Here is a 57,671-nt window from a genome sequence, read left to right as displayed (position 1 = left end):
GTCACAAGGGATTGGATCTGTCCACCCGGTTCGCCTTGTCCGCGGCCCCGGTGCCTTTGCGGGAAAGCTTGGCGGTGTCGGCTTTCGAGAGCATGACCGCCACCGTGGCCCGGGATCGGGTGCTGCCGTTGTCCAAGGTGCTGCCGGACGACCGGGAGGGCGGCGGGGGACGGCTGGGATTGCTGGAAACCTCCATGCGCATCGTCAGTCTGTACTGCTGGTTGCATTTCCGGTTTCCGCGGCATTTTCCCGATCTGGAACTGGCGGAAAACCGCCGTCGGGAGATCAACCGGGAGATCGGCGTCTTGTTGAAACGGGAAAAGAAACTGGAACGTCACTGTTCCGTGTGCGGCACGGCTCTGGTTCCGCGTCATGTGCATCCGGTGTGTGACCCTTGCTGGCAGGCCCGTCAGCAGACCCCACGGGTGCAGCGGTTCGTGCCCCGGCGTCACGTGGGAGCCAGTCGGCCCAGACCCAAAGGATAAGGAACCGCCATGTGCCCCGAGGACAGACGCATGCTGTATCGTCGGCCCCATGGGGGTCGGGTGGTGGAGGTGGTGGAGGATCGTCATTTCCGCACCCTGGCTTTCGACAGCCATCTGACCCAAAGCCGCATGTCCCTGGAAGATCCCAACCTGCTGGTACTGCGTTACACCCGTCGCATGATGGCCGGATTGCTCTTTCTGGAGGTTCTGGCCGAGAATCGCCCGTTCCGGGTGTTGATGATCGGTCTGGGCGGGGGGTCGATGGTCAAATTTTTGCTGCACCATTTTCCCGGTTGTCATATGGATGTGGTGGAAAACGATCCGTTGTTGCCCCCGTTGGCCAGACAGTTCTTCCATGTGCCCACGGATCCCCGCTTGACCTTGTTTGTGGAAGATGGCGCCCTTTTCGTGGAACGGATGAGCCGCACGCGTCCCGAGCGGCGTTATGACCTGATTTTGTTGGATGCCTTCGATCAGGTGGGCATGGCCCGGGGGGTGTACGCGGATCCGGTATTCGCCCAGGCCCATGAGCGGTTGACGGCTCACGGGGTGTTGGTGATCAACCTGATCCGTTCGGATGGGGCCTTGTTTCATCAGGGCACCGAGGCGATCCGGCGACGTTTTCCCCAGGCGGCCTGGAGTCTGACCGTGCCCGGTTTCAACAATGAAATTCTGTTCGCCGGTCCCGGCGTCATCCCCTGGGAACAACGCCGGGAACTGGAATCCCGGGCGTTGGAGTTGGAAGCGCGCCTGGGGATCAACCATCCGGGCTATTTGCAAGAGATGGCGCGTATCAGCGAACCGAAGAGCTGGAAACGTTGGCTGGGGTTTGGTTCATCGAGGCGGTAGTGGAAAAAAGGAGTGGGCATGGCACGCTGGTTCTGGATGTCGTTGACCCTGGTAGTGATTCTGGTCGGGGTGCTGGTTTTCAGGGGCGGGTTGCCTGTGGGCGGCGCCGGGAGTGGTGCCGGGGAGCGTGATGGGCAGTCCATCCGCAACAACTGGCAAGACTGGCTGCTGGGCGGGGAGTGGAACCGGTTGCGGAGCGCCGTGGCCACCCTGGAGGCCGAACGGTCCCAGGTGACGAGGATGGCTGAGCGGGTCGTGGCTTTGGAAACCGGCTTGCGGGAACAACAGAGCCGTTTGACCGCGTTGCAAGCCCTGATGCCGACTCCCGGTGAGCGGTTGGAGAGCGGGAGTGTCTTGGCCCGTCAGGAGGACAAGGAGTGGCGTCTGGCCAGTCTGTTCACCCGCGCCCGGGAGTTTCGGCAGCGGGTGGCGTTTTCCAAACCCTTTGCTCAGCCTCCCCGGGTGATGATGGGTCTGGTGGGCATTGATTTCAATCAGGAGAAGATCCAGTTTCTGGTGAGCGCCGAAGAGGTGGATGCCGGTGGGTTCACCGTGTTGCTGGTCACCCGCGTCGAGGATCGACCCCGAGAGGTCCGGGTGAGCTGGCTGGCCTTCGGTCCACCCGTGAACCTCTCTGGAGCGGATGGCGGTCAGGCGGAGGAAAAGGAACGATAATCGTGATTCGCCGGATGGGTCGTGCAATATATGTAAAGCAATGGAGCTCTTATGTTGACAATCTGTGGTCGTAAGGTAAAAGTTGCCACCGGAGCCAAATCACAAACGGTCAATGTCTGTACTGAGAAGAATCAATTGGGCCAATACAGTTACACTATCCGAATGAAGCCACCCTGTGAAAATTTGGAAAGAGAGTTGACAGCAAGAGCAATAAACTTTCATTCTCTTGACGAATTTGTCCATCATGTCGCCGAGACCTATCAAGGAATAATCGAACCTGTGAAACGCTCCATGGCTGCGGATAGTCCTTCGCATAGTGTCCAGGCAACAGATTCTTTTCAGGCGTGGCGCCAACGTTGGGACGATCTGATGAGTTATACTGGATCGGATCTGCCTGAACCTCAACAACGTATCGAAAGTTTGCGACAACTTTGGAATCAACCTGTCCCGGGGGGGTGGAAGCGGGGCGTCGATCCGCAACTGCGGGACGATGATCGATATCGCCGGGGGGATCGCGGCAGACCGAATCCCGGTGAACATCAAATGGAACATGAAATCCTGATCGATCAGTTCCATAGACTGAATTTTCTGGGATATCAGGTGATTGATGGCATCAACGCCATGCCTTTAACCACGGATCCTGGCGGAGGACGACGCGGGAATGTGGAAGCCGATCTTTTTTTGCTTCTGCGCAAGGATGCGGAGTATCTATTGGCAATCTGTGAAGTCAAGTCCGAGGCGAATCATGTATGGTATGCCGTTGTAGAGAACATGCGGCAACTTAAATTGCTGCAACTCAGCGATGCGGCAAAGATTTTGTTTCATCTCCGCAATCCTGATCTTCACTTGCCGTCAGAACTGCCTGTCATGGGGTGTATCATCGCTCCTGACGATTTTTATCACCATGCCGGTCGCAAAAGAAAAGCCAAACCCTTTGCGGAACATCTGATTCGTCAGTTCCATGACTGGACGGGAGGAGTAGCCATGCGTCTTGCGACCTGGGATCCGTCCACAGGTCGGATCAAATCGGTGTAGCCATGCAAACGCAGCCAGAAGGATTAAAACCCAGCATCATTGTGTTGCCCGGAGTGTCCGAAGAGAAGATTCGCGCCTGTTACGATGCGGCACCAGGCAGCGAAATCCAAAGTGGAAAATTCGCGAATCCAGAATCTTCGGCGGCATTGGTGGCGAATGCATTCGGTTATTTTCTCCAACAGCCTGACCTTCTTCCTGTCTTGCCGGGTTGCCAGGAGTGCGGATGGCCCGTACAGACCCTGGCGCTCGAACAGATCGTGAAGTTTCCTTGGAGTGGTGGACGTCATCCCTGCCTGGATGTGTTGATCACCACCCATTCGGCATTGATCGGCGTAGAATCGAAGCGCTACGAACCTTTTCGCGCACATCCTGCCGTCCACTTCGCCGAAGCCTACTGGCGTTTGGTTTGGGGGGATCGGATGACCGGTTACGAAAACATGCGCGACTCTTTAAACAACCAGTCAATGACCTTCCAACATTTGGATGCGGCCCAACTCATCAAACATGCTTTCGCTCTTCGCACCGAGGTCCAACCTGGCAGACGCAATCATGGGAAATGTCCAGTTCTTTATTATCTGTACGCCGAACCAATGATGTGGCCAGATCAACGACCGATAGATGTCAGAATGGTGGAGGAACATCGCCAGGAAGTGGCCTTGTTCTCGCAGGCGGTACGCAATGACGAAGTGGTCTTTGTGGCATGCAGCTATCGGGAAGTGCTGGAAGGTTGGAAACAATCTCAAACAGAGCCTTTGCAACAACATGCCAAAGCTGTTGCAGATACGTTTTCCATCAAACGTCTTGAATTGTAACGATACGGTGTATCGAGGAGCGACCCCGAGAGGTCCGGGTGAGCTGGTTGGCCTTCGGCCCACCCGTGAACCTCTCTGGAGCGGATGGCGGTCAGGCGGCGGCGAAAGAGCGATAATAGTGATCCGCCGGGTTGGCCGCGATGGAGTAGAACAGAATATTGCGAATCCCGGCCACCGGGGTTTGGCCTTGTCGATACAGTCGGGTGATGTCTGAGGCCACTTCTGGCTCATGCCAGAAGGAGTAACGGCGCTCCTGGGGACGTTGGGAGGCCAGGGGGTCGCCGTGGAATCCGTTCTTGGCCAATGCCTGGAAATCGAACGCGAAGGCGTCTTGATAGACATGATGCGGCTCCAGCAGGCCCCGTTTGCGTTGCCAACTGAAGCGGATCATCTCTTCCACATAGCGGGTCATGGACTCGTCCAGCCGTCCGGCCCGTTCCAACAGGGCCAACAGACCCCGCCGGGCGATGTCGTGCAACTGATCCCCGCAGGTGAATACCGCCAGGGCACGGTTGGTGGCCAGACTGTTTTCGTGCTCCACCTCGGCATACTGTTCCAGATTGCCGGGGATCTGGATGAAGGCTTCCAGCTTCTCCTGGGACTCCCACAACTCTTTTTCGATCGACGCCTGCAATCCCTGGTAGATGGCCCGCAACTCCCGGGGATACGCCTCCAGCAGATCGTGACAGGCCAGGACGAAATCGAACATCGACAGACCCAGATGCTCCAGCAGTCCTTCCACTTCCAGGAAATAGTGATCGTTGTAAAAGACCTCCACCGATAGATCGAACAGACGGCAATACAGATAAGCCTCGTAATCCATGCTGTCGCTTTCCACGATGATTTCGCCGATTTCGGCAATCGGCACCCGCTCGCCGTCCAGTTGGTAATGACCGAAGTTGCGGGGCAGCACCCGGAAGCGGGTCTTCAAGCCGAACTGCTGCCGATGGGCTGCGGTTTCGATCTCGGTGCCGGTGAGCAACAGCAGGGTGTACATCCGAATCCGGGAGATGCCCCCTTCGATGATTTCGCGCACGGTATGCAGGTGATCGGCGCGACTGTCTCCCGGCAGATTGAGAATGATTTCGGAGTTGGTGCCTTTGTTGTACGCGCTGGTGGCCCGGGCGGTGGCGAACAGTTGTCCGGTGGAGATGTTGCGCCGTTTGATGTTGCGCAACACGTTCTCGGAGGTGCTTTGCAACGCGGCGCTGTACCAGACCGTGCCGTATTTGAGTTGCTTGACCGCGTTCAAGATGGTTTCCACCCGGTTTTTGCCCAGGGAGGTGTCGATGCGGATCGGCCAGCCGAACTCGTCTTGCACCCGACGAATCGCCGCGCAGGCTTCCACGTCCTGGGAAAACATGCCGAAATTGGAATCCGCCAGATGCAGCGTGATCTCCTTGTCGGGAATCCGTGCCGCGATGTAGCGCAATTCGGCTTCAAAGCGGGCGGTGTCGTAGTGGCGGATCTTGTTGTAATAGTCATCCCCTTCGCTGCAATAGGTGCAGGCGAAGGGACATCCCCGGGCCAGTTGCAGCAACGGACTCAAGTGTTGCGGAAAGAAGTGGTCCAGCAAGCCGTCCAGGTAGGGGGAGGGAATCTGGTTCAGATCCGTCAGCCGTTTGGGGGTGGGATGGGTGACCAGTTGGCCTTGATACAGATAATGGCATCCCGGCAACGTCTGACCGGAGGCCTTCAGCCGCTCCGGGTCGTTGTCTGCCGCCATCAACTGTCCCAGCAACGCGGCGAAGGGGACTTCTCCTTCTCCCACCACAAAAAAATCCAGCCAGGGCCGGGTCTGGAAGAATTCCCGTTGTTTGTTCGGTTCCAGAGGATAGTTGGGTCCACCCAGAATGACGACAGTTCGGGGATGGCGTTGTTTCAGACGCACCAGCAGGGCTTCGGTCAGTTTGGCGTTCCAGACATAACTGGAGATGGCGACGATGGTCGGGGCCGCCTCCAGACTGGTTTGGAAAAAAGTCTCGGCGGACTTGAAAATGTGAAACGTGTGACTCGTCTTGAACGCCCGGTGGGCATAGGCCGCCACCGTGCCCACACCCAGGGGAAAGGTGCGGAAGGTGTTGCTGTGATGGCTGAAATCTCCCATCCAGACCGGGATCAACGGGGATGTCGTATCGTTCATGACCAGGGCACCACTCCATAAAGTTCAAAGAATTCCTGCCAGAACCGGGAATCGGCCAAAGCCTGACGGTGTCTGCCCATGGCCCACTCATGCCGGGGCCAGTCGTGGGACCGTTTGGCGCATTCGGCGTGAATCATCCAGGAGACCGGATCCATGGGATAGGCCCGCAGGGTGTCTTCGGTCATGCGCAACATCCGTTCCGGCTGCCCGGTCGGTCCCAGATTGACATTGTTCAGCAGGTTGACGAACACGGTGAAAAAGACGTGAAACTGCTGGATCTCCTCCCGCGTGGCCGGTCTGGTTGGATCCAGGGCGCGAAAATCGATCACCTTGGCGAACTTGTCGTCATAGCTTTTTTTCTGATAGGCCAGATCCCGTCCCGGACTGGCCAAGGTGGCGTTGCGCTGTCCCAGGCGTCGGGTGGCGTGATCATCCTGCCGTTCGGACAGCTCCTTGTGAATCGGGGTGTTTTGCAGCGGAATCAACACCGTGCAGGCGCACCAGTCGATTTGCAACCCACGGGCGTACTCGAAGGTGTTCAGCAGTTCGCCGATGGTCTCGTCCGGGTAGCCCAGCATGAAATTGGCATGGATCCAGATGCGGGGATGTCGGGTTTTCAGCAGTTCGCACACCTGTTTGACCTTGCTCAACGAGACCGGCTTGCGCAACTGCTTGAGCCGGGCCACGCTGCCGGACTCCACCCCGAAGCCCACATGCCGGAATCCGGCGTCGTCCAGGGCCTGGGCGATGGTGGCGTCGATGGAGCTGGCCATCAAAGCGTTGATGCACGAAAAGGTCAGATCCGGCAGGCCCATGGCGGCGATGGCCTGGAGCAGGGCCAGCGCCTGATCGGGATGGGCGAGAAAGTCGTCATCCACCCATTCGATGTGCCGCACCTGCTTCTCGTGGTACAAAAAGGCGATTTCCGCCGCCACATCCTCGAAGCCTCTGGGACGCACCCCGCGACCATTGTATTCCGCCACCTGACAAAAGGTGCAACGCGCCCGACATCCCCGCACATTCAAGACATTGGCAAAGAGTTTCTCTTCTCCCGCCAGCAGCCGCACCCAGACACTCGGCGCTCCGGCCCGGGAATAGTCGGGCAGGTTCACCTTGCGATACTCTTCCCGGATGTCCAATGTGGGGGGTTGCTGAAACCGTTCCGGCAGCCGATGGGTGATCCCCTCGTGGCGAAACACCAGATTGACCCACTCGTCCGGGCCTGTGGGGGGAACCCAGGGTTGTCCGGTCTGCACCGACTCCCACAACGCCAGCAGCCGCACCAGGGTGAATTCCGCCTCCCGTTTGACCACCAGATCCACCCATCCCTCCACCAGCGACTCGGCGTCGAAGGAGGCCTGCACCCCGCCGGCCACCAGAAACACCCCTCGGGCCTTGAGCCGTTTCATGATTTCCAGGGCCGGTTGTTCGGCGGAGACGAACATCCACGAGACCCCGTACAGGGCGCAACCGGTGGGAATGGTCTCCATCAGGTGGTCATAACCGTGGGGTTGTTCCAACACCGCCTGCAAGAGGTTTTCGGTGTTCAAATCCACGATGCGCACCCGCCAGCCGCTGAGATGCTGGTGGACCGCCGCCGCCAGACAGAGCAGACCATAGGGAATGTGGGTCATGTACCGGCGCGCCTTGGCAATGGCGGGTTGGATCGTCTCCGCGTCGTGAAACGGCGGCACGATCAGACAAATTTCCCGGTTGCCCAAAGGCTTTTGCCCCAGCAGGGCGGTCAGGGGGGTGAGAAAGTCGGTCGGATCGGGAGGCATGGGGGTTACAACGCTCCGGAAAGTTGCGCCAGCAGCCGCGTGGCCGCCTGGTTGGCGTGGAGATCGTGACGGGCATCGTACTGGGGTGGCAGGGTGAGCCACTCCCGGAAATACATCATCCGGAAGAACTCCTGAATCAGCCGGAATCCTTGACCGAGTTCCTGCCGGGCCGGGCCGCTGATGGTCGGATCCTCCGAAAAATAAAGCGGATGTTTGGCGTTCAGAGTTTCCGCGGCCACGGTCAACGCGCTGAAATCGAAGCGGGTTTCGTTTCGTGCCCGCTCCAGTCCCAACTGTCTGGCCAAGGTCGCGTCGTGGGGGTAAAGATTGGCGAAGTGGAGCGCGGACCAGACGAAGGTCTTGAAACCCGTCAGCCAATTGGCAAACCGCAGGGGATGGCGATGGGTACTCAGGGCGTTTTTTTCATAGTGGATCACATGCCCGATGGCCCGACGCAACCGGTAGCCCAGTTCTCGGTCTTCGTAACGGGGATAAGGAAAACTTTCGTCGAAGGGGTATTCCAGGAGCAGGGTCCGGGGGGTGAGAATGTTGCTGGTGTAGAAATAGGCCTCGCCGCAATCCAGGCGTTCGGACTCCTGGATCCGGTAGTGGGTGAACTGGGAACCCCCGTGGCTGCACCAGTGCTCGAAGGGGGTGATTCCTTCCGGACAGGGGCCGATGTTGCCGATCACCGAGGCGCGGCTCATGTCATGGGTGAGGGCGTGGTGGTATAAAAGCCCGATGGCCCCGGCCTGAAAGATCACGTCATCCCCGGCGATCAGCACAAAATCCCCGCTGGCCTGTCGGATGCCCCGGTTGCGGGCGGCGGCGGGTCCGCGGGCGGTGGGATTGCGCAGCGTCGAGACGGAGGGGTTCGACCCGGCCAGGGCGTTCAGAAAGGCCGGGGTGTCGTCCGTGGAACCATCGTCCGCCACCAGCACCTCGAAGGGGATGGCCGGATCCACGGTGGCGAAAATCGCCTCCAGGGCGCGTTGCAGCGTGGCCCGCCGGTTTTGGGTGGTGAGGAGGATGGTGAGTTTATTCATGCGGCTGCTCTTTCAGGAGAAACACACCCGGATAATCGTGGCGGAAATGGACATAATCGTGGATGACCGGTGGCGCGTAGGGGACGAACTCCTCCCAGCCGAACTCTTCGATGTAGAAGGCGTCTGCGCCGTCGCAGATCGGACGCAGGCCGCACCCGGCGCATTGGGGACCGAACACCAGTTTGTAGACCGGATCGTTTTCAAACCGGGGAACCACCTCATGACGGTGTTCATTGAGGGTGTGGCATTTCAGATAGGGAACCCCCTCGCTGGCGGCCAGGGTGCCGTTGCGCCACTCGTAGGGGTCGAGTTGCAATCCCTTGTAGCCGACGATGTGGCGTTCGTAACCCTTGAGCAGACAATAGGGGGCGTAGCGAATGTTGACCGCGATTCCGGCCTGGTTCAACAGGTCCACGGCGGCGGTCAGATGGCGGATGGTGTGGGTCAGACGTCCCTTTTTGGCGATGGCGATGTTGGGGCGGTTGCGCAAGCCCCAGTCCATGCGCATCATGATGAAATTGACCATTCGCACCCGCCGTCCCCCCAGGGCCGCGACGGTCTCGGCCAGGGTCTGCTCGTTGAGCGACGACACCACGATGTTGATGCAATAAGAAAAGCCCCGATCGTCCAGGTTATCCATCACCCGGTGCAGCTTGTCCAGTTCCGCCCCGGTCAGCTGCTTGAAAAGAGCAGGATCCGCAGTGTGGAACGAGAAAAGAAAATCATCCAGTCCCGCATCCAGCAGGTCATCCAGCAGCACGCCACCCCGCGGGCGGGGTGCCAGCAGAAACATGCCCAAAGAGATCATCCGGCCTTTCAGCCCCAGTTCCCGATGGGCGTAGCGGGTGATTTCGACGCACTCCGGGTGGAGGGAGGGTTCCCCGCCGGTATAGTCGAAATGGGTCAGCCCCCAGGAGACGAAACTGTCCAGCACCCGGCGCAACGCCTCCCCGGAAACCCAGGGGGCGCGACGCAGATAATGAAACTGGTCGTCGGAGTTGTCGTAGAAACTGTAGAAACAGAAGGTGCAGGAGTGAGGGCAGCGTCTGCCCATATCCAGAACCCCTCTGGGACTCAATTGGCCACAGGGATGTGTCATCATTGCAGGGTTTCAACTCCGGTCAGCCGTTCCACCTCCCGCAGGAAGGTGCGGGCCAACGTGGTATAGTGAAAAGGGAGGGCAATGCGTTCCGGATTGCCCATGGGTCGTTGTTGTCGCAGGCAGGCGTTCAACTGCTCCTGGGTGCGGAAAAACAGGGCGTCCTCATCCCAGTGGGGAGGTTCCGCCAGATCCCGGGTGTCATAGATCAGCGGTACCGCGCCGCAGGCGGCGATTTCCGCCAGTCGCTGGGAGTTGAGCTCCTTGACGATGACGCACAAGGCCATGGAGGCCGAGTTGTACACTTCGGCCAGGGCCGGGCCATGGGGGAGTTCCCCTTTGTAATGGGGGGCCACCAGCGGATCCTGATCCCAGTATCGACCATAAATCTCCACTTTGGTGGTGGGGTTGGCGCACAACCAACGCACCGTGGTATCCCGCACGATGTAATTGGCCACATAGGACCAGTAGCTGTCGTTCAGGAGTATGCCATGGCGTCGTCCGGTCTCCAGCACAAAACCTTGATGAAACGGGTGGCCCTGCGCGAAGGCCTCTTGCAACGCGCCGATGAAGGCCTCAAAACCGGGCTGGTTTTGCAGGCTCGACAGGTGGGGCCGGTAGGAACTGCCCACAAACACCACTTTGGGTTCCCGACGCACCTCGGGCATGACGCGGAACAGGGTATGATCCACGCACATGAATTGGCGTTGGATGTGTTCGACGCCGCAGCCGCGCAGATAATGGTCGATTTCCGGGCTTAAGGAGAAGATCACGTCCCGGCTGCGCAACGGCAGGGGTTGACCGGAGACGATCTGGGACATGGGATCCTGGAACCAGGCGCAATTGACCACTTCCGGACTGAGCATGTAGTTGTTGAGGTGGTTCACCCAAATGGTCAAATGGGGATTGATGGTGGCGATCTTGTCGATATGATGAAAGAAATGCAACTGTTCCAGGCCGTTTTGTTCCAGATCCAGCGTCACTTCATGACCCAGCTCCTCCAGGGCCTTGGCAATGCCTTTGGAGGTGTATTGCATCACCGTCGTCAAGCGGCTGCTGCCCAGATAGATCCGCAGGGGTTGTCTGGCTGAAAACGTCACGGTGGAGCGTCGAATGGTCTGGGTCAACCGCTCTTGCACGGTGTTGCGGAGCGACAGGGCGGCTGAAAGGGTCTTGCTCAACCATGCCAGGGCGACGGGTTGTTTTTCTTCGGGCCATTCGACGGGCAGTACCAGTTTGGAGGGCCGGCGGTAGCGGGTGAAGGCGAAAAAGTCGACCGCGTCCTCCATGGGGACCGCCACCATGTTGGGGGTGGCATAGGGCACCGGGGGACCGGGATAATAACAGACTTGTTGTCCGATGATGGTGGGATGGGCCAATTTGACCGGACGATTTTGCCGGGCGGCAGCATGGGCCAGTTCGGGCAGGAAATAAAAGCTGTCGACGGCCCAGTTCTCAGGCGGGGGAGATGGCGGGGCCAATGGGGTTGGAACAGGCGTCATGGCGGGTTTTTCCGGTACTGGCGTTTGATGGCTGGGGTGATGGTTACCGGGTTATTGCAAGCAATATATAAGCCAAATGGTGATATTGGGTAGGAAGACGGCCATTCCGGATATTTCTCTTCGGGGGATGTCGCGTCGCGTGTTGCGGGGGGAAGTACCATCGCCCCCAGGGCCGGGGGAGAGTCCGGTCACTGGAGGCGGAAGTGTCGAAATCGGGGGCGGGTGGGGGTCAGAAGGTCTGAACGAGCAGCCCGTCCCGCAGTTTGGGTTCAAACCAGGTGGATTTGGGCGGCATGACTTCGCCGGCATCGGCCACGGCCATCAGTTCGTCCAACGCCGTGGGATACAGGGAAAAGGCCACCGCCATTTCGCCGGAGTCCACCCGTTGCGTCAAGGCTTCCAGACCCCGAATGCCGCCGACGAAATCGATGCGGTGATCCTGACGGGGATCGGCGATTCCTAAAATCGGATGGAGCAGACGATCTTGCAGGATGGTCACATCCAGCCGTTGCACCGGATCGTGTTCCCGGTCTGGCTCCAGGGCGATCTTGAGGCGGAACCATTGATTCTTCAGGTACATGCCGAATTCGTGACGGCTGGAGGGGCGTACCGGTTGAGCCGAAGGCAGCAAGGTCAGCCGGGGGATCGTGGCGATGCGGGCGAGCAGTTGGGTTTCGTCCAGCCCATTGAGATCCCGGACCACCCGGTTGTAGTCGAGGATGCGCACCTGGGTATCCGGAAAGGTCACCGCCAGAAAATAGCCATGCAGCGCCTCGGGATTCGGATCGCTCTTGCGGCGCGCCAGATGGACCCGGGAAGCCGCCGCCGCCCGATGATGACCATCGGCGATGTACAAGGCGGGCAACCGGTCGAAGGCGGTACGCAAGCCATCGATCACCACCGGATCATCCACGGTCCACACCGAGTGCCGCACCTGATCGTTGGCCACGAAGTCGTATACGGGCCGATGGTCGGCCATCCAGGATTCGGTGAGCCGTTTGATGGTCGGATCGTGGCGGTGGGTCAGAAAGACTGGTCCAGAGTGGGCGTCCAGGGTGTCGGAGAGACGGGTGCGATCGTTTTCCTTGTCCGGTCGGGTGAATTCGTGTTTTTTGATGCGCTCGTCCAGGTAGGCGGCCACGGAGGCGACTCCGGCCACGCCGGTCTGTTCCCGACCATTCATCACCAGACGGTAGATGTAATACCAGGGCGCCGGATCCTGCACCAGAATACCTTCGGCGCGCAACGCCTGAAAGCGTTCCCTGGCCATGGCGTAGACCCGTGGATCGTGGGTGGGAATGGCGGGATCCAGATCGATCTCCGCCTTGGAGACCCGCAGAAAGGATTCGGGTACGCCGTCGGCCATCCGTCGGGCCTCGGCGCTGTTGAGGACATCGTAGGGGGGAGCGGCCACCCGTTGTTCCAGACCACAACGGGGACGCCACGCGCAAAAAGGGTGCAACAGAGTCACGATGATTCTCCGGACAAATAAACGATCTCTTTTTGGATGGTCTCTTCCATGGTACGCAAGGCGATGATCAACTGGTGCCACAGTTCCGCGGCGTGTCGCAGTTCGCCTTTTTTTCCGGCCTGTTCCAGGGCCAGGGCCAGATCGTAAACCCGAACCCGACCAAAAGCCCCCGTGGCCCCTTTCAAGCTGTGGGCAGCCTCCCGCACTTCGTTGGCATTGCCGATGGTCAGGGCGCTTTCGATGCGGGCCATCTGGCGGGGAGCGTCGGTGAAATACAGATCCGTGATCTCCTTGAGCAACTCCATGTCCCCGTCCACGGTTTTGAGCAACCGGTCCATGTCCACGATCATCTCCACATCCTCGTCATCCTCCGTTGCGGCGGCTGAATGCGAGGTGGCGGATTGGATGTTCAACAGTCGTTCCATTTCGGCGAACAGGATCGCCGCCCGGACCGGTTTGGGATGGTATCCGTCCACTCCCACGTCGATGGCGCGTTGCTGTTCCTCCTCGGCCACCAGGGCGGTCACCGCGATGATGGGAACACGACGACCGGTGCCACGGTTTTCCCGTTGGCGAATTTCCGCGGTGGCCTGGAATCCGTCCATCACCGGCATGCGCAAATCCATGAGCACCAGATCCATGGGGGTACGGCTTATTTCTTCCAGGGCTTCGTGACCGTTCTGGGCCAGGGTAACCCGGTATCCCTGCTGGGTCAGCAGACGGGTCATGAGTTTCTGGGTGAAGGGATTGTCCTCGACCAGCAGAATGTGAGGATTGCCCTGAATGATCGCGGGTGGAATGCATGGGGTTTCGGGCAGTCCCGTCGGGGCCGTTGCGCTCGACTCGGTGGTGTCCAACTGGGACAACAGGCTGTCGGTGGCCTGACGGATGGTTTGCAGGCGCAGGCGCAGCGTGCTGTTCGAGGAGGCATCGAGAAGGCGCTCGGCATGACGCAGAATCTCTTCGATCTGGCGTCGCGCATCATCGGTCAATTCCATGGCTCCCAAAATCGTTCATCCTTGTGGTGGAATCAGAAGGTTTCAATGAATGCTTCGACATTCTGGAAGGCGGTTTCCAGCCGTTCCAGGGTGCGTTTGGCCTCGTTCCACTCCATGTGGGACGACGCCTGCTCCATGACCCGGGCCAGTTGGGCCATGGCCGATACCCCCATGTTGGAACAGGCTTCCTTGAGTTCCAATGCCGCCTCCAGTACCCGTTCTCCATCCTCTTTTTGGATCATCTCGGCGAGCTTGTCCAGGAGTTCCTTGGCCGAGGGACGGAAATGATACAAAAGTTCGCGAATCATCTCGTCATCGTTTCCGAAAAGTTGTCGCAACTGCATGATTTCCACGGGTGGAGGCGTGCCGATACTTTTCGGGATCCAATATTGCAATTTCTGCAAGAGTATTTCCGGTGAAACCGGTTTGCTCAGGTAGTCGTCCATGCCGGCGTTCAGGCACCGTTCCCGATCGCCTTTCATGGCGTGGGCGGTCATGGCGATGATGGGAATGTGCCGCGAGGCGGATTGTTCGGACTTGCGAATGGCGTGGGTGGCCTCGAAACCGTCCATGATCGGCATTTGGCAATCCATCAGGATCAGGGCGTAGGGCAGATGGGTGACCGCTTCCACCGCCTCTTGGCCATTGGAGACCGCGTGGGCGGCATAACCGAGTTTTTTCAGTTGCAGCAGGGCCACCTTCTGGTTGACCGGATTGTCTTCCACCAAAAGCAGCAGATTGCCCGATTCCAAGGCATCGTAGGCGTCGGGTTCGGGGGTACGGCTTTCGCGGGTGGCGGAAGGGGTGATGGAATCCGGTGTCGGCACCGCGGCTTCGGGATGGATCTGTTCCACCAGACAGCGGATCCACTCGGCGCGACGCACCGGCTTGACCAGCACTCCGGCAAATCCCGATTTGAGAAAACGGGCCCGTTCTTCCTTGTCGTCCCAGTCCATGAGGGCGATCAGGGACAAAGGTGTATTCCCCGCCTCCCGATGCAGCAGATCCGCCATGATCTGGCAATCCATGTCGGACAGGGAGGTGGAAATCACCACCATCTGGAAAGGGGTTTCCTGTTTTACCGCCTCGCGGAAGGCGATCAGTCCCTGTTCGCCGTTGATGGTGCCGTGATGGACCATGTCGCAGGCGTTGAAGCACTCCCCGAGGATCTCCTGATCCGTGGGGCGTTCCATCACGGTGAGGATGCGCACACCCGGCAACAGATTCATCAGTCGTGAATCGTCGGCGTCGTCGGTGATCCCCTCCCGGGCCGGCTGAAACGGAATGCGGAACCAGAAAAGCGTTCCTCCTTCCATGCGGCTCTGGGCGCCGATCTCTCCTCCCATCAATTCGGCCAGACGCTTGGAGATGGCCAGTCCCAGACCCGTGCCGCCGAATTTGCGCGCCGTGCCCCGTTCCGCCTGGGTGAAGGGTTCAAACAGGCGTCGGGCTTCCACCTCTCCGAGTTCCAGGCCGATGCCGGTATCGGAAACCGAAAAATGGACCATGATCTGATTGCGGGACTCTTCTTCCGGGTTGACCCGCAGGGTCACCTCTCCATCCTCGGTGAACTTGATGGCATTGCCCAGCAGGTTGAGCAACATCTGGCGCAACCGTCCCGGATCGCCGATCAGGGCGCGGGGGATTTTCGAGGAGACATGGGTCATCAGGGAGATGCCCTTTTCGTGGGCCTGGGGCGCCAGCAGTTCGGCAGCCCCTTCCACCACCGTGAGCAGGGAAAAATCGATCCGTTCGATGTCGATCTTGCCCGCCTCGATCTTGGAGAAATCCAGAATGTCGTTGATCAGGGCCAACAGGGAGCGGGAAGAGTCTCGAATGATTTCGGCGAACTCTTGTTGTTCCTCGTTGAGCAGGGTATCCATGAGCAGATCGTTCATCCCCACGATGGCGTTCATGGGGGTGCGGATTTCGTGGCTCATGTTGGCCAGAAAGGCGGATTTCAAACGGGAGGACTCCAGCGCGGCATCGCGACACTTCTTGATCTGATGGAGTTCCTCCAAGGAACCGGCGACATTGCGGAAAATGGCCATGGAACCGATGATTTCGGTTTCATGCATGATCGGCGTGGTGACGTAGGAGACCGGGAAGGCGGTGCCATCCTTGCGGATGAAGTGGTCTTCCTCCACCCGGTAGGAGCGTCCCAGCAGGCTTTGATGGGCGGGACAATCCCGTACCGGAAAGGGGGTGTTGTCGGGTCGTTTGTAGTGGATGATCTCGTGGAGATTGCGGTGCAGGATTTCCGACTCCTGCCATCCCAGCAACTGTTCCCCCTCCCGGTTGAGCAGCAGCACCTGTCCTTTGTTGTCGAGCACATAGGCGCCATCGCCCATGGCGTCCATCACCCGGCGCAGGAATTCGATGTTTTGTTCCAGTCGGGTTTCGGTCATGACCCGTTCGGTGATGTCCGAGGCCACGGTGATGTATTGAAAAGGGCGTCCGGCGGGGGTCAGAAAGGGAACGATGGCGCAATCCAACCAGAAATGATCCCCGTTTTTTTTGCGGTTGCGGATTTCGCCGCGCCACACCCGTCCGCTTTGAATGGTGCGCCACATCTCCTTGAAGAAAGATTTGGGATGATAGCCGGAATCGAAGATTTTGTGATTCCGGCCGATGATCTCTTCTTTAGTGTAGCGGCTCACCTGGATCAGTTTCTGGTTGGCGTGGGTGATGCTGCCTTCCGGATCGGTGATGCTCATGAGGATCTGTTCGTCGATGGCCGCCTGTTGGTACTCCAGCCGGCTCATGTCCTCCTGGAAGCGACGGGTCCGGTCGGCGAGGGCCGCATCCAGACGGGTGCGTTCGATCACGTCGCGGAAAATGCCCTGAATGGCCATCGGCTGGCCTTGTTCGTCGATGACCACATGGGCGCTCATCGACACCGGAGCCTGTTTGCCCCGACGGCACAGCAGCACCAGATCGAAGTCTTCGATCCGGTTGGTGGTTTTGAGAATCTGCAACATCTCCTGAAGATGCTCGGGATTGGCGCAGATGTCGGACATGGCCCGCCCTTGAATTTCCGCCGGGCGATGTTTCAGCAGTTTCTGGACCGAAGGGCTGACGAATTGCAGGATCCCGTTGAGATCCATGCGGTAATAGACATCCTCCATGTAGTCGCAGATGGAGTGGAATTGCTTGATTTTCTGGCGGACGGAATGACTCTGGGCACGTTCCTCGGTGACATCCCGCACCAAGATCAAATCCCCGAGCATGGTGGGGGCCAGGGGATGGGCGTGACCGATGAATTCAATCGAAAAGGTGATCTCCCCGGCACCGGTGGGGGGATCGATGACCTGTTCCCGCCAGCCCAGGCGTTGTCCGAGACCGCATTGGGGACAGCGGGTCACCGCCGGATAGGAGAATCCGGACGCAATTTTGCTCCACCACGCCTCGGGGGAACCCCAGGCCCGGGTCAGTGCGTGCAACACGGCATCGGTGGCGTGGATGGCGCCGCTCTCCCGGATGATCCCCACCCCGGTGGGGTGTCGATCCGGTTCCGGGGTGCCGTTGTTCGCATGTTTCATGATGGAAGCGCTCCCATGGGACAAAGTGCGCGTGATGACGCATCTCTGATTGGACTGCTTAGGATAGCGGTCATCGTCATTTTGGGCAACGGTCCCAAAACAGCAGCCGTGTCATCGTTTCTGGCCCAGGCTGCGCAACGAGGCCAGAAAGACCTCTTTGCTCCGTTCAGCCCGATGGCGTTCCGGAGGGGTCGAAGGACGGGAATGGCCTCCGTCCACGGAATGATTGGTTTCTGGAAGGGGGGACGGGGGTGGCATCGGGGCGGGCCGGGTTGGTGCCGTGGAGGTTTGGGAAGCCTCGGGAGCCGGAGCGGCCACCGGAGCCGGAGCGATCACCGGAGCCGGAGCGATCACTGGAGCCGGAGCGGCCACCGGAGCCGGAGCAATCACCGGAGCCGGAGCGGCGATCGGGGTCGGAGCGGCGATCGGGGTCGGAGCGGCGATCGGGGTCGGAACCACAGCGGCCACCGGAATCGGAGCGGCGATCGGAGCCACCGGAGCCGGCATGGCAACCGGTACTGGAACCGGTACGGGTGACATTGTCATTTCCGGGGAGAGCGGTGCGCGATCGGCAAGCAGTTGCGCCACCACCCGGGCGCGGCTGATGCCGGTGGTTTCGGCCACCGCATCGAGCTGGGCGAGTTCGTCGTCCGTCAACCAGATTTCGACGCGCTTCATGCCTTCCAGGCGTCGTTTCCGATAGGCCATGACGCGGGTGGATGCGGAATCGTGTATTTTCTTCTGGGGCATATCGTTCTCCGTGCAACCTGCGAACAGATCCTCTCTTGTCATCGTGACAGGATTCATGATACCAACGAACCCGTTTTCCATCCACTCTCTTCTTTGTTTTGCGTGCGGGGTTTTGACCACGTCGCTCTCTTCTCCATCAAAAGGCAAATCGATCCATGGCACAACAGGCAACAAGCCCCAATGCCGTTTGGCAGGCGGTGCAGGTCTCCCGCGCCGAACGGGAACAGATGAATGGTCATCGTGGCAACATTCTTTGGTTTACCGGGCTGTCGGGATCCGGCAAGTCCACCATGATCCATGGGGTGGAAAAACGTCTCCATGACGCCGGGCGTCGCACCTATGCCCTGGATGGGGACAATGTGCGTCACGGACTGTGCGGGGATTTGGGCTTTACCAACCAGGATCGGGTGGAAAACATCCGCCGCATCGGTGAAGTGGCCAAATTGATGCTCGACGCCGGTTTGATCGTGCTGTGTGGTTTCATCTCGCCGTTTCGCGCCGACCGGCTGCGGGTGCGGGGACTGGTGGCCCCGGAGGATTTCATGGAGATCTATTGTCACTGCTCCCTGGAAATCTGTGAACAACGGGATGTGAAAGGTCTTTATCGCAAGGCCCGGGCCGGATTGATTCCGGAGTTCACCGGCATCTCCTCTCCCTACGAACCCCCGGAATATCCCGAATTGACCCTCGATACCGGAGGCGCCTCCATCGAAGCCTGTGTGGATCAGGTGATGGAAAGACTCAACGGACGCATCGGATGATCCGGTAGAGATTGGTTTTCCACCTGTCCAAAGGGATAGGCGTAAAAAAAGGGGTATTCCCGCATCAAGGCGTGACGTTCGACCTTCAACAGGATCGGATCGTCAACGTTGACATAATAGTAATAGGGATGATCCACCCCGCCGAGGCGTTTTTTGAATCGGTACAGACTCTCCTGGCTCAACCAGGTTCCTCCCCAGTTCCACCAGCGGCATCCCGACTCCACCGCTTCCATCATGGCATGCCAGATCAGGAAGCTGAGGGGTTGGGATGCCCGGTACTCCTCCCGAATCACGGGAACCGTGTATTCCATGCTTTTGTGATGGGAAAGCAGCAACAGTCCGGCCACAGGCTCATCCCCGAGAAACGCCGTATACAAATGTTTTTCGAGGGACGGGGCAGCCGGATGGATCACATAACGAAAAAACGCCTCGGGATGGGTCGCCGCGTTCAGCCGCGCCATGTTTTGTCCGTGGGTGTTTTCCAGAAAGGTCCAGTGCTCGGGGCTTTCCGTTTTATCCAGTCGGAATCCGCCCTGTAACGCCTTGCGCACCATGTTGCGGGATTTGGAGTGAAACAACGCCATCAGGTTGTTTCCGTCCACTCCGGTTTGGGCAGGCAGGGGCGTGATCAGTCCGATGCGGGAATCCACATAATCCGGCGACAGGATGGCGCGGATCTGTTGCGGGTCCGGATCCATGGGAGAGGTGATAAGGGTGGAGGCGACGCAGCCTTTTTCCCGTACCAGTTGACGAAACGCCTCCACCAGCGCGGCTCTGACCGCGGGATCCTGATCCGGCACCACCGGACCGCCATGGGTGCCGAAAAAAGGCAGGGAGTTGGCAATCGGTCCCCACGGGCCATCCTGAATGAAACAGTGCAGCAGACCTCTGAGTCGGTGGTTGTGATCGTCGCGGGCCTCCAGCCGAATCACCTGCGCCTTGGGCATCATGTGACGCAACAGTTGCACCATTGGCGCCGAGGCGTGGATCAGGTCACCTTCTGCCGGAACGAGTCCGTATTCCGGCTCTTCGGCATCGGTCTGGGTGATCGGGGTGACAGGAATGGACATGGGCATGGTCACTTGGAGGCGGAAGATCGGGAAGCCGGGATCCAGATCCGATAGCCATCGTGCTGGATGGTTTGGAAATTCAATCCAATCATCGTGGCCGTCATCTCTTCCAGCCACGGGTGATCCTGTTTGACGGCCACCAGGCCGATGCGATAGGCACGCACCGCCTCGTGAAGCTGTCGTGATGCGTCGGGCAGTCGGGTTTTCCCCGAGACGTGATCCAGCAGGGCCCCCCGTATGGTCAGGGCGTCGGGTTCCAGTTGGGGAGCGGACTGCTCCAGGTAGCTTTTGGACAGGGCGACCAGAGGCGGATGATGACGCAGGGTGGTCACCCAGACGCCGACCTCTTCCGGGAGCAGGGCAGAGCGGCCCTTTGGCGCCAGGGAGACGATTTTTTCGGCCAGCGCGAAGAGTTGCGGTGGCGCCTTGATCGTCGGCGCGTGAATCAGGGTGCGGGGCGGGGCCAGGGGGGTGCGCCGGTTGGGAGGGGCCAGATGGATCAGGGAGACCAGCATCCCCATCAGAATCAACCCGGAGAGCAGGGAGCGCCACCGGGAGGTAAACCCGGCGAAAAAGAGCAGGGCCAGAATGGCGCTCGTCAAGGCGAACGGTTGACTCCAGAATCCCCGCCACGGGGCATAAAAGGAGAGCAGCAATACCCCCAGAGTGACTGCCAACAGTACGGGTCTGGCTGGCAAGGGCAGATCATTCCGTGTCGATGTGGCCAGGGAAAGCAGCAGGATGGCGCCCATGGCGGGCAGGGGCAGGGCAAACAGCAGCCTCCAGGTGGTCAACGGACCGGTGAGGTGTTGGGCAAGCAGGGGATAAAAAAAAGGATTGAGAAAAATCCCCATGAAAACCCAGGAGAGTCCCAGCAGGGTGCGACGGGTGCGGGGGTCCGGGGTGGTGGTCCAGGCGCCGATCAGGGTCAGCAGGTAAAACCATAGATGGGGACCGCTCCCCAGAACTCTGGCAAGGTTTTGTTCGATGCTCAAGGGGGTCCAGGTCATGGCCTCCATGGCGTGGGACATGGAGGCCAAAAGCAGGAGGCCGATTCCCAGGGGATAGACCGTGGTGATCAGACCTGTCAGGAGTCGTCCTGTGGAGAGCCGGTCGGGTCGCCACAGGGCGGCCAGTCCCACTCCTGCGGTGGCCGGGGCCAGGAACAAGGCGGAGGAGGAGCAGCCCAGGGCGGCGATTTGTCCGACGAACAGCAACAGCCAATCCCTTCGGGAGCCGGTGCGCATGTAGCGCAAGGCAAAGAGCAGTACCAGCGGGGCCAGGGTGGAAAAGAGCAGACTTTTGCCAAAATGAAGCTGGACAAACGCAAACACCCCGAAACTTGCCCGGACCTCCCCCCCCAACGCCAACAACAAAAACATCTCCACAATCAACGCCGGCAGCCAGAAGGTCGGCACCAGAAGCCTCAGCAGCGCTCCATGGGCCAGAACGGTGAAGGCGGCAAACAGCGGCGCCATGCCCAGATGGGAGACAGCAATGGGTTCCACATCCAGCAGATGGGCGACCATGGCCACCAGCAATTCGATGGAGGGCAACCGGTCCACGGGAAGCCAGGTCGGAACGTTTTCCGCCCAGATCATGCCGTTCCAGGAGAGCAGGGGGCGTTCCGGGTGTTCCAGGGTCATGACCGCCAGATTGGAATAATACTGATCGTCCGGATCGGGCCGATGGGCGGTCAGGGTGATCAGCACCGCTCCGAGGATCAATAGACCATGGATCAGCGTGTCGCCGCGGCTGGTATCATGCCGGGTTGCCGGAGTGATACCTTCCTGTTTCACCGTGTTCAGCCAGCCATGGCCGAGAAACAGCATGGCGCCGATCCAGAACAGATGAAAACGGCTGGAGGGAAAATAGACCGCCGCGCTTTCAAACAGGGCCACCAGGGCCACTGCCGTGATCAGGGGATGGGGCGTGATCGGGGATGGGACAGTTTGATCTGCGCACGAGGGGGCGGACGGGGGTGAAAGGATGGAAGATTGTTTTTGTCCCTGAATCAGTCGGAACAGCACGACCATTCCCGGCGGAATCCACCAAGCCCAGCGCAGCAGATCCCCGAAATGGCCCCCGAACCCCAATCCGATGATATGCGTGGTGATGGTCCATTGCGCCAGCCCGATCAGCAGCAAAGCCAGCAGGATTTCACTCCAGGATGAACCGGAGCTTGAGCCGATGCGGGACGGAATCAACCTCTTCAACAAGGAACGGGTCTGGAGGGGAGCTTCATGGTCGGGATGATGGGTCATGGTCGGACGGCTTGCGCTCTTTCTTTGGGCGTGCGTCCATACAGCAACAGGGTACGACCGGCGGGGGATTGAAAGATCACCTCTCCCTTGCCTTGCTGAACGATGGTGTCGAGCCACGCGTCGGTCAGAATGCGGTGACTCCAGGTGCCGGCATCGATCACCCCTTTTTGTTTCATTTCGTCGTGGTTGATTGTTTTGTCAAAACAGGAGGATGCCCACTCCGGAGTCGGAACCGGAATGGTATGGGTCTTGAAACGGCCCAACACCACGCCACACACGATGGTGGCGTTGGCGCCGATGGTGCATCCTTGACGCACCAGGGTCGGTTTGAACTCATGTTTGCGTGGAATATGGGCCCGGGGATTGATCACATTGGTAAAAACAGCGCCGGGACCACAAAAGACATCGTCTTCCAGGGTGACTTGTTCGTGGACGGTGACGTTGTTCATGATGCGACAGCGATTGCCGATGCGGACCTTTTTTTCGATCACCACATTCTGGCCGATGTTGCAGGCTTCTCCGATGACGCAGTGGCTCATCAGGTGACTGAAATGCCAGACATGACTCCCGTTGCCAATTTCTATGGGGTCGTCGACAATGGCGGTTGGATGAATAAAGTGGCCTGGAGAGTGGTGATCCATGGATGAAGCTCCTGTTTCGCTCCATCGCCATCCATGACAGGATCCGACGGACAGAAAACCCTTAGAAGATCCTTGAATGAAGAGATTTATCAAGAAAATGATACGCTTTGATTAAAATGTCAAGGGTAAAAGTAGGCAGTAAAATCAATAAGATCCTGACTTACGCCCCTGCCGGGGCGGCAATCCGGACCTGCTGCGATGGCCGGTTGTCGCAAGATTCTTAAGTCATGGCGTGTCGGGGGCATTCCGGTCGGTCGTTTGGTGGCTTCGGGCCTGCGCGTTGACTTTTCAAGCCTGATCTTTCATGATCCGTCCGACCGCCACCCACCAAGACACCTTTTCCTTCGAGACGGCCCCGCGCATGGACCCAGAGATTCAGCTTTCCATCGTCATTCCCGTCTATCACAGCGAAACCTGTCTGGAACCCTTGCTGGCACGGATTCATCAGGCGTTGGAACCGGAACGGATCGCCTTCGAGGTGATTTTGGTCAACGATGGCTCCAGGGATGGCTCCTGGCGGGTGATCGCCGCTTTGTGCGCCCGTCATGCCCATGTGATCGGGGTGAATCATCGGCGCAACTTCGGCCAGGACAACGCCATCATGACCGGGTTGCGACTGGCCCGAGGCCTGTTCGTGGCCACCATGGACGACGATCTGCAACACGATCCGGCGGATCTGCCCCGACTGCTCGCCGCCATGCGCACCAGCGACGCCGAGGTGATCTTCGGTTCTTTGGAAATCCAGACCGATCCGGGCTGGAAACGGCTGGGACGCGCCCTGCACGCCCGCACCCTGGAGTGGCTGCTGGACAAACCGAAGGATTTCCAGTTCACCTCCTATCGGTTGATGCGGGGGGAGGTGGCGCGGGATATCGGATTCTACGATGGGGCTTTTCCATTTATCGATGCCCTGCTGGTGCAGGTTTCTACCCGCTTTGACCAGATTCCGGTCCAGGTGCATGCCCGTTTCGAGGGCAGAAGCAACTATACGCTGCTCAAATCGCTGCAACTGTGGATGAAACTGCTGGTGTCGTTTTCCATCAAGCCGCTGCGGGTGGTCACCTTTCTGGGACTGTTCGCCTTCGTGACCGGGGTGGTTTCCGCCACCGGGGTGGTGTTGCAAAAGTGGCTGTCGCCGGAATCCTTCGGGCCGAATGACGCGGGTTGGGCCTCCCTGATGGTGGTCATGCTGATCATGAACGGCTTGCAGATGTGTTTCATCGGCATTCTGGGGGAGTATGTGGGGCGCTCCTATGTGCTGGCCAGTCGTCGTCCCCAGGCGGTGGTCGCCAAGGTGATCAACGGCCCGGCACCCCCGCGATGATCCCGGTGACCGCCGCGATCACATCCGCCACATCCTGGTCGCTCAACCCCGCCGACATCGGCAAACTGACGGTCTGACGGCTCACCCGCTCCGTGACCGGATAATCCTCCACCCGCCAGCCGAACAACTCTTGATAGCGGGGATGTTCCGGAATGCTCAGATAGTGGACGCTGATGCCGATGTTGTTGGCCTTCATGGCGTCCAGGAAATGGCTTCTGGGCATGCCGATGCGGGCTTCGTCCCATTGAATGGTATACAGATGGTGGGCGTGGCGGATGCCTGCGGGCGGCTCGATGGGCAATTGCAAAGGTAATGAGGCGAACGCCTGCTGATAGGTGTTCCAGATCTCCCGGCGGCGTTGCCAGGAGCGTTCGATGCGTCGCAGTTGATGGATGCCCAGGGCGGCCTGTATATCCATCATGTTGTATTTATAGCCGATCTCCACCACCTGATACTGCTTGAACCCTTCGGTGCCGAAGCGTTTCCAGGCGTCGTGGGTCATGCCGTGCAGCGCCAGGGTCTTGATGCGCGCCGCCTGTTCGGCGTTTTTGGCCAGCACCATTCCTCCTTCCCCCGTCACCAGATTCTTGGTGACGTAAAAACTGAAACAGCCGAAATCCCCGAACGTCCCAGCCTTGCGTCCATGGTATTCGGTCTCGATGGCGTGGGCGCAATCCTCGATGATCATCAGGCCGTGTTTTTTGGCCAGGGCTTCGATCCGGTCCATGTCGCAGGGATATCCCCCATAATGAACCGGCACGATGGCCTTGGTACGGGGGGTGATTTTGGCCTCGATCCGGTCCGGATCCATGTTGAAGGTCCATGGATCGATGTCCACCAGCACCGGCGTAGCGCCGACATAAAGGATGGTGTTGACCGTGGCGCAAAAGGTCATGGCCGTGGTGATCACCTCGTCACCCGGCCCCAGTCCGGCCACCAGCAGACTCAGATGCAAAGCGGCGGTGCAGGAGTTGACCGCAATGGCGTGGGGGGCGTTTTTGTAGGCCTTGAAGTCGTTTTCAAAACGGGTGGTCTTGGGACCGGTGCCCAGCCAGCCGCTGCGCAGGCTCTCCACCACCTCTTGAATGTCTTCTTCTTCCAAGATGGGTTTGCCGAAAACCAGAAATTGATCCCGAACGGGTGAATTCATGATGGCGGATTCTCCAGATGCCATTGAACGGTTTTTTCCAGACCGGTGATCAACGAGACCGCCGGTTGCCACGCCAGTTCCGCCTGCGCCTTGCCGAAGTGGATGGCATAACGCCAGTCGTGTCCCGGACGGTCGGATACGAAGGTGATCAAACGGGTATGGGATCCCTGGATGGGGCGCAACCGGTCGAGGATGGCGCACAACAGTTGCACGATCTCCAGATTGGTGGGATCCCGTCCGCCACCGAAGTTGTAACGTTCCCCGGGGCGACCCTGTTGGATCACCCGATCGATGCCGTGACAGTGATCCTCCACAAACAGCCAGTCGCGTCGGTTGCCCCCATCTCCATACAAAGGAATGGGGCGTTGCGCCAAAGCGGCGCGGATCACCGTGGGGATGAAGGCCTCCCGTTGCTGGCTGGGGCCATAATTGTTGGAACAGTGGGAGAAGGTGACCGGCAATCCGAAGGTGTGGTGATACGACCACACCAGATGATCGGCGGCGGCCTTGGAGGCGGAATAGGGGGAATTGGGGTGATAGGGGGTGGTTTCGACGAAGGGGGGATCGTTGTCGTGCAACGAGCCGAACACCTCATCCGTGGAGACCTGATGATAACGACAGTGATCCGGCTGGTATTTTTTTTCGGTCAACCAATAGCCCCGGGCCGCCTCCAGCAGAGTGAAGGTGCCGACGATGTTGGTTTGAATGAAGGGGGCCGGACCGGAGATGGAACGGTCCACATGGGTTTCGGCGGCGAAGTGGATGATGGCATCCACTCCGTGGTCGCGCAGCAGACGCTCCACCAGGGCCGCATCCCCGATATCGCCGCGCACGAAGGTGTGACGCTCCCCGTTGGGCAGATTGTTCAGCCGTTCCAGGGAACCGGAATAGGTGAGCTTGTCCAAGGTGACGATGCGCGTCCGGGGTTGGGTGGCCAGGGTGTGGCGGACAAAATGGCTGCCGATGAATCCCGCTCCACCGGTCACCAGGGCGCATTGTGGCGTGAAGGTTGCCATGAAATTTCCCCTTATCGCTGAACCGGGGTGCGCAACCGTTGCAGATAGTTCCCATAGTTGTTTTTGAGATAGGAGGCGGTCAGCCGTTCCAGATGATCGCTGTCGATGTAGCCGAGGGCGTAGGCGACCTCTTCCGGACAGGCGATCATCAACCCCTGACGCCTCTCCACCGCGGCCACATAGTTGGCCGCTTCCAGCAACGATTCATGGGTGCCGGTGTCGAACCAGGCGTTGCCCCGTCCCAGCAGGCGCAGTTTCAAGGTGCCCTGGCGCATGTAGTGCTTGTTGACGTCGGTGATTTCCAACTCGCCACGGGGGGAGGGACGCACCTCCTTGGCCACTTCCACCACATCCCCGGCATAGAAGAACAGCCCGGTCATGGCCCAGTTGGAACGGGGTTGGGCGGGTTTTTCCTCGATATGGATCACCCGTTCCTCGGCGTCGAAGCTCACCACGCCGTAGCGTTCCGGATGCTGAACATAATAGGCCAGGATCAATCCCCCGGAGGTCAGTCGGGAGGAGTCCTTGAGAATGCCCGGAATTCCTTCCCCGTAGAAAATGTTGTCCCCCAGAATCAGGGAGACCGGAGCGTGATCGATGAAGGTTTCGCCGATCAGAATGGCTTGTACCGTGCCGCCCGGCTCGGGTTGCACCGCGTAAGAAAGGTTGATCCCCCATTGGGATCCGTCCTTGAGCAGTCTTTGAAAGGCGGCTTGGTCTTCCGGCGTGGTGATGATGAGGATGTCGCGGATGCCCGCCAGCATCAGGGTGGTGAGGGGGTAGTAGATCAGGGGCTTGTTGTAGACCGGGAGCAGTTGTTTGCTCGTGCCCATGGTCAAAGGATACAAACGGGTGCCCGATCCACCGGCCAGTATGATTCCCTTCATCGGTTGTCCCTCCTCAACTAAGATGTGTGGCTGGTCACCAGGGTTTGCCATCAAAATCTTAGCGGATCGTGTCGGGCGCGTCACCTATTCAATGGCGGGAGCACGTTTTTTTCTTTTGACTGAGAGAAGGTCATGCCATTAATGTGGGATTTGAATCCTGATCCTGAATTGAGGAGTCCTGATGTCTCTTTCCATTCCGTCCCGGTCGGACCTGCCTCCGGTGCCGCCTTCTGTGTTTGTGGTGGGCTGCGATCGTTCCGGCACCACCTTGTTGACTTCCCTCATGGAATCGAGTCTGGGGCTGGCCGCGCCTCTGGAGACCCATTTCATTCCCTATTTTGCCGAATCCCTGTTTTTGTGGGGGGATTTGCGGGAGTCGTCCAACCGCAGGCGCTTGTTGACCACCATTCTGGCTTTTCTGGAACTGCTGGTGGCGCGCAACTATCCGGAAAAATCCAGCGCGGACCTGCACCCGGTCACTTTGCTGGCGGTCCGGGATCAGGCGGAGTCCCTGGTGACGGAATCGGATGGGTTTGGTGGATTGATTCGGGGCTTGTTTGTCCGTTACGCGCACTGTCATGGCCGGCGGGGGTGGGTTGACAACAGTTCTTTTTATGAATCGTTGCCCCTGGAGATCTGGCAGCGTCATCTGCCGGAGATGAAGGTGGTCCATATCGTGCGCGATGGGCGGGATGTGGCCTTGTCCTGGTTGAAATCCTGGTGGGGTCCGGCCACGCTGGGAGAGGCGGCTTGGTTGTGGCGTTGTCACGTGGAAGACAAACGGACCTGGGGGGTGGCCAATCCGGGGGCCTATCTGGAGATCCGTTACGAAACGTTGCTGAAACAACCGGAAGAGACCCTGCAAACCATTGCCGATTTTTTGGGACTGCCGAGGCCGACTGGTTCCCCCGATCTGAAGGGCAGCGCAACCGCCCGCATTCTTTCCACCGGAGGCACCCACGATCTGTTGAGCGGGCCGGTGCGGGTCGACAATCAGGAAAAATGGCGTCGCGCCATGCATGCGGACGATCAGCGTTTGTTTGAGTTCGTGGCCGGGGAGACCCTGCGCAATAGCGGTTATGCGACGGTGCATCCGTCGTTTTCCCTGGCGGAGCGTTTCACCATATGGCCCCGATGGATCGGATCGATGTGCAAACGGTTTGTCACGCCGGTCTATTATGCCAAGAAGGCCAAATGGTTGATTCCTCTTGTATTGCATCTGGCGGGTCCGTTGCGAGGCCGTGTGGTCCGGTGGGTTGGTGGCAAAAAAGAGTGACACAAGGAGCGTCTCCACCGGGTTCGATAGGTAATGAAATGACGGTCCGGATGTTTTGGTGTGTGCGTGATAAACCTTGCTGTTTCGTTGATTTGTCTGCACTATCCGCAAGATTCGTTCAGTAAATGGCCGATGTCTTTGCCGTGTGGGCATCACGCGCATTGCGTGGATTTTGAACCGGCAATCCGATCTTAAATGTTGACGACGATCCAGTTGAGAAACTTGTATCCCGATTCGAGGTATTCACCTGCAACGGTTTGAAGAGCCGTTTATGCCTTAAACGGAGGGGGGAGGAGCAGTCATGTGGAATAATTTGAGCCTTGGCAAAAAAATTTTGATAGGCATCGGGCTGGTTCTGGTGCTGTTGATGGTGGTATCCGGCTGGTCTTTGAACGGCATTTCCAACATGGTCAGCGACGGCATGGAGGTGGTGGCGGGCAACAAACTCAGAGGTGAGTTGTTGCAGCGGGAAGTGGACCATTTGAACTGGGCCAACAAGGTGAGCGCCTTCATCAACGACGACAAGGCCACCGAGATGGGGGTGCAGTTGGACCATACCCAATGCGCCTTTGGCAAGTGGTATTACGGCGATGGACGCCATCAGGCGGAGACCCTGATTCCCGAGTTGAAACCCATGCTGGTCTCTTTGGAAGAGCCACACAAGCTGTTGCACGCCTCGGCGCACAAAATCACCGAAGTGTTCCAACGGGCCGACCCCCGTCTGCCGGAATTTCTCACCCAGCGGGAGGTGGATCATCTGGTGTGGTCGGGCAAGGTGCAGGATGCGATTTTGCAGTCGCAAAAGGATTTGACCGTGCAGCTTGATCCCACCAAGTGCGGATTGGGCAAATTCATGTACGGCGATGAGGGCAAGAAAATGCGCGCCTCGGATGCCACCCTGGCCCGTATGCTTGACGAGATCGAACCCGACCATCGCAAGCTTCACCAGGAAGGCGAAGCCATCAAAAAGGCGTTGCTGGCCGGAGATGTGGCCACCGCCGCCAGATATTATCAAGAGAATGTGATTCCCGCTTTGGGCAAGGTGCGGGCGACCTTGGCCAAGATGCAGGAGCGTGCCCGGGAGAATCTCGCGGGCAAGGCCAAGGCGGAAAAAATCTTCACCGAAGAGACCCAGGTGCATCTGGCGACGGTGAAAAAACATTTTCACGACATGAACGATCTGGCCAAAGAGAAAATTCTGTCCGAAAACCAGATGATCACCAATGCCCATCAGGTGCGCAACGTGGTGTTGTCCGTTTCCGCGGCAGCCATTGTGCTGGGTTTGCTGTTGGCGGCTTTCGTGACCCGTTCCATTACCCGTCCGATTCTGGTCAGCATCGCTTTTGCCGAAAAAGTGGCGCTGGGCAACCTGGATGGAGAGTGCGAGTGTGACGTGAACCGCAAGGATGAAGCCGGTCGTCTGGCGCAGGCGCTTAACGATATGGTGCAGCGGTTGCGTCAGGTGGTCGAGGACGTGATCAACGCGGCGGAAAACGTGGCCAATGGCAGTCAGGAGTCTTCCGCCAACGCGCAGAATCTCTCCCAGGGAGCTTCGGAACAGGCGGCCTCCATCGAAGAGACCTCGTCGGCCATGGAAGAGATGGCCTCCAACATTCAGCAAAACACCGACAACGCCCAAACCACCGAAAAAATCGCCTCCCAGGCCGCCAAGGATGCCCAGGAGGGTGGCCAGTCGGTGTTGGCGGCGGTCGAGGTGATGAAAGAGATTGCCAACAAGATTTCCATCATCGAAGAGATCGCCCGTCAGACCAACCTTCTGGCCCTGAACGCCGCCATCGAGGCGGCCCGGGCTGGGGAACACGGCAAGGGATTCGCGGTGGTGGCCGCCGAGGTGCGCAAGCTGGCGGAACGCAGCCAAAGCGCCGCCGGAGAGATTGGTCATCTGTCGGCTTCAAGCGTGCAGGTGGCGGAGCGCACCGGTCAGATCATGAATAAACTGGTGCCGGATATCAAACGTACCGCCGAACTGGTGCAGGAGATTGCCGCCGCCAGCGTGGAACAGAATCAGGGGGCCAGTCAGGTCAATATGGCCATTCAGCAGCTTGATAAGGTGATTCAACGCAATGCCGGGGCCAGCGAAGAGATGGCGGCCACCGCCGACGAACTGTCCGAACAGGCTTCCCGACTGCAAGAGATCATGGGATTCTTCAAAATCGGCCGCCGTCCTGCGGTCCGTCGCAGGGAGTTGACCGTGGCGCGTGCAACCCCTGTCGTTTCTTCATCCGGTGGCGATTCCCTGCGGGCGCTGCCGGCACCAAACCGTTCCCATGATGATGAATTCGAGACTTTCTGACCCCATCCCGGCGGCACCAGGGGGTTCATCCTCCTGGTGGCGTCCAGGGGGTGCAGTTCCGCATGCATCCAGCATTCCCATGAGAACGCGGTCTGACGTCGCATGAATCTCTTCTTTTTTATTCTGGTCGCCACAGCCTTCGGGGTGACGGCGGTTCGGGAGTGGTTGTGGATCCCCACGGGATCCGGGGACTCCCCCATGCAGGCTTTGACCAATGGCATGGTGGAGGCCGCCAATGGATCGGTGACCCTCTCCATCGGCATGGTGGGGGTGATGGCGCTGTTTCTTGGTCTGATGAAGGTGGCCGAGGAGGGGGGATTGCTGGTGGTGCTGGCCCGGCTGATCCGTCCCTTGATGATTCGAATCTTCCCGGAGGTGCCGGCGGACCATCCCGCCATGGGGGCGATGATTCTCAATCTGTCGGCCAACGCCCTGGGACTGGGCAACGCCGCCACCCCCTTCGGCATCCGGGCCATGAAGGAGCTGGATCGCCTCAATCCCAATCCCGGCACCGCCACCAATGCCATGGCCTTGTTTCTGGCCATCAACACCTCCAGTGTCACCCTGGTTCCCACCAGCGTGATCGCCCTGCGGGCCTCGGTGGGTTCTGCGGACCCTGCGGCCATTCTTTCCACCACCCTGTTCGCCACCTTTTTTTCCACCTCCGTGGCCATCATGAGCGCCAAGTTTTTGCAACGTTTCTTTGCCGCCCACTCCGGCGCTGAGACTGCCGACTCCATGGTCAGTGGCGGGGCTGCCGTCATCCCGGAAGCTGATGGACCGGCTGTGGTGGGGCGGGGGTATCCCCCCTGGGTCTCCACAACGGCCCTGTTGGTGCTGATTGGCTTGATCCCGGTGACCATCTTGTATGGTCGTACCATCTCCCCGTGGGTGCTGCCCACCCTGATGCTGGGCATGTTGGGATTCGGTTTCGTGCGCGGGGTGCGGGTCTACGAGGTGTTCGTGGAAGGGGCGCGGGAGGGCTTCGAGGTGGGGGTGCGCATCATTCCCTATCTGGTGGCCATTTTGGTGGCGGTCGGCATGTTCAAATCCAGCGGCGCGTTGGGATATCTGACGGGTCTGGTGGGGCCGTGGACCGCTCAGGTCGGCCTGCCCGCCGATGCCTTGACCATGGCCTTGTTGCGGCCTTTGTCGGGTTCCGGAGCCCAGGGATTTCTGGCCACCTTGCTGCAAAATCCCGCCATCGGTCCGGATGGGTATGTGGGCATGTTGACCAGTACCTTGCAAGGCTCCTCCGAAACCACTTTTTACATTCTGGCGGTCTATTATGGCGCCATTCGTATCCGTCGGGTCCGTCATACCCTGGCTGCGGCCTTGATCGGCGATCTGGCGGGGGTGGTGGCGGCGGTGTTCATCTGTTCCTGGCTGTATGGAGGAGGCGCCCCATGACCATGACTCCAGCCGCGCTGGAAGCGGAATGGAACGGCAATCTGCAACGACGCAAACGGCGTACGATCCAGGATTTGATGGGGGTGCTGTTGCGGGATCTGGCCATCCAACCGGACGAATCCTGTTATGCCTTGCTCGACCTGAAACCCCATCAACTGCTCAAACGCCAAAGCCTGGAGCGTCATTACCGCCCCATGCTGGCCTTCGCCTGGAAACAGGCCGTACTCGCCACCCATCCCCATCATACCCAGTTGTTTTCCGCGGCCCTGGAACGCTTGACACCCGCATTGCCGGGCATGAACCGGCGTCGGTTGGAAGGATTGTTCAACGATCTGACCTTCTTCCAGCTCATCTCCGACACCTTCGCCGAGGATGGCTTCATGAGTGTCGCCTTGCATGTGGTGCAGCGGGTTCACGGGGAGATCGAGAAGCGGCCTGAAAATCTGGAATGGGCCGTGGGTTTGAACCTGTGGCTGGATGAGCGATTTGTCCACTATCGGGAATCGTTGGAACTGGCGGAGATTGCGACAGGAGTGGCGTGACTAAAGAATCGTGACAGAACAAGACAGAAGAGGATGATCGGCTTTAAAGGGCCAGGGGATCATGCCGGGGGTGAAACCCGGCTCGTTTGATCTCCTGGCCCTTTCGGGTTTTGGGTCAGATGACCCCTTTCTGCTTGAAATACTGGACATACAGCATATCGGTCCGGATGATGTGGTGGATCAGCCAGGACTTGGCCAGGGTCAACAGGTCCATGGGCGCGGCGAAGTCACCGGCCTGGAATTTTTTCACCAAGTCGCTGACTTCGTCCAACAACTTGACATGTTTTTCTTTGTGTGCCGGGGTGTCCGGATAGTGATGTTTCTCGAAGAGTTTCTCTTCCCGGGCAAAGTGGAAATGGGTGTAATCCGCCAGTTCGGTAATGATTTTGGAGACCTCTTCCCGGCCTGCGCTCTCTTTGAGGAGTTTGTGGATCTGGTTGACCATGACCACAAGCTTCTTGTGGTCGTCGTCGATCTCCGGAATGCCGGTATTGAGGTCGTCGGTCCAGGGGAAGAACTCCACGTCTTCGGTGATCTCCTTGCCGTTTTCCAGATAGAGGATATCCAGCAGGGTAAAGAGTTTTCTGACCTTGGACAGATACTCCAGCAGGCGTTGATCCGCCTTTTCGGGTCCATTTTCCGGCACTTTTTGAATCCATTGCAGGGTTTCGGCGGCCTTGGCAAAGATTTGGCCGTGGACACGATGCATCTCTTCAAAGTGAGGGGTCTTGCCGTAAGGGGTGTTGATCGTGGCCTGAATCCAGGGGTGCAGCGGGGACTCTTCGGGTTTGGGCCATTCGGCCTGGGAGAATTTGATCCGACCGGGGATGGCTTGTTCCATGCTGCTGTGCCATTTGAGAAAGTATCCCTTGGTGGCGCGCATGTCGAACAGGGGATTGCCCAGATCGGCTTCGGCCTGTGCGGCGTACAAGGCGCCGCACATGTCCTGCAACACTTCGCCCATGCGGCTGAACTGGGTGGAGGATCCCCGGGTCATGGCCACCACGGAGGAGGCTTCGTGCATTTTTTCCTGCACCACGGAGGTGGCGTCCACGGTGGCCTGGGTGGAACTGGTGATGTTGTTGGAGAGCACCTGGGCATGGCGGGTTTTTTCCGCCATGGATTCGGCGGCCACCGCCACCGCCGAGGCGGATCTGGCCACCTCTCCGGTGCCTGCGGCGGCTTCCTGGGCGGCGCGTGCCACCTCCTGGGCGGCGGTTCCCAGTTCCAGGGCATTGCGGGTGACCTCACCGGCTGCCTTGGCCACATCGTCCATGGCGTTGGAAATGGTCACCATGGCCTCGGATTGGACCTCCACCGACTCGGTGATCTCCCGGTTGGCCTCGTTGATGCGGTCGATACTGCCCGCCACGCTGGTATTGGCCTCGGTGGCTTCACGGGTATTGCCCTGGATCCGGTTGATCTTTTCCGAAATCAACCGGGTGGCCTCGGAGGTTTGTCTGGCCAACTCCTTGACTTCATTGGCCACCACCGCGAATCCCTTGCCCGCGTCCCCGGCTCCGGCGGCTTCGATGGAGGCGTTCAGGGCCAGCATGTTGGTTTGTTCGGCGATGTTGTTGATGATGTCCACCACGTCACCGATCTCCTGGGCCGAGGCCGACAGGCGATTCATCACCTCCCGCACATCCAGGGCGTTGGTGTGGGCGGTTTCCGATTCGGCGCTGGCGCTTTGGCAGCGGCGATTGATCTCTTCCAGGGCCGAGGTGATGTTGTCGATGGAGGCGGCCACATTCTTGACCGACTGATCCACCTTGAAAAGACTCTGGTTGACCGCGTCCAGATTGGTGGTGATTTCATCCGCCGCCGAGGCCATGGTGGCGATGTTGGCGCTGGCTTCTTCGGCTCCGGCGGCGATGGTGATGATGTTGTTGGAAACCTCCTCGGCGGAATGGGCGATGGCGTTGACGCTTTCGGTGGATTCGCCGATGGATTGGATGATGGTGTTGACCTCCTGGGCCAACAGGGTATTTTTCTCGGAAACCCCGGAGACGATGCGTTGCGAGCTTTGGGCGTCGTCTCCGATCTGATCGCGGATTTTGATCAGTTCGCTCACACAGGCGGTGATGCCGCCGGAGTGGAGATTGATGATTCTCATGATCCGTTCCAGCCGGTCGGCCAGACGGTTGACCGCCAGGGCGATGCCTGTGGTTTCGGTATTTCTGGCGGAGACGCGGACGCTCATGTCTCCTTCGGCCAGGCGGCGCACGGTCTCTTCCACTTTATGGATGTCGCCGCCAACTTGATGCAGGATGGTTTTGGAAATCAGGAAGGAAAGCGCCATCAGAATCAGGGCGCTCAACAGCATCTCCTCCACCAGCAGGATCAGGTCACCCATGAAGGTCTTGTTGACATCGTCGATGTAGATGCCCGTGCCAACGATCCAGCCCCAGGGTTTGAATCCCATGACGTAGGAGAGCTTGGGTACGGGATTTTGCTGATCGTTATTCCGGCTCCAATAATAATCGACAAATCCGGCACCGCTCTTCTGGACCTCTTCGACAAAAGAGAGGAAATATTTTTTGCCGTTGGCGTCCTTGACCTCCGACATGTCCTTGCCTTCGAGTTCCGTTTTGATCGGATGCATGATCATTTTCGGGATCATGTCATTGATCCAGAAATAATCCGCATTGTTCTCGCTATAGCGCATGGCCCGGATCACGGCCTTGGCCCCCTCCTGGGCCTGGATCTGGGTCAACTCTCCGCTGGTCTGTCTGGCGTGGAAGTATCCAAGCACATGGTGGGCGGACTCCACCAGATTGCGGGTTTTGAGTTGACGGTCCTCCAACATGCCCGCTTTTTTAGCGTGCAGAGTCACGACACCGGTGATGAGAATGCCCAAAATCGCCAGAATCTGGATCAAGGCAATACGTTTCTGGAGACTCAACCGGGCGATGAACGCAATCGAAAGAGATCTGGAGCGGGGTGGTGCATTCATAAGGCTTGCCTTTTTGCGATTGAAAGTGAAGCATGTCGTCAAAATCATACTCTGAATCCACACTGCACCGGAAGGGCATTTGGCGCAATTATGGAAAATTACCACCCGTCTGACCCTATGGTTTGTGAGAATGGCGCCTCAATGGCCAGTACAGCATTGAACCTGTTACGACGGGTATTTGGATATCCTTTTTTTCGTGGCGACCAGGAAGCGGTGGTGGCGCACCTGCTCGCAGGCGGGGATGCCCTGGTGCTGATGCCCACCGGTGGGGGCAAATCCTTGTGTTACCAGATTCCGGCGCTGTTGCGTCCGGGTTTGGCTGTGGTGGTCTCTCCCCTGATCGCCTTGATGCGGGATCAGGTGGCGGCTTTGCGTCAATTGGGGATCGCGGCTGCGGGTTTGCACTCCAATCTGGCGCCGGGGGAGGCCGGCGCGGTGATCCGGCAGGTGGACGAAGGGGTGTTGAATCTGCTTTACGTCTCTCCGGAACGGCTGTTGACTCCCCATACCCTGGAGTGGCTGAGTCGTAAACCGCTCGCCTTGCTGGCCATCGACGAGGCCCATTGCGTCTCCCAATGGGGACACGATTTCCGTGCCGATTATTTAGGATTGGGGATTCTCAAGGAACGGTTTCCGGGAGTTCCCCGGGTGGCGCTCACCGCCACCGCCGATCCGCCCACCCGTCTTGAAATCATCAAACGGCTGCGGCTGGACGATTCAAGAGTGTTTGTCGGCGGATTCGACCGTCCCAATATTCGTTACCGGATTACCATCAAAAATCAGCCCCACGACCAGTTGCATGAATTTTTGCGCGCCGAACACGCGGGCAACGCAGGCATCGTCTATCGTCTCACCCGCAAGAGTGTCGAAGAGACCGCCTCCTGGCTGGTGAAACGGGGAATTCGGGCCTTGCCCTATCATGCGGGGCTGGATCCGGAGATTCGACAGAAACATCAGGACCGTTTCTTGAACGAAGAAGGCATCGTGATGGTGGCCACCATCGCCTTCGGCATGGGGATCGACAAACCCGATGTGCGTTTCGTGGCCCATTTGGATTTGCCCAAAAGCGTTGAATCCTATTATCAAGAGACCGGGCGCGCCGGACGGGATGGATTGCCGGCGGATGCCTTCATGACCTATGGCATGGATGATGTGGTCTTGTTGCGGCGCTTCATCGAGAATTCGCAAGCCGAAGAGGAGTTCCGTCGGATCGAGCATCACAAACTGGAAGCCCTGCTCGGTTTGTGCGAAAGCGTGGATTGTCGCCGGGGCATTCTGCTGCGGCATCTTGGCGAAACCATGGAGGCTCCCTGCGGCAATTGCGACACCTGTCTGGAACCGATCCCCACCTGGGATGGCACCGAACAGGCCCGCATGGCCTTGTCCTGCATTTATCGGACGGGTCAGCGCTTTGGCGTGCATTATCTGGTGGATGTGCTGCGGGGACAAAAGACCGAACGGGTTTTATCGTTTCAGCATCACACGTTGCAGGTTTTCGGCATGGGGGCGGACCGGAGTGCCGCTTCGTGGCGTTCGGTGTTTCGTCAACTGGTGGCCAGGGGGTTGGTGACGGTGGATGTGACCGGATTTGGCGGACTGGGCCTGGCGGAAGCGTGTCGTCCGGTATTGCGGGGGGAGCGGAGCGTGTTGCTGCGTCTGGATCCGGATGAACCCAAGCCGGGTCGGGAACGTCGGGCGCGCCGGGAACGGGGATTCGAGACCTCCGCGGCGGATGAACCGTTGATGCGCGCCCTCAAGGCCACCCGGAGCCATCTGGCCAAAGAGCAGCAGGTGGCGCCCTTCATTATTTTCCAGGATGCCACCTTGCAGGGGATGATCGATTCCAGACCCGCAACCTTGACCGAAATGGAACGGATTCCCGGCGTGGGATCCCGCAAACTGGAACGTTATGGCGAGATTTTTCTGGGTGTGCTGCGCACCGGCCAACCCTATCCACCTTGAAGAGCATCGCGGCAGGACTTCATCTGTTGATTGAACCCGGATCGGACTACCGTGTCGTTTCAGGTTGTCCCCATTCTTGTTGGCTCTCAATCAATCCGAGGAGGTTTTTTGTCCCATGGCCAAGGTCAAGGCGCATTGCAAGCCGGTCAATCCCCATTTTCGCGAGGTGGCCGTCTCCGGAGACGGGCGCGACCTCACCCGCAATTTCGGCGGCATGATGAATACCCTGCTGCCCCAGGATGCGGTATTGCGGGACCGGGGCGGGGATTACGCCATCTATGAAGAGGTGTTGCGGGACGATCAGGTGGCTTCCACCTTCCAGCAGCGCCGCATGGCGGTCACCTCGGCGGAGTGGGGGGTGCGGGCCGGTGGGCCGGACCGGGCCAGTCGCATGGCGGCGGATTTTCTGTTGGAGGCGTTGCACCACATCGGCTGGGATGGGGTGACTGACAAGATGCTGCATGGTGTCTTTTATGGTTACGCGGTGGCGGAGTGTCTGTGGGGACGGGATGGCTCCCTTGTTACCCTGGAGGCGATCAAGGTACGCAAACAGCGTCGCTTCACCTTTGATCTGTCGGGCCGCCCTTTGCTGGTGACCAGTGAAAATCCCAATGGCGAACCGGTTCCGGCCCGCAAATTTTGGCATTTCCACGCCGGTGCTGACAACGACGATGAACCTTACGGGCTGGGTTTGGCCCATTGGCTGTATTGGCCGGTCTTTTTCAAGCGCAACGGTCTAAAGCTCTGGTTGATCTTCATGGACAAGTTCGGCATGCCCACCGCCATGGGCAGTTATCCCCCCAACGCCACCGAAGAGGAAAAAAGGCGTTTGCTGTCGGCCTTGCGGGCGATTCAGACCGATTCCGGGATTATCGTGCCCGAAGGCATGAAGGTGGAACTGATCGAGTCTTCCCGGGGAGGGCAGGTGAGCTACGAAAGTTTTCTCGACCGCATGAACGCCGCCATCGCCAAGGTGACATTATCCCAAACCATGACCACCGATGCCGGAGGCGGACAATACAAGGCCGATGTCCACAAGCATGTACGCAACGAGGTGGTGAAGGCGGACGCGGATCTGATCTGTGACAGCTTCAACCGGAGTGTGGTTTCCTGGTTGATGCAGTGGAATTTTCCCGACGCACGGTTGCCGAAAGTGTGGCGTCGGGTTTCGGAGGACAAGGATCTGCGTCCCCTGGCCGAACGGGATCGGATTCTTTTCGGCATGGGGTTGCGGCCCACGGAGGAGTATATCCGGACGACCTATGGAGAAGGCTGGCTGGCGGGATCGGAACAGCGGCACGCGGATTGACCTTGGCCTTTTGTTCGGGTCAGTGCCAAACCTTCAACACGGTGATCACCATCCCCGCCACGGTGATGGTGAAACCGAATGACCACATCATGAAGCGATCGATGCGCTGGGTGAGCATCTCCAGCCGTCGATCCACCTGCTCGAAGCGCTTGTCCATCTGCTCGAAGCGTTTGTCCACCTGCTCGAAACGTTTCTCCACCTGCTCGAAACGTTTCTCGATCAGTTCAAATCGTTTGTCAATCAGGTCGAAGCGTTTGTCCATCTGCTCGAAACGCTTGTCCACCTGCTCGATATGCTTGGCGATCAATTCGGCTTGAGAGCGGTTGTACTCGGAAATCTGTTGAATCTGTTTCTGGATCAAATCAAACTGGTTTTTGGCCAGATCAAAGCTGTGCTGCATCAATTCCCGTTGATGTTTGAGCGCCTCTTCGACCCGCACGATCCGTTCGAGCAACTCCCGTTCAAACAGGTACGACGCCTGATCCGGGCCACGCTCCGCCAACCAGAGGGTGATCTGGGGCTTCAGTTGCGTGATGATCTGTTCGATTTCTGCCTGTTGCAAAGCCATGGTGGATCTCCCATGTCCCGCTTGTTGCGGCAATCGCGTTGGTTTTTATCCCATGCCGCTGGAATCGTGGGTCACCTGAATGATTTCGTCGTTGGCCCGACGGATTTTTTCGATGCTTTCGGTGATTTCCCGGGCCGTGTCCGAAGCGCCGGCGGTATTTTTCAGGATGTCGGCCATTTTTTTGGAGATCAGATTGGTGGCCTCGGCGGTCTGACGCGCCAGATCCTTGACTTCGTTGGCCACCACCGCGAATCCCTTGCCCGCTTCGCCGGCGCCGGCGGCTTCGATGGCGGCGTTCAAGGCCAGCATGTTGGTTTGACCGGCGATGTTTTTGATCATCTTGACCGCCTGTCCGATCTCCTGGGCGGAGATGGCCAGTTTTTCGATCACCTGGGCATTGTTGCGGCTGAACCCATCCGCCCGTCTCAATTCTTCCGTGGCATCCTGGACCTTTTCGTACAGCTCTTCCACGAGCAGTTGGGCTTCATCCAGGGACTGCAATTTGGGTATCTTATTCATGATCGGTTCCTGATTGGTGAAATCCGGACCCAGGCCCGGAATCCGAGGTTGCGCGTAACGTTATCATACCGTGTGACAAGGTTTCTTGAAATGGATTTTTTTCAGCTTTTCTGCAACCAACCCGACAGCTCCCGCTTCACCAGTTCCCCCAGCCCATCTATCCAGACGGGGGAATCGTTCAGGCAGGGCAGATAGGTGAACCTTTCCCCGCCGGCCTTCAGGAAGTTTTCCCGACCCTGCACCGCGATCTCTTCCAGGGTTTCCAGGCAATCGGCGACAAAACCGGGACACACCACGGCCAGATGACGTTTGCCCTCCTGGGGGAGTTTCACGAGCAGTTGCGCCGTATCGGGCAGCAGCCATGGCTCGCGACCGAAACGGGATTGGTATCCCATCTGCCATCGATCCTCCGGGAGATGCAATTCCTTGGCCAGCAGACGCGCGGTTTCGGCGCATTGCGTGGCGTAGGGATCGCCCTGGTCCACGAAGCGTTGCGGCAGTCCGTGAAACGAGAAAATCCAATCCAAAGGGGTGGCCGGATCCAGTCGTGCCCGGATCGAGTCGGCCAGGGCCTGAATGTAGGCGGAATCGGCGAAAAAGGGAGGCGCGAACCGCAGTGCCGGTTGAAAGCGTTGTTTCGCGAAGACTTCGCATACCGCATCGGTGATGGTGGCCGTGGCCGCCGAGGAGTATTGGGGGAAAAGCGGCACGATCAGGATCCGTTGGATTCCGTCCTGGACCATGGTATGAAGAACTTGGCCCAGGCTGGGTTGACCGTAGCGCATGGCCAGTTCCACCCGGATGTCGTCACCCAGTCGGGTTCTGATTCTCCGGGTCACGGAGCGGGAGTAATGCAACAGGGGCGAAACGCCATCGTCGCGCCAGATCTTTCGATACAACGCGGCGGATTGCGGCGAGCGCTTCGGCAGGATCACCCCATGCAGCAAAGGCAGCCAGAACCAGCGCGGCAGGTCCACCACCCGCTCGTCGGCCAGAAACTCTTTGAGAAAACGTCGTACCGCTACCGGTTCCGGAGAGTCGGGGGTTCCCAGTTGGGTCAGTACCACGCCAATGGATGATGCAGTCAAGAGGGGATATCCTTTGGCAACATTAAAATGGGTCGTGAAGGAAAGGGGTTGTTGGGTTTCAGGGCGGTTCTTCCCCCATTCCTCCATGATAGGGTTGATGGATCCTGCCATTCCAGTGAATTTTTGTCCATTCGGGTATCATTCCGCAGACTTGAAAATAAACAAGGAGTCGCATGAACACCTTCTTCCGGCTGTTGGCAGAAATGGTGGTGTAACGACATGATTGCGCGCATTCTCATCTCCGCGACTCGCAAGAGTTCGGGTAAGACCACCTTCGCCCTTGGATTGGCCGCCGCGTGGAAGGATCAGGGGCTTCAGGTGCGTCCTTTCAAGAAGGGACCGGATTTTATCGATCCGGCCTGGTTGACCCGCGCCTCTGGTCACACCTGTCACAATCTGGATTTTTTCATGATGGGGCAGGCGGTGGTGCTGGAAAACTTCCGGCGTTACGCCTCCGGGGGGGACGTGGCCATCATCGAGGGCAATCTCGGCTATTACGATGGTCAGGATCTGGAAGGAGGGGATTGCGGCGCGGCACTGGCGGAACTGTTGCGCACGCCGGTGGTGCTGGTGGTGGATTGCAAGGGGGCTTTCCGGGGGATCGCTCCTTTGGTGAAAGGACATCTGGATTTTCCCGGCGGGGAGTGGATCCGGGGGGTGGTGCTGAACAACGTGGCCTCTTCGCGCCATGAACAACGCTTGCGCGCCGCCCTGGAACGCTACTGTCCGATGATACCGGTTTTGGGAGTGATTCCGAGAACCCGCGCCATGGAGATCGACGAACGCCATCTGGGTCTGCAACCCGTGGCCGAGGGAGCGGCTCCCTTGGAGCGGTTGCGGGTGATCCAGGAGATGATCGCCGCGCATGTGGATTTGGATCGACTGCTGGCTTTGGCCCGTTCGGCGCCGACGCTGCCACAGATTCCGCCAGTGGTTTCCCTGCGCTCTCCGGGACCGGTTGTGCCCACGGTGCGGGTGGGCATGGCCCTGGACGAGGCGACCCATTTTTATTATCCGGAAAATCTGGACGCCCTGAGAAACGCCGGAGTGGAACTGGTGCCGTTTTCCATGCTGACCGCCAGGGCGCTTCCCGAAGGCGTGGAAGGACTCTATCTGGGGGGAGGTTTCCCGGAGGTGTTCATGGAGAGCCTGTCCGCCAATCAAACCCTGCTGGCCCGGATTCGTGGTCTGGCCGACGCGGGCATGCCGATCTTCGCCGAATGCGGCGGGTTGATGATGCTGGCGGAACGGATCACCTGGGGAGAACGAAGCGTGGCCATGATCGGCGCCTTGCCCATCGAGGTGAACGTGGAAAAGAAACCGGTGGGATATGGCTACATGCGCATCGAGGGGGGGGATCGTCTGCCGTGGCCCGGATCGGGGGTATCGGTGGCCTGTCATGAATTCCACCACTCCCGGGTGACGCGGATCGGGGAGGGGGTGGAGATGGCGTTCCGGGTGGTGCGGGGATTCGGGGTGGACGGCGCGGGAGACGGGATGGTCTACCGCAACATCCTGGCCTGTTACGCCCATGTGCATGCCCAGGGCGCGCCGGGATGGGCGGAATTTCTCGCCGATTTTTGGCGTGCAAAAAAGGTAAAATAATCGGTTCCAATATCATGGAATCGTGATATACTAATATGTGCTTGAGTTCGAGAACCACCAAGCAGGGCACCCAGAACCACGTGGCAACATACGACAGAGAGACCGGAACCATGAAACTTGCGGTATGTATCTACGAAGGACCCTATAATCATGCAGCCTCGGACACCGCCTACAACTTCATTCAGGCGGCCATCCAGAAAGGGCATGAAATCAAGGGGATTTTTTTCTATCATGACGGGGTTTACAACGTCACCAAACTGATGGAGCCGCCACAGGACGACCGCCACATTTCCAACCGCTGGTCGGCGCTCGGAGCCTCGGGGATCGACATCGTGGTCTGTATCGCTGCGGCCAAACGTCGCGGTATCGTGGATGATGTGCTGGTACCCAATGTACGGATTTCCGGACTGGGACAATTGACCATGATGGCCATCGAAGCCGACCGGCTCGTGGTTTTCGGCGACTGACAAGGAGTGCGGCAAATGGCGGAAGATATCAAGAAAATCATGTTTACGGTCCGCAAACCGCCTCATGGCACGATTTACGTCTATGAGGGGTTGGAGGTCAAATTGATCATGGCGGCTTACGACGCCGACATCTCCGTGGTTTTCATGGATGATGGCGTGTTCGCGGTCAAGAAGGGGCAGGATACCAAGGATCTGGGCATCAAAGGGTTCGCGGCCACCTATGGAGCGCTGGTGGATTACGAAATCACCCAGGTTTATGTCGATCGTCAGTCCATGGAAGACCGGGGCATGACCGAAGACGATCTGCTGGTGATCGGCGAGGACGAAGACACCGAGGAGCCCATCAAGCCCCAGGTGTTGGAGAGCGCCGAAATCGCGGCCATGATGGCCGAACAGCACAATATTCTGGCTTTCTAGAGCTTTGACGGAATCGAGGAGACCTTGGTCATGCTGCACACCGTGAACAAATCCCCCTTCCAGAATACCACTCTGGAAAGCTGTGTCCGTTTTGCCCGTTCGGGCGATGTCATTCTTCTGATCGAAGATGGCGTGCTGGCGGCTCAGGCGGGCAATGTGAAAAAGAACCTGCTGGAAGAGGCCTTGCAGAAATGTGAAGTGTTCGCCCTGAGCGCCGATCTGAAGGCTCGGGCATTGACCGATCTGGTGCCGGGTGTCAAGATCACCGATTACAGTGGCTTTGTGGATCTGGTGGAACACAATACCACCCACTCCTGGCTGTGACGAATCATTCCAATGTCCCGCCGTCTTCCGATGACCATCCGAAGCGGCGGGCATGTGAACCCGAAGGAGGAGGAGCGTCCGTGAAGTCTCCCACATCCTTGGCAGGACGATTGTCGCGAGCGTCCTTCCTGATCCTGGTATTGTTCGCGGCGTGGATCGCGGCCCCTTTTTCCCTGCTGGCCGAACCACCCCAGCCGGAAAAAGCCGTAAGCGGGCCATGCGTTCGCGATGCCGAATGGATGCGGCGCAATCATATGGACTTTTTGAAACACAAACGGGATGAGACCGTGCGCGAAGGAATTGCCGTCAAGTCGGAATCCTTTCTCGCCTGCGCCACCTGTCACCCGAGCCGGGAGCGGTTTTGCGACCGTTGCCATGCTTATGTGGCCGTGGCCCCGAACTGTTTTGAATGCCATCAATATCCCAAATGACCCCTTTCGGGAACTTCAGCCATGACCATGGATAGAAGAACGGTTTTGGGCCTGGGAGGGGCCATCGCCGCTGGGGTGGCACTGGCACCGGGCCTCCATTTGATCGCCGCCCCGGCCACCTCCACGGGCAACACCTCCCCGGAATCCGCCTCGTCACGCAAGGGCAAACGGTGGGCCATGCTCATCGACACCACCCGGTGTTCCGCCGATTGCACCGCCTGTGTGAGCGCCTGTCGGACGGAAAACAATGTGCCCATGTTCGGCGATCCGGACCGGGACATCCACTGGATCCGCAAAGTGGAACTGCGGGACCAGAATCTCCGTCAGCCACCGATTTCGTTGCCGGTCTTGTGCAACCACTGCGAAAATCCCCCCTGTGTGCATGTCTGCCCCACGGCGGCTTCGTTCATCCGTCAAGACGGCATCGTGCAGATCGACAAACATCGCTGCATCGGATGTCGTTACTGCATCATCGCCTGTCCCTACAAGGCGCGCTCGCTGGTCTTCTACAAAACCAAACCCCCCAAGGACGCCAATCCCAGCGTACCGATCCGTGCGGCGGGGGTGGTGGAAAAATGCACCTTCTGCGCCCATCGTCTGGATGAAGGGAAATTGCCGGCCTGTGTGGAGGCCTGCGCCAAGGCGGATAAAGGTGCCATGATCTTCGGAGATCTGAACGATCCCAACTCCGAGATCGCGCAACGTCTCCTCAAGGAGAAGACCCAGACCATCCGCGCCGATCTGGGTCTCAAACCCCATGTCCACTACAAGGGAATCTAGGAGGCCACCATGCTGAGTGAATTTTCCGCCATCGAAGGCCGTTCACCCGGATATTGGAAACTGGTCGCCGGGTTGGGCGGGCTGGTGCTGATGGGAGCCGGGTCTTTTCTGTATGTCGAACACTACGGTCACGCCGTGACCGGCATGAACAACCAGATCGTCTGGGGCTTGCCCCACGTCTTCGCCATCTCCCTGCTGGTCATGGCCTCTGGAGCCTTGAATATGGGTTCCATGTCCACGGTGTTCGCGGTCAAGCAGTTCGAGCCGTTCGGGCGTTTTTCGGCGTTTCTGTCCATCGCCCTGCTGATCGGGGGATTGGCGGTGCTGATGCTCGATTTGGGCAGGCCGGACGCGATGCTGCTGCCCATGGTCTACATGAACTTCCGCTCCATGTTTACCTGGAACGTGTTCTTGTATACCGGGTTCATGGCCTTGTGTCTGTTGTATCTTTGGACCATGTTCGAGTACAAACAGTACAAGAAATTCGTCGGCACGGCGGCCTTTGGCTGGCGTCTGGTCCTGACCACCGGCACCGGTTCGATCTTTGGGGTGATCCAGGGTCGGGAGGTGTTCGGTTCCGCCATCACCGCTCCCACCTTCGTGGCCGTCTCCTTGACCTCGGGTACGGCTTTGGGGATTTTGTTGCTGGTTTATACCTACCGCATGACCCGGCGGGAACTGGATGACCGTCTGGTCTTCGGCATGCGCAACGCCATGATTTTCTTCCTGGTGCTGGTCGCCTATCTGCTGGTGGTGGAGAAGTTCACCCGTTTTTATGATCCCGCCTCCTACGCGGTCGAAACCTGGATCCTCACCGGTCCCTGGGCTTGGCTGTACTGGTTGGGTGTGTGGGGCGCGGGTGTGCTGATTCCTTTTGGTTTGCTGTTCAACCGCAACATCGGCAACACCGTGAGTGGTGTGATGATGGCTTCCGGATATGTGGTGGTGGGGGCGTTTTGTTTCGTGGCCCATACCCTGCTGGCCGGACAATCCTATCCTTTCGATCTGTTCCCCGGTTATACCATCACCAGTGCGTTCCAGGATGGTGTGGCCGGCAGTTACATGCCCACGCTTTCCGAACTGCTGCTGGGACTGGGTGGTGTGGGAATCTCCGGATTGATCTATGTGTTCGGCATCCGGTTTTTCCGCATGTTGCCTCAAAAAGGCGAGGTTCCCCAGGGTTGGGAACTTCCCTGGAATCCGTGACAGAACGGATGTGCGTTTCCTCCCCCCGTGTCGCCTTGTGCGGCACGGGGGTTTTGCGTTTCTTTTGGATGGGAGAATCGTTTCAGTGAGCGTCGTATTGCGGGCGCTAAAAAAAGCCTCGGAAAAATCGGATCCGTCCGGGATCCATACGTCCATACCCTTGTCCCAACCCCGATCCACTCCGGAATCCAAACCGGGAATCTGGATCGCGATGACGTTGAATCTTCTCTTGTTGCTCGCCATCGCTTATGATGCATGGCGCATCGTTCAAGCCGAACGGGAAACGGTTGCGTCTGTCGCATCGGTCTCCACCCAAAACGACAGATCCGGACCCTCCCCGACGCCTGCCGTTTCCCAACCGGTGTGGAACGATTGGCGCCCATTTGGCCAGTCTGCGGTGGTTGAACAGAAAGCCTCACCCCCCCGTGAGCCGGTGCCGGAGGATGCCCCGGATACCCAGTTGCAACTGGCCTTGACCGGAGTGCTTTCCACCAGCGGAGACGGACGATCCTGGGCCGTGGTGCGGGGCGGAACCGAGGGCGAGAAAATGTTTGCCACCGGAGACAAATTGCCGGGGGATGCGCGTATTGTGTCGGTGCGGCCGGATCGGATCATCCTGGAAAAAAGCGGTCGTTTCGAGACCCTCCGTCTGCCCAGGAGTGTGGTCTCGTTGGAAGCGAAACCGGCGGAAGGAGCCAAAGAGGCGCCGGTGAGCGAAGCGGTCAGAATCTTGCGTCAGTTGCGGGATCAGTTTCAGACCCAGCCGGATGCGGTGCTGGGCAAGATTGCGGTAACACCGGTGAACCGGGATGGAGTGTTCGGCGGTTATGCCGTGCAACCGGGCAGCGAAGAAGGATTGTTGGAAAAACTGGGTCTGGCTCCCGGTGATGTGATCACGGTTGCCAATGGCGTGTCGTTGACCTCCCCCATGAAGGGCATGGAGGCTTTAGGCACCCTGGGGAAAAGTCAGTCCCTGCGTTTGACCTTTTTGCGCGGGGGCAAGTCGATGTCGGTCCAGCACCTCTTCGGGGCCAATTGACCACACGAGAGAGCAGGCTTTGAGGGATACCATCGGTACGATGTTATTACAGGTTTCACGGTTGGTTCTGGTTGGGATCGCCTTGTGGGTGGCCTCTCCCCTGTGGGCCGGGGAGTTGACCCTCAATCTCAAGGGCGCGGATCTGACCACTCTGGTGGAAACCGTGGCCCAGGCCACGGGTCGCAACTTCATTCTGGATCCCCAGATCAAGGGCAAGGTCACGGTCATCTCCTCCAAACCCATGACCGAAAAAGATCTGTACCGGATGTTCCTCTCCATTCTGGAGGTTCATGGCTACATCGCGGTCCCCACGGACAATGGCGCCATCAAGATCATTCCCGACACGGAAATGAAATACAGCGGCTCTTCGCGCAACGAAGAAGGCAGCGATGGCAGCGAGGTGGTCACCCGGGTTTTCAAGCTCAAACACGTCAACGCCGCCAAGCTTTTGGCGGCGTTGCGTCCCATGGCCAGTCCCAAAGCCCACATGGCCTCCCACGACGACGGCAACATGCTGATCGTCTCCGATCACGCCGACGTGACCGATCGGCTGGCCCAGATCGTTCAGCGGGTGGATCTGCCGGACGATGGGGAGGTGGAGACGATTGTGCTGGAAAACGCCTCGGCTTCGGAGGTGGCCCGGGTGCTCAATACCCTGGAGCAGGGCAATGGCGCTCCCGCCGCTCCCGCGGGTCAGGCCGCCCGTCAACCGGCTGTGGCCGATGATCGCACCAACAGCATTCTGCTCGGCGGCGACAAGGCGACCCGTTTGCGACTGCGGGCCATCATCACCCATCTGGATACCCCGGTGGAGGTCACGGGCAACACCCGGGTGATCAACCTGCGTCACGCCAACGCCAAGAAAATGGTCGAGGTGTTGATGTCCATGGGTCAGGATTACATCAAAAACACCCAGAAAGACAAAAAACCCGAAGCCGCCGCCGGCATTGTCAATGTGCAGGCCTTCGACGGCACCAACGCCCTGGTGATCACCGCCCCGGCCAATCTGCTCAAATCCATGCAGGATGTGATCCGTCGTCTGGATGTGCGTCAGGCCCAGGTGCAGGTGGAGGCCATCATCGTCGAGGTGTCGGTCAAGAAGGCGGCGGAACTCGGGGTGCAGTGGGGCATTCTGGGGGGCAAGGGGGACAACAAGGGGGTGATCGGCGGCACCAGTTTCTCCAGTGCCAATCCCAGTTTGATCCAACTCGGGGGGGTGTTGGCCGGCGGGTTCACCGAAACGGCGGCCACCGGTCTGGCCGGGGTGTCCGGAATGCTGGTGGGTGGCACCAATGGCGACAATTTCGCCGGTCTGCTGCGCGCCTTGAACAGCGATGTTTCCAACAACGTGCTTTCCACCCCCACGGTGGTCACCCTGGACAACGAAGAGGCGGAAATCATGGTCGGCACCAAGATTTCCGTGACCACGGGCCAGACCAATACCATTCAGGGGGGCAATCCCTTCACCACCACCGCGCGGGAGAACGTCGGCCTGACCCTCAAGGTCAAGCCCCAGATCAGCGAAGGGGATGTGGTGCGCATGGACATTCATCAGGATGTCTCGGAGGTCACCACCAGCACGGACGCCTTTGGCAACCGGGATACGGACAATCGTACCATCAAGACCTCAGTGCTGGTGGATGATCAACAAATCCTGGTGCTGGGTGGATTGATCCGCTCCGGGCGGCAGATGAAAAACGAACGGGTGCCGGTGCTGGGGGATATTCCGGTGCTGGGGGCATTGTTCCAGGCCGAAGGCGCCTCGGACGAAAAACGCAATCTGATGGTGTTCTTGCGTCCGACGATTCTGCGCACCCGGGATGACGGAATTCAACTCACCCACGAGAAATACCGGGCCATGCGGGAGCAGCAACGAACCGCCCCCCGGGGACGGGGTCTGGTCACCCTGGAGGGGGAAACCCCGATGCTGCCGGATATGGGGAGTTTGAAACTGGATCGGAATGTTCAAGGCTCCCCCTCCCGCCCTGCCAGCGACGAAACCGAAACCGGCAAGGCCATCGCCCGGCCTTCGGAGGTGCGGGGGAAAACTCTGGACGCCCCGACTCCCCTCAAAGAGGAGAACGCCACCAAGCCCCGCAAGCCCGTCAAGACGACTCCGGTCAAACCGGTCCGGCCCCCTGCGGCGCGGCAGTCGCCATTCCCGGCGGAGGATCCGCTCCTGGAGAACAAACCCGGCGCCTTGCGGCAATTGAACGGTCTCACCCCTCGCATTTCGGCGCGCTTTGACCTGGAACACGCGACCTGGGATCATGTCAACTGACCCTGCCGCTTCCGGGGGCAAGCTCCCGGCGTTGTCCTACTCCTTTGCCAAACGTCATGGCGCCCTGGTGTCCGGCGTGGAGGAGGGGGGGGGATTGCGGGTGCATCATCGTCCGGATTTGCGGCTGTCGGTATTGTTGGAACTGCGTCGTCGTTTCCGGCGGGAGTTGCGTCTGACCGAACTGGCCCCGGCGGATTTCGAGGCCATGTTGCGTCGCACCTTCGAGGCCGGTTCCTCCCAGGCCATGGAGGAGATGGAGTCCCTGGACGACACTCTCGACCTGGAACAGGCCGCCGAACAGATCGGTGAACCCCGGGATCTGGCCGAAAGCGCCGACGACGCTCCCATCATCCGTTTGATCAATGCCCTGGTGACCGAAGCGGTCAAGAAGGGGGCTTCGGATATTCATCTGGAGCCGTATGAGGATCGTCTTTCGGTGCGATTCCGGGTGGACGGGGTGTTGCGCAAGGTGCTGGAGCCCCGGCGCGCCCTGGCTCCGTTGATTGCCTCCCGGGTCAAGGTGATGGCCCGATTGGATATTGCCGAAAAGCGTCTGCCCCAGGATGGACGGATTTCGTTGCGCATCGCCGGGCGACCGGTGGATGTGCGGGTATCCACCCTGCCCACGGGTCACGGGGAGCGGGTGGTGATGCGTCTGCTGGACAAACAGGCCGGACGCTTGAGCCTGGAGGATCTGGGCATGGTCCCGGCCATGCGGGATACGCTGGATCGCTTGATCCATCGACCCAACGGCATCATTCTGGTGACCGGGCCTACGGGTTCGGGCAAGACCACCACGCTTTACGCGGTGCTGCGGCGTCTGAACGAAACCAGCCGCAACATCATGACCGTGGAAGATCCCATCGAATACGATCTGGAGGGGATCGGTCAGACCCACGTCAACACCAAAGTGGATTTGACCTTTGCCCGTGGTTTGCGGGCCATTTTGCGTCAGGATCCGGATATCGTGATGGTGGGGGAGATCCGGGATGTGGAGACCGCTCGCATCGCGGTTCAGGCGAGTCTGACGGGTCACATGGTGCTGTCCACGTTGCACACCAACAGCGCCATCGGGGCCATGGCCCGATTGAAGGATATGGGGGTGGAGCCTTATCTGCTCTCCTCCAGTCTGGCGGCGGTTTTGGCCCAGCGTCTGGTGCGGCTGTTGTGCGAACACTGCAAACAGCCCCGGTCGGTCTCGCATCAGGAGTGGGACGATCTGGCCATCGCGGGGGGGCCTTGGTCCGCCTGTCCCGAAAGGCTGTACCGGCCCAAGGGGTGTGACGCCTGTCTGGGCAGCGGGTTTGCCGGACGGGGGGGGATCTACGAACTGGTTCCCATCGACGACACCTTGAAAGGGCTGATTCACGACAGTGCGGGAGAACGGGAACTCACCGCCCACGCCCGCACCTTTTCGTCCAGCCTGCGAGACGATGGCCTGCGTCTGTTGCACACCGGTCGCACCACCCTGGAAGAGATTCTGCGTGTTACCCGCGATGATTGATTCCGAACCGTGGCGCATCCTTTTGGCACCTGAAGGGAAAAGGGCATGACCCACACCACCATCTGCGATGTTCAACCCGTCATCCTCTGCGGAGGTTCGGGTACCCGGCTGTGGCCGCTGTCACGGGTGGGTTTTCCCAAGCAGTTTCTTTGCTTGGTGGGCAATGAAAGCCTGTTTCAGCAGGCCGCCAAGCGACTGACCGGACTGGAGGCTCCGGATTTCGTTCTGGCGGATCCGCTGATCGTCAGCAATGACGAGCATCGTTTTTTGGTACAGGAGCAGTTGCGGGAGATCGGGGTGGAGTCCGCCAACCTGCTGCTGGAACCCGTGGGTCGCAACACCGCGCCGGCGCTCACCTTGGCGGCGCTGGCGGCGCTGGAGGGGGGCAACGATCCGGTGCTGGTGGTGACCCCGGCGGACCAGACCATCACCGATGCGGCGGCTTTCACCCGTACCCTGCGACAGGCGATCCGGGAGGCCGGGCGCGGAAGCATCGTCATTCTGGGGATCACCCCGGACAGGCCGGAAACCGGATACGGGTACATTCAAACCACCCTGGATCCGACTGGCGCCACCCCGGAGCAGGGATTTCCGGTGGCCCGTTTTGTCGAAAAGCCCGATGCCGCCACCGCGCAAGCCTATCTGGACACGGGGGGATATTTCTGGAACGCGGGCATGTTCGTGCTCAAGGCTTCGGTGTGGATGGGGGCGCTTGACCATTTTCGTCCGGATATCGCCGTCGCCAGTCGGATTGCCTGGGATATGCGTTCCCGCGACAGCCACTTCATTCGTCCCGGCAAGGCGGAATTCACGGCCATTCCCAATGAATCCGTGGATTACGCCGTGATGGAACGGTGTCCCGGCAGCTCTTTTGCGATTCGGATGGTCCCCTTGAACGCCGGCTGGAACGATCTGGGAGCCTGGGACGCGGTTTGGAGCGTGCTGCCCAAGGATGACCAGGGCAATACCCTGATGGGGGATGTGTTGACCACCGACAGTCACGATACCCTGGTACAGGCCACCAGTCGTCTGGTCACGTTGGTGGGGGTGCGCAATCTGGTGGTGATCGAAACCCCGGACGCGGTACTGGTCGCCGACAAAACCCGCAGCCAGGAGGTCAAGCAGATCGTCCAGGCGTTGAACCGGGACAAGCGGGACGAGCATACCCTGCATCGCAAGGTGCATCGGCCCTGGGGCTGGTACGACAGCATCGACGAGGGGGGACGTTTCAAGGTCAAGCGCATTCAGGTCAAGCCCAAGGCGAGCTTGAGTCTGCAAAAGCATCATCACCGGGCCGAACATTGGATCGTGGTGACCGGTACCGCCGAAATCACCTGTGGGGATCAGGTCATCTTGTTGACCGAAAACCAATCCACCTACATCCCGTTGGGCGAAACCCACCGTCTGGTCAATCCCGGCACCATTCCCTTGGAGATCATCGAAGTCCAATCCGGAAGTTATCTCGGGGAGGATGATATCGTGCGCTTCGAGGACCACTACGGTCGCCAGACCGAGTGAGTTCAGCCGGGTGGAGCGTGTTCGCCAGTCGGTTTTATGGTTTCAAGACCAGACCGGTTGTCGTGGATCTGATCCACATCCAGCAACAGAATCAGCCCATCTCCCTGGCCAGGGGTGTGATCCGTCAAAGCCAGGGCGCGCAGACCGGGAAGGCGTGTGCGGGCGGCCAGCAGTCGGGGCAGGGGATGGATGGTCGCAATCGGCAGGGCGTGCAACACCACGGGTCCGGTGACCCGCCACGTCAGGGGGTGATCCGGGTGGGCGATTTCCAGGATCATCCGCTGTTTGGTGGAAGGGTCCGCGGAGAGGCCCAGTCGTTTTTCCAGATCCAGGCAGGGTTGTTCCGTCTCTTCCTCTGCGGCTGGGGCCAAACGACAGCCCCGCACCCGCTTGGCCTCCAGGCCCACGCGCCACTCTCCCAGGGAAAACAGCACGACATTCAAGCGGGTGACCTCTGGAGTCGGGGGGATCGCCGGGCCGTTCATCATCCCAAACCCCGGGCGTAATCGCCGAGCAGGGTATTGACATCCAGCAGCGTCACCGCCTGTCCGCCGATGGTCACCACCCCCAATGCCAGGGTGTTCCAGTGGACCGGCAGGGTGGCGGGAATCGGCAGAATCGTGCCGCGGGGCACATCCAGCACATCCAGTACCCGGTCCACCCGGATGCCACTGGTGACGCTACCCCCTTTGGCGAGCAGAATCGCCGAAGCGGGACCGGGATCCGACTCCGGCAGACGCAACAGGCTTTGGGGCCGGATCACGGTTTCGATGTCGCCGCGCACGTTGACCACCCCTTCCATCGAAGCTGGAGCGCCGGGCACGAAAAACACCCGCGCCCGGGCCAGAATTTCCCGGATGCTCTCCCCGTAAAACGCGAAGGGGGTGCCGGACAGTTCGAAGATCACCAGCTTGACCGTCGGTTCGTCCACGGCGACGATCTCCGGTCGTTTCGCGCCCCGTTGTACCACGATTTGATCCAGGGTCAATCCGTTATTCATCGTCAATCCAGCACCACCCGGTTGCGTCCGTTGTTTTTGGCCAGATACAGCGCCCGGTCGGCGGCTTCCCGCAGGGATTCCAGAGTGGCGTGCCGGGCGACGCTGGCGATTCCGGCGCTGAAGGTGCAGGAGAAATGGCCCTTGGCGGAGTGAAACTGCACCCGTCCGAAATCCAGACGCAATTCGTTGATCAGTCGGGCGGCCCGATCCAGGGAGGTTTCATGGAGGATCACCGCGAACTCCTCCCCGCCGTAGCGACCCACCACGTCGGAGTTGCGCAAGCGCTGATTCAGCACCCGGGACAAAGCCAGGATCACCTGATCCCCCACTGGATGACCATGGGTGTCGTTGACCAATTTGAAGCGGTCGATGTCGATCATGGCGAAACACAAGGTCGCCCCGCCCCGTTGAAACGAAGCGATGGCGTTTTCCAGCAGTTGGGAGGTGGTGGTATGGTTGAACAGTCCGGTGAGGCTGTCCCGGGTCATGAGGGAGCGCAGCGCCCGCATGCGTTCGGCCCGCACCGCCACGGCGTTGACCAGATCATCCGGGGCCACCGGTTTGGTGAGGAACCCTTCCGCGCCGATCCGCATGGCGGAATCCTGTTTTTTCCGATCGGTCTCCCCGGAAAGAAACACGATGGGCAGTCCCACATGATCGGGAATCTGTCGGATCACCCGGGCCAGATCCCGACCGTGGCAGGTTGGCATGTACATGTCCATCAAGACCAGATCCGAACGGAAATCCCGCAACTCATCCAGAATGCGGGAGGGGTCCGCCAGACACCGGGTCACCATGCCGGCCCCTTCCAGGATCAAGGCGTGGTATTGGGCGATTTCCGGTTCGTCGTCCACCACTAAAATCCGGAACGGGTCGGATTGCTGTTGGGCCGTGAGGGCGTCGAGGGTGGCCACCAGTTCCAGGGCCCGCGCCGGTTTGTGAAAATAAGATTCCCCTCCGGCCCGCACCGCCGCCAGACGGGCGCTGAAATCGGAACGACCGGACAGAAAAATCACCGGCAGGTTTGGTTCGATTTCTCCTTTCAGGATGGCCATGGCGTCGGTGCCGGCTTCGTGGCCCTGGGGAAACATGATGTCCATGATCACCGCGTCCGGACGCCGGTTCATCACCGCGGCGTGCAGGGTGCGGGGATCGTTGAAGGTCATGGTCTTGAACCCGAAGCAACGCAACTGGCTGGCCAACTGTTCCAGGGTCAACACGTCGTCGTCGCAGATGTAGACCATCCGACCCCGGCGATCCATGCCATCCGCCGGGTTTGACTCTTCCCGGACGCTGCGGGTCTCCTCCTGGGGGCCGGTTTGGGAAGGTTCCTGTTTTTCGGCCATGGAGGCGATCAGGTCGAGATATTTTTCCAGTTGATCCAGCCATTCGGCGCCGATTGCCCCGGATTGGGACTCGATGCGTTTGGCGGTCCAGTTTTCGGCCTGGGAGGCGGCCACCCCCAATTGATGCAATCCGAAGGAACGGCCTGTGCCCTTGAGTCCATGGAAAAACCGGTGTATCTCCTCGATCACCGCCGGATCCGTGGGTTTGGCCTTGAGACGGGCGAGAAGATTGCGGGCCACGGCGATTCGTTCCGGCAATTGTCCGATGAAAGTCGCCCGCAGTCTGGCGATTTTTTCCTGAACCGACGGTTTGGGTGTGTTCATGAATGTAAAGCGCCTCTCCAAGGTGTTTCAGGAGCGATGATAACGGGCCAGGACTTGACTCATGATCTGTGGCAAACTCTCCTCCAGGGTGAAATCTTTCACCAGACACCCATCCAGACGGGGTTCTTTGGCCAATGGACCGGCGGGTTCATCGCCGGTGAGCAAAATGAAAGGCAGCCGGTTTCCCTGCTCCCGCAACTCGCGGAACAGGTCGATCCCCGAAACCAGGGGCATGTTCATGTCGCTGATGATCATTTCAAAATCCGGTTCCGCATCCAGGGCGGCCAGGGCTTCCATGCCGTTTTCCACCAGTTGCGCCGCATGCCCTTCGGATTCGAGCACCGCCAGGGTCATTTCTCCAGCCACCGGATCATCGTCCACCACCAAAATACGCATTGATTACTCTCCTTGTCTAGCGACCGCGCCAACCCAACAGGGAGCGCAGTGTATCCACCAAGTTGCCTTGACTGAAATCCCCCTTGACGATATAGGCGTCCGCACCGACCTGCATGCCCCGTCGTTTGTCCTCCTCTTTTTCCCGGGAGGTGAGAATCACAATCGGTTTGTTGCGATAGCGTTCTTCGCGTCTGAGTCGTTCGGTCAACGAGAATCCATCCATTCCGGGCATTTCCACATCGGTCAGCACCGCGTCGAACTCCTCTTCCAAGGCCTGTCTCAGTCCATCGAGGCCGTCTTCGGCCAAGGTGACGCGGAAACCACAGGCTTCCAGTACATCCTTTTCGATTTCCCGGGTATTCAGGGAGTCGTCCACCACCAGCACCCGGTCGTGACGGCTCCAGTCTTCGACGAATTCTCCCCGGTCCGGTTCCCCCCGCAGGCGTCGGGCCTGATCGAACAACGCCGGAGCGTGCAGCACGCTGACCAGTTCGTTGTTGCCCGTGACCACCAATCCGGAAACCATGGGCAATTTGCGCAGCAACGGGGGCAAGGGATGGATCACCATGTCGTGTTCGTCCAGCAGGGCATCCACCACCACGGCCATTTTTTCCTGTCGCGCCGTGAGCACCACCACCAGCATACCCGCGGCGGCGTTGCGGGGGGAATCCCGGCGCGGGAGGGTCAGGTGATCCGGAATGTCCAGCAGGGCGGACAAGGGGGTGAGGGGCACGAATTCGTTGTGGAGGATGATCACCTCCCGTTCGGCCAGGGTCAAGACCAGGGCGGATGAGACCCGTCTGAGTTCGGTGACGTACTGGGCGGTGAAACCGAATACCTGTCCATCCACCTCCACCAATAACACCCGCATCACCGCCAGCGAAAGGGGCAAACGCAGGGAGAAGGTGGTGCCCACCCCGGCCCGGGTGGCGACTTCGACCGCACCCCGCAGATCATCCAGAATGGTTTGCTTGACCACATCCATGCCCACCCCCCGGCCCGACAGATCCGTGACCAGGGTATTGGTGGAAAAACCCGGCAGAAAGATCAAATCCAGGGTTTCTCGTTCGGTCAACGACTCCGCCTTGTCCGCCACCATCAGGCCCATGCGCACGGCTTTGGCGCGTACCGCGTCGAGGGGAATGCCGCCACCGTCATCGGTCACATCGATCACCACCCAGCCCCCGTCCTGACGGGCCGAAAGCGTCAGGTGTCCCTGGGCCGGTTTTCCGGCGGCCAGACGTTTTTCCGGGGTTTCCAGACCATGATCGATGGCGTTGCGGATCAGGTGGATGATGGGATCCGACAGTTTGTCGATGATGCGGCGGTCCAGTTCGATCTCCGTGCCCTGAATGTGACATACCGCCACCTTGCCCACGGAACGGGCCAACTCCCGTACCAGCCGTTCGGCGGGTTCCAGGACAATGGCCAAAGGCAACATGCGCATCAGCAGGGTTTTGTCGTGCAATTCGGCCATCAAGGTTTCCTGGTCCAGCACATCCTCCCGCAGACGTTGGGCGAAACGGTGCAACTGGGAGACCACAGGCAGATCCGGAATGGGAGCCAACTGGTGATCCAGGGAGGTGATCTCCATCAGCCGTTGGCGCATGCGGGCGTGACTGGAGACCAACTCCCCCATGAGTTTGATCAGTTCATCCAGTTTTTCCAGCCGCACCCGGACCGTCTCGGCGGTTTTGAGTTTTGGATCCACCGGGGCCGGGATGGGGGGTGGGGGTGCGCAAGCTGGCGGACGCCTTGTCCAAGCCGTTCTACGTGGACGACCAGGAA

The 57,671-nt window shown here is 59.3% G+C and carries 48 protein-coding genes and 1 pseudogene (1 of these 49 running past the window's edge); 25 read left to right on the top strand and 24 right to left on the bottom strand.

What is annotated here, in order from left to right; genetic code table 11:
* The 5 genes in view from HQL98_13490 to HQL98_13470 are tightly spaced (at most 51 nt apart) and all read left to right on the top strand, a layout consistent with a single transcriptional unit that may run on beyond the window.
* Nucleotides 1-485, top strand: the 3' end of a protein-coding gene (locus HQL98_13490) for a hypothetical protein (GenBank protein ID MBF0273057.1). Its footprint begins 1,645 nt before the window's first position; only the last 485 of its 2,130 coding nucleotides appear in the window; its start codon lies off the left edge, out of view; the stop codon is at nt 483-485.
* 9 nt (nt 486-494) lie between these two features.
* Nucleotides 495-1,334: a fused MFS/spermidine synthase gene (locus HQL98_13485; protein ID MBF0273056.1), complete on the top strand. Its 840-nt coding sequence runs from the start codon at nt 495-497 to the stop codon at nt 1,332-1,334.
* Between the two features lie 18 nt (nt 1,335-1,352).
* Nucleotides 1,353-2,009 carry an H-type lectin domain-containing protein gene (locus tag HQL98_13480; GenBank protein ID MBF0273055.1) on the top strand — a complete coding sequence of 219 codons (657 nt, stop codon included), beginning with the start codon at nt 1,353-1,355 and terminating at the stop codon, nt 2,007-2,009.
* A gap of 51 nt (nt 2,010-2,060) precedes the next feature.
* The gene (locus HQL98_13475) at nt 2,061-3,044 is read left to right on the top strand and encodes a hypothetical protein (GenBank protein MBF0273054.1); all 984 of its coding nucleotides are present in this window, start codon (nt 2,061-2,063) and stop codon (nt 3,042-3,044) included.
* Nucleotides 3,045-3,046: 2 nt separating this feature from the next.
* Nucleotides 3,047-3,856: a hypothetical protein gene (locus HQL98_13470; GenBank protein ID MBF0273053.1), complete on the top strand. Its 810-nt coding sequence runs from the start codon at nt 3,047-3,049 to the stop codon at nt 3,854-3,856.
* Nucleotides 3,857-3,947: 91 nt separating this feature from the next.
* Here the strand turns inward: HQL98_13470 and HQL98_13465 are convergent, their stop codons facing one another.
* The 9 genes from HQL98_13465 to HQL98_13425 all read right to left on the bottom strand — a co-directional run bounded on the left by HQL98_13465 (nt 3,948) and on the right by HQL98_13425 (nt 18,188).
* Nucleotides 3,948-5,999, bottom strand: a complete 2,052-nt coding sequence (locus tag HQL98_13465) for a cobalamin-dependent protein (GenBank protein MBF0273052.1) — start codon at nt 5,997-5,999, stop codon at nt 3,948-3,950.
* Nucleotides 5,996-7,780 carry a radical SAM protein gene (locus tag HQL98_13460; protein ID MBF0273051.1) on the bottom strand — a complete coding sequence of 595 codons (1,785 nt, stop codon included), beginning with the start codon at nt 7,778-7,780 and terminating at the stop codon, nt 5,996-5,998. The genes HQL98_13465 and HQL98_13460 overlap by 4 nt, the downstream gene beginning before the upstream one ends.
* A 5-nt stretch (nt 7,781-7,785) precedes the next feature.
* A complete protein-coding gene (locus HQL98_13455) occupies nt 7,786-8,826 on the bottom strand; it encodes a glycosyltransferase family 2 protein (GenBank protein ID MBF0273050.1) in 1,041 nt (346 codons plus the stop codon).
* Entirely contained in the window at nt 8,819-9,880 is a 1,062-nt protein-coding gene (locus tag HQL98_13450; GenBank protein ID MBF0273049.1) for a radical SAM protein, read from the bottom strand. Before HQL98_13450 ends, HQL98_13455 begins: the two co-directional genes overlap by 8 nt.
* Nucleotides 9,881-9,924: 44 nt before the next feature.
* The gene (locus tag HQL98_13445; GenBank protein ID MBF0273048.1) at nt 9,925-11,427 is read right to left on the bottom strand and encodes a glycosyltransferase family 1 protein; all 1,503 of its coding nucleotides are present in this window, start codon (nt 11,425-11,427) and stop codon (nt 9,925-9,927) included.
* 229 nt (nt 11,428-11,656) lie between these two features.
* Entirely contained in the window at nt 11,657-12,898 is a 1,242-nt protein-coding gene (locus tag HQL98_13440) for a DUF1015 domain-containing protein (protein ID MBF0273047.1), read from the bottom strand.
* Nucleotides 12,895-13,896: a response regulator gene (locus tag HQL98_13435; protein MBF0273046.1), complete on the bottom strand. Its 1,002-nt coding sequence runs from the start codon at nt 13,894-13,896 to the stop codon at nt 12,895-12,897. The genes HQL98_13440 and HQL98_13435 overlap by 4 nt, the downstream gene beginning before the upstream one ends.
* Nucleotides 13,897-13,928: 32 nt before the next feature.
* Nucleotides 13,929-17,438 carry a PAS domain S-box protein gene (locus HQL98_13430; protein MBF0273045.1) on the bottom strand — a complete coding sequence of 1,170 codons (3,510 nt, stop codon included), beginning with the start codon at nt 17,436-17,438 and terminating at the stop codon, nt 13,929-13,931.
* Nucleotides 17,439-17,549: 111 nt separating this feature from the next.
* Nucleotides 17,550-18,188, bottom strand: coding sequence for a hypothetical protein (locus tag HQL98_13425; GenBank protein MBF0273044.1), 639 nt, complete (start codon nt 18,186-18,188; stop codon nt 17,550-17,552).
* Between the two features lie 155 nt (nt 18,189-18,343).
* On the opposite strand from HQL98_13425, the gene cysC reads away from it, so the two are divergent.
* On the top strand, nt 18,344-18,949 hold the full coding sequence (gene cysC, locus HQL98_13420; protein ID MBF0273043.1) for an adenylyl-sulfate kinase: 606 nt from the start codon (nt 18,344-18,346) through the stop codon (nt 18,947-18,949).
* Here cysC and HQL98_13415 read toward each other — a convergent pair.
* Genes HQL98_13415 through HQL98_13405 form a run of 3 tightly spaced genes read right to left on the bottom strand, consistent with a single transcriptional unit; the run spans nt 18,913 to nt 22,924 of the window.
* Nucleotides 18,913-20,019: a GNAT family N-acetyltransferase gene (locus tag HQL98_13415; protein ID MBF0273042.1), complete on the bottom strand. Its 1,107-nt coding sequence runs from the start codon at nt 20,017-20,019 to the stop codon at nt 18,913-18,915. The two genes, cysC and HQL98_13415, sit on opposite strands and share 37 nt — an antisense overlap.
* 8 nt (nt 20,020-20,027) lie before the next feature.
* On the bottom strand, nt 20,028-22,283 hold the full coding sequence (locus HQL98_13410; protein ID MBF0273041.1) for a hypothetical protein: 2,256 nt from the start codon (nt 22,281-22,283) through the stop codon (nt 20,028-20,030).
* On the bottom strand, nt 22,280-22,924 hold the full coding sequence (locus HQL98_13405; protein ID MBF0273040.1) for a hypothetical protein: 645 nt from the start codon (nt 22,922-22,924) through the stop codon (nt 22,280-22,282). Before HQL98_13405 ends, HQL98_13410 begins: the two co-directional genes overlap by 4 nt.
* A 304-nt stretch (nt 22,925-23,228) precedes the next feature.
* Between HQL98_13405 and HQL98_13400 the strand changes: the two genes are divergently transcribed.
* Entirely contained in the window at nt 23,229-24,248 is a 1,020-nt protein-coding gene (locus tag HQL98_13400; protein MBF0273039.1) for a glycosyltransferase family 2 protein, read from the top strand.
* Here HQL98_13400 and HQL98_13395 read toward each other — a convergent pair.
* The 3 genes from HQL98_13395 to rfbA are packed head-to-tail and all read right to left on the bottom strand — an operon-like array spanning nt 24,223 to nt 27,301.
* Entirely contained in the window at nt 24,223-25,422 is a 1,200-nt protein-coding gene (locus tag HQL98_13395) for a DegT/DnrJ/EryC1/StrS family aminotransferase (GenBank protein ID MBF0273038.1), read from the bottom strand. The genes HQL98_13400 and HQL98_13395 overlap by 26 nt on opposite strands.
* Nucleotides 25,395-26,414: a dTDP-glucose 4,6-dehydratase gene (gene rfbB / locus HQL98_13390; protein MBF0273037.1), complete on the bottom strand. Its 1,020-nt coding sequence runs from the start codon at nt 26,412-26,414 to the stop codon at nt 25,395-25,397. The genes HQL98_13395 and rfbB overlap by 28 nt, the downstream gene beginning before the upstream one ends.
* 11 nt (nt 26,415-26,425) lie before the next feature.
* Complete coding sequence (gene rfbA, locus HQL98_13385; protein ID MBF0273036.1) at nt 26,426-27,301, bottom strand: glucose-1-phosphate thymidylyltransferase RfbA; 876 nt, start codon at nt 27,299-27,301, stop codon at nt 26,426-26,428.
* Between the two features lie 181 nt (nt 27,302-27,482).
* On the opposite strand from rfbA, the gene HQL98_13380 reads away from it, so the two are divergent.
* The 5 genes and pseudogenes from HQL98_13380 (at nt 27,483) to HQL98_13360 (ending at nt 32,843) form a co-directional block, all read left to right on the top strand.
* A complete protein-coding gene (locus HQL98_13380; GenBank protein ID MBF0273035.1) occupies nt 27,483-28,577 on the top strand; it encodes a sulfotransferase in 1,095 nt (364 codons plus the stop codon).
* A 301-nt stretch (nt 28,578-28,878) separates the two neighbouring features.
* Nucleotides 28,879-29,259, top strand: a pseudogene (locus HQL98_13375) (CZB domain-containing protein).
* Between the two features lie 171 nt (nt 29,260-29,430).
* Entirely contained in the window at nt 29,431-30,891 is a 1,461-nt protein-coding gene (locus HQL98_13370) for a HAMP domain-containing protein (GenBank protein MBF0273034.1), read from the top strand.
* A gap of 102 nt (nt 30,892-30,993) precedes the next feature.
* Entirely contained in the window at nt 30,994-32,301 is a 1,308-nt protein-coding gene (locus HQL98_13365) for a spore maturation protein (protein ID MBF0273033.1), read from the top strand.
* Nucleotides 32,298-32,843, top strand: a complete 546-nt coding sequence (locus HQL98_13360; protein ID MBF0273032.1) for a hypothetical protein — start codon at nt 32,298-32,300, stop codon at nt 32,841-32,843. Before HQL98_13365 ends, HQL98_13360 begins: the two co-directional genes overlap by 4 nt.
* 115 nt (nt 32,844-32,958) lie before the next feature.
* Here HQL98_13360 and HQL98_13355 read toward each other — a convergent pair whose 3' ends face one another.
* Nucleotides 32,959-35,799 (bottom strand): bacteriohemerythrin, encoded by a 2,841-nt coding sequence (locus tag HQL98_13355; protein MBF0273031.1) that lies wholly within the window; start codon nt 35,797-35,799, stop codon nt 32,959-32,961.
* Between the two features lie 141 nt (nt 35,800-35,940).
* Between HQL98_13355 and recQ the strand changes: the two genes are divergently transcribed.
* Together recQ and HQL98_13345 are read left to right on the top strand one after the other, a co-directional pair.
* A complete protein-coding gene (gene recQ / locus HQL98_13350) occupies nt 35,941-37,761 on the top strand; it encodes a DNA helicase RecQ (GenBank protein MBF0273030.1) in 1,821 nt (606 codons plus the stop codon).
* Nucleotides 37,762-37,876: 115 nt separating this feature from the next.
* On the top strand, nt 37,877-39,070 hold the full coding sequence (locus tag HQL98_13345) for a DUF935 family protein (protein ID MBF0273029.1): 1,194 nt from the start codon (nt 37,877-37,879) through the stop codon (nt 39,068-39,070).
* Nucleotides 39,071-39,089: 19 nt separating this feature from the next.
* Here HQL98_13345 and HQL98_13340 read toward each other — a convergent pair whose 3' ends face one another.
* The 3 genes from HQL98_13340 to hemH all read right to left on the bottom strand — a co-directional run bounded on the left by HQL98_13340 (nt 39,090) and on the right by hemH (nt 41,332).
* Nucleotides 39,090-39,638: a hypothetical protein gene (locus tag HQL98_13340; protein MBF0273028.1), complete on the bottom strand. Its 549-nt coding sequence runs from the start codon at nt 39,636-39,638 to the stop codon at nt 39,090-39,092.
* 45 nt (nt 39,639-39,683) lie between these two features.
* The gene (locus tag HQL98_13335; protein MBF0273027.1) at nt 39,684-40,157 is read right to left on the bottom strand and encodes a hypothetical protein; all 474 of its coding nucleotides are present in this window, start codon (nt 40,155-40,157) and stop codon (nt 39,684-39,686) included.
* A 101-nt stretch (nt 40,158-40,258) separates the two neighbouring features.
* Nucleotides 40,259-41,332, bottom strand: coding sequence for a ferrochelatase (gene hemH, locus HQL98_13330; protein MBF0273026.1), 1,074 nt, complete (start codon nt 41,330-41,332; stop codon nt 40,259-40,261).
* Nucleotides 41,333-41,464: 132 nt separating this feature from the next.
* Here hemH and HQL98_13325 point away from each other — a divergent pair, with 132 nt between their 5' ends.
* The 11 genes from HQL98_13325 (at nt 41,465) to HQL98_13275 (ending at nt 52,817) form a co-directional block, all read left to right on the top strand.
* Nucleotides 41,465-42,850 carry a cobyrinate a,c-diamide synthase gene (locus tag HQL98_13325; protein ID MBF0273025.1) on the top strand — a complete coding sequence of 462 codons (1,386 nt, stop codon included), beginning with the start codon at nt 41,465-41,467 and terminating at the stop codon, nt 42,848-42,850.
* A gap of 110 nt (nt 42,851-42,960) precedes the next feature.
* Nucleotides 42,961-43,317, top strand: coding sequence for a sulfurtransferase complex subunit TusD (gene tusD, locus HQL98_13320; GenBank protein ID MBF0273024.1), 357 nt, complete (start codon nt 42,961-42,963; stop codon nt 43,315-43,317).
* Nucleotides 43,318-43,332: 15 nt separating this feature from the next.
* The gene (tusC, locus tag HQL98_13315) at nt 43,333-43,734 is read left to right on the top strand and encodes a sulfurtransferase complex subunit TusC (protein ID MBF0273023.1); all 402 of its coding nucleotides are present in this window, start codon (nt 43,333-43,335) and stop codon (nt 43,732-43,734) included.
* A gap of 30 nt (nt 43,735-43,764) precedes the next feature.
* A complete protein-coding gene (dsrH, locus tag HQL98_13310) occupies nt 43,765-44,058 on the top strand; it encodes a sulfurtransferase complex subunit TusB (GenBank protein MBF0273022.1) in 294 nt (97 codons plus the stop codon).
* An 80-nt stretch (nt 44,059-44,138) separates the two neighbouring features.
* Nucleotides 44,139-44,489 carry an Hdr-like menaquinol oxidoreductase cytochrome c subunit gene (locus HQL98_13305; protein MBF0273021.1) on the top strand — a complete coding sequence of 117 codons (351 nt, stop codon included), beginning with the start codon at nt 44,139-44,141 and terminating at the stop codon, nt 44,487-44,489.
* 21 nt (nt 44,490-44,510) lie between these two features.
* The gene (locus tag HQL98_13300; protein MBF0273020.1) at nt 44,511-45,269 is read left to right on the top strand and encodes a 4Fe-4S dicluster domain-containing protein; all 759 of its coding nucleotides are present in this window, start codon (nt 44,511-44,513) and stop codon (nt 45,267-45,269) included.
* Nucleotides 45,270-45,278: 9 nt separating this feature from the next.
* Nucleotides 45,279-46,475, top strand: coding sequence for a polysulfide reductase NrfD (gene nrfD / locus HQL98_13295; protein MBF0273019.1), 1,197 nt, complete (start codon nt 45,279-45,281; stop codon nt 46,473-46,475).
* A 211-nt stretch (nt 46,476-46,686) separates the two neighbouring features.
* Nucleotides 46,687-47,514 (top strand): type II secretion system protein GspC, encoded by an 828-nt coding sequence (gene gspC, locus HQL98_13290; GenBank protein ID MBF0273018.1) that lies wholly within the window; start codon nt 46,687-46,689, stop codon nt 47,512-47,514.
* A 61-nt stretch (nt 47,515-47,575) separates the two neighbouring features.
* Entirely contained in the window at nt 47,576-49,795 is a 2,220-nt protein-coding gene (gene gspD / locus HQL98_13285; GenBank protein ID MBF0273017.1) for a type II secretion system secretin GspD, read from the top strand.
* Nucleotides 49,785-51,299, top strand: a complete 1,515-nt coding sequence (gspE, locus tag HQL98_13280) for a type II secretion system ATPase GspE (GenBank protein MBF0273016.1) — start codon at nt 49,785-49,787, stop codon at nt 51,297-51,299. The genes gspD and gspE overlap by 11 nt, the downstream gene beginning before the upstream one ends.
* A 45-nt stretch (nt 51,300-51,344) precedes the next feature.
* Nucleotides 51,345-52,817 (top strand): mannose-1-phosphate guanylyltransferase/mannose-6-phosphate isomerase, encoded by a 1,473-nt coding sequence (locus HQL98_13275; protein MBF0273015.1) that lies wholly within the window; start codon nt 51,345-51,347, stop codon nt 52,815-52,817.
* A 2-nt stretch (nt 52,818-52,819) separates the two neighbouring features.
* Here HQL98_13275 and HQL98_13270 read toward each other — a convergent pair whose 3' ends face one another.
* The 5 genes from HQL98_13270 to HQL98_13250 all read right to left on the bottom strand — a co-directional run.
* Nucleotides 52,820-53,305, bottom strand: a complete 486-nt coding sequence (locus HQL98_13270) for a hypothetical protein (GenBank protein ID MBF0273014.1) — start codon at nt 53,303-53,305, stop codon at nt 52,820-52,822.
* The gene (locus HQL98_13265) at nt 53,302-53,817 is read right to left on the bottom strand and encodes a chemotaxis protein CheW (protein MBF0273013.1); all 516 of its coding nucleotides are present in this window, start codon (nt 53,815-53,817) and stop codon (nt 53,302-53,304) included. Before HQL98_13265 ends, HQL98_13270 begins: the two co-directional genes overlap by 4 nt.
* A gap of 2 nt (nt 53,818-53,819) precedes the next feature.
* Nucleotides 53,820-55,487: a diguanylate cyclase gene (locus HQL98_13260; protein ID MBF0273012.1), complete on the bottom strand. Its 1,668-nt coding sequence runs from the start codon at nt 55,485-55,487 to the stop codon at nt 53,820-53,822.
* A gap of 27 nt (nt 55,488-55,514) precedes the next feature.
* Nucleotides 55,515-55,883 (bottom strand): response regulator, encoded by a 369-nt coding sequence (locus HQL98_13255; protein ID MBF0273011.1) that lies wholly within the window; start codon nt 55,881-55,883, stop codon nt 55,515-55,517.
* Nucleotides 55,884-55,899: 16 nt separating this feature from the next.
* On the bottom strand, nt 55,900-57,671 hold a 1,772-nt coding region (locus HQL98_13250), incomplete at its 5' end, for a response regulator (GenBank protein ID MBF0273010.1).

Source organism: Magnetococcales bacterium (assembly GCA_015231755.1).
Taxonomy (GTDB): domain Bacteria; phylum Pseudomonadota; class Magnetococcia; order Magnetococcales; family Magnetaquicoccaceae; genus Magnetaquiglobus.
The sequence above is the reverse complement of the archived record's forward strand: the minus strand, read 5'-3'. Positions and strand labels throughout refer to the sequence as shown.

Bases quoted from the DNA above. Each gene is read 5' to 3' on its own strand.
- HQL98_13260 (MBF0273012.1), bottom strand. From the start codon at position 55,487: ATGAACACACCCAAACCGTCGGTTCAGGAAAAAATCGCCAGACTGCGG.
- HQL98_13275 (MBF0273015.1), top strand. From the start codon at position 51,345: ATGACCCACACCACCATCTGCGATGTTCAACCCGTCATCCTCTGCGGA.
- HQL98_13360 (MBF0273032.1), top strand. From the start codon at position 32,298: ATGACCATGACTCCAGCCGCGCTGGAAGCGGAATGGAACGGCAATCTG.
- HQL98_13430 (MBF0273045.1), bottom strand. From the start codon at position 17,438: ATGAAACATGCGAACAACGGCACCCCGGAACCGGATCGACACCCCACC.
- HQL98_13475 (MBF0273054.1), top strand. From the start codon at position 2,061: ATGTTGACAATCTGTGGTCGTAAGGTAAAAGTTGCCACCGGAGCCAAA.
- HQL98_13415 (MBF0273042.1), bottom strand. From the start codon at position 20,019: ATGTCCATTCCTGTCACCCCGATCACCCAGACCGATGCCGAAGAGCCG.
- gspC (MBF0273018.1), top strand. From the start codon at position 46,687: ATGACGTTGAATCTTCTCTTGTTGCTCGCCATCGCTTATGATGCATGG.
- HQL98_13460 (MBF0273051.1), bottom strand. From the start codon at position 7,780: ATGCCTCCCGATCCGACCGACTTTCTCACCCCCCTGACCGCCCTGCTG.
- recQ (MBF0273030.1), top strand. From the start codon at position 35,941: ATGGCCAGTACAGCATTGAACCTGTTACGACGGGTATTTGGATATCCT.
- HQL98_13255 (MBF0273011.1), bottom strand. From the start codon at position 55,883: ATGCGTATTTTGGTGGTGGACGATGATCCGGTGGCTGGAGAAATGACC.
- HQL98_13455 (MBF0273050.1), bottom strand. From the start codon at position 8,826: ATGAATAAACTCACCATCCTCCTCACCACCCAAAACCGGCGGGCCACG.
- HQL98_13355 (MBF0273031.1), bottom strand. From the start codon at position 35,799: ATGAATGCACCACCCCGCTCCAGATCTCTTTCGATTGCGTTCATCGCC.
- HQL98_13300 (MBF0273020.1), top strand. From the start codon at position 44,511: ATGACCATGGATAGAAGAACGGTTTTGGGCCTGGGAGGGGCCATCGCC.
- HQL98_13335 (MBF0273027.1), bottom strand. From the start codon at position 40,157: ATGAATAAGATACCCAAATTGCAGTCCCTGGATGAAGCCCAACTGCTC.
- cysC (MBF0273043.1), top strand. From the start codon at position 18,344: ATGGCACAACAGGCAACAAGCCCCAATGCCGTTTGGCAGGCGGTGCAG.
- HQL98_13470 (MBF0273053.1), top strand. From the start codon at position 3,047: ATGCAAACGCAGCCAGAAGGATTAAAACCCAGCATCATTGTGTTGCCC.
- HQL98_13445 (MBF0273048.1), bottom strand. From the start codon at position 11,427: ATGACGCCTGTTCCAACCCCATTGGCCCCGCCATCTCCCCCGCCTGAG.
- HQL98_13425 (MBF0273044.1), bottom strand. From the start codon at position 18,188: ATGCCCCAGAAGAAAATACACGATTCCGCATCCACCCGCGTCATGGCC.
- HQL98_13325 (MBF0273025.1), top strand. From the start codon at position 41,465: ATGATTGCGCGCATTCTCATCTCCGCGACTCGCAAGAGTTCGGGTAAG.
- HQL98_13480 (MBF0273055.1), top strand. From the start codon at position 1,353: ATGGCACGCTGGTTCTGGATGTCGTTGACCCTGGTAGTGATTCTGGTC.
- HQL98_13465 (MBF0273052.1), bottom strand. From the start codon at position 5,999: ATGAACGATACGACATCCCCGTTGATCCCGGTCTGGATGGGAGATTTC.
- gspE (MBF0273016.1), top strand. From the start codon at position 49,785: ATGTCAACTGACCCTGCCGCTTCCGGGGGCAAGCTCCCGGCGTTGTCC.
- HQL98_13405 (MBF0273040.1), bottom strand. From the start codon at position 22,924: ATGGATCACCACTCTCCAGGCCACTTTATTCATCCAACCGCCATTGTC.
- HQL98_13485 (MBF0273056.1), top strand. From the start codon at position 495: ATGTGCCCCGAGGACAGACGCATGCTGTATCGTCGGCCCCATGGGGGT.
- HQL98_13450 (MBF0273049.1), bottom strand. From the start codon at position 9,880: ATGGGCAGACGCTGCCCTCACTCCTGCACCTTCTGTTTCTACAGTTTC.
- hemH (MBF0273026.1), bottom strand. From the start codon at position 41,332: ATGGAGGAATGGGGGAAGAACCGCCCTGAAACCCAACAACCCCTTTCC.
- HQL98_13380 (MBF0273035.1), top strand. From the start codon at position 27,483: ATGTCTCTTTCCATTCCGTCCCGGTCGGACCTGCCTCCGGTGCCGCCT.
- rfbA (MBF0273036.1), bottom strand. From the start codon at position 27,301: ATGAAGGGAATCATACTGGCCGGTGGATCGGGCACCCGTTTGTATCCT.
- nrfD (MBF0273019.1), top strand. From the start codon at position 45,279: ATGCTGAGTGAATTTTCCGCCATCGAAGGCCGTTCACCCGGATATTGG.
- HQL98_13345 (MBF0273029.1), top strand. From the start codon at position 37,877: ATGGCCAAGGTCAAGGCGCATTGCAAGCCGGTCAATCCCCATTTTCGC.
- rfbB (MBF0273037.1), bottom strand. From the start codon at position 26,414: ATGGCAACCTTCACGCCACAATGCGCCCTGGTGACCGGTGGAGCGGGA.
- HQL98_13265 (MBF0273013.1), bottom strand. From the start codon at position 53,817: ATGAATAACGGATTGACCCTGGATCAAATCGTGGTACAACGGGGCGCG.
- HQL98_13400 (MBF0273039.1), top strand. From the start codon at position 23,229: ATGATCCGTCCGACCGCCACCCACCAAGACACCTTTTCCTTCGAGACG.
- HQL98_13340 (MBF0273028.1), bottom strand. From the start codon at position 39,638: ATGGCTTTGCAACAGGCAGAAATCGAACAGATCATCACGCAACTGAAG.
- tusD (MBF0273024.1), top strand. From the start codon at position 42,961: ATGAAACTTGCGGTATGTATCTACGAAGGACCCTATAATCATGCAGCC.
- HQL98_13365 (MBF0273033.1), top strand. From the start codon at position 30,994: ATGAATCTCTTCTTTTTTATTCTGGTCGCCACAGCCTTCGGGGTGACG.
- HQL98_13270 (MBF0273014.1), bottom strand. From the start codon at position 53,305: ATGATGAACGGCCCGGCGATCCCCCCGACTCCAGAGGTCACCCGCTTG.
- HQL98_13435 (MBF0273046.1), bottom strand. From the start codon at position 13,896: ATGGAATTGACCGATGATGCGCGACGCCAGATCGAAGAGATTCTGCGT.
- dsrH (MBF0273022.1), top strand. From the start codon at position 43,765: ATGCTGCACACCGTGAACAAATCCCCCTTCCAGAATACCACTCTGGAA.
- HQL98_13395 (MBF0273038.1), bottom strand. From the start codon at position 25,422: ATGGCATCTGGAGAATCCGCCATCATGAATTCACCCGTTCGGGATCAA.
- tusC (MBF0273023.1), top strand. From the start codon at position 43,333: ATGGCGGAAGATATCAAGAAAATCATGTTTACGGTCCGCAAACCGCCT.
- HQL98_13410 (MBF0273041.1), bottom strand. From the start codon at position 22,283: ATGACCCATCATCCCGACCATGAAGCTCCCCTCCAGACCCGTTCCTTG.
- HQL98_13370 (MBF0273034.1), top strand. From the start codon at position 29,431: ATGTACGGCGATGAGGGCAAGAAAATGCGCGCCTCGGATGCCACCCTG.